Origin of the sequence: Marichromatium purpuratum 984, assembly GCF_000224005.2 — a bacterium.
Classification (GTDB): Bacteria; Pseudomonadota; Gammaproteobacteria; order Chromatiales; family Chromatiaceae; genus Marichromatium; species Marichromatium purpuratum.
The window spans coordinates 1,034,353-1,090,965 of the sequence record NZ_CP007031.1 but is presented as its reverse complement, the minus strand read 5'-3'; the positions used below and the strand labels follow the sequence as shown (position 1 = coordinate 1,090,965).

Genomic DNA, 56,613 nt, shown 5'->3' with positions numbered 1-56,613 from the left:
CTCGTCCCCTTCGGTCTCGCCGCCGCCCCGGCGATGAGCGGCGCGGTGGAGAAACAGGCGATCAACGTCACCGCCATCAGCATGTTCGTCGCCTTCGTCGTCGGCACCCTCGGCATCACCTACTGGGCGGCGCGACGCACCCGCAGCGCCAAGGACTTCTATACCGCCGGCGGCGGCATCACCGGCTTCCAGAACGGTCTAGCGATCGCCGGCGACTACATGTCGGCGGCCTCCTTCCTCGGCATCTCCGGGCTGGTCTTCGCCTCCGGCTACGACGGCCTGATCTACTCGATCGGCTTCCTCGTCGGCTGGCCGGTGATCATGTTCCTGCTCGCCGAGCAGATCCGTAACCTCGGCAAGTTCACCTTCGCCGACGTCGCCTCCTACCGCTTCGGCCAGACCCAGATCCGCACCATGGCCGCGCTCTCCTCGCTGGTGGTGGTCGCCTTCTATCTGATCGCGCAGATGGTCGGCGCCGGCAAGCTGATCCAGTTGTTGTTCGGTCTCGAGTACTGGATGGCGGTGGTCGCCGTCGGCGTGCTGATGATGGTCTACGTCATCTTCGGCGGCATGACCGCCACCACCTGGGTGCAGATCATCAAGGCGGTGCTGCTGCTCTCCGGCGCCACCTTCATGGCCTTCGCCGCGCTCTCGGCCTTCGGCTTCTCCCCCGAGGAGATGTTCCGCCAGGCCACCGAGACCCACCCCAATGGTCTCGACATCATGGGACCGGGCTCGCTGGTGCAGGATCCGATCAACGCCATCTCGCTGGGGCTGGCGCTGATGTTCGGCACCGCCGGCCTGCCGCACATCCTGATGCGCTTCTTCACCGTCCCGGACGCCAAGGAGGCGCGCAAGTCGGTGTTCTACGCCACCGGCTTCATCGGCTACTTCTACATCCTCACCTTCATCATCGGCTTCGCCTCGATCGTGCTGCTCGCCCAGCACCCCGAGTTCTTCAAACCCGAGGCGTTGAGCGCCGAGGGTGCGGTACTCAGCGAGCGCCTGGTCAGCGGGGTCGAGGGCGGAACCAACATGGTCGCGATCCGACTCGCCGAGGCCGTCGGCGGCAACCTCTTCCTCGGCTTCATCTCGGCGGTGGCCTTCGCCACCATCCTCGCGGTGGTCGCTGGGTTGACCCTGGCCGGTGCCTCGGCCATCTCCCACGACCTTTATGCCAGCGTGATCGCGCGCGGTCGCGGCAATGAGGCCACCGAGATCCGCATCTCGCGCTTCGCTACCTTCGGGCTCGGGCTGATCGCCATCGCGCTCGGCATCGCCTTCGAGAGCCAGAACGTCGCCTTCATGGTCGGCCTGGCCTTCGCGATCGCCGCCAGCGCCAATTTCCCGGTGCTGGCCGCCTCGATCTTCTGGGGACGGATGACCACCCGAGGAGCGCTGGCCGGCGGCCTCGCCGGCCTGCTCAGCGCAGTGGTGCTGACGGTGCTGTCGAAGGCGGTGTGGGGCGATGTGCTCGGTCACACCGCGCCCGGCCCCGACGGCACCCCGGTGCCGGTCGGTCTGATCGGGCTCGACAACCCGGCGATCGTCTCCATCCCGATGGCCTTCTTCTTCATCTGGCTGGTCTCGCTGCTCGACAACTCCGAGCAGGCCCAGCGCGAGCGCAGCGCCTATCGCGCCCAGCGCATCCGCTGCGAGACCGGGATCGGTGCCGAGGGGGCCGCGAGCCACTGAGGTCCACTCACCGCCCGCGCACGCGGGCGGTGGCGTCGAGGCGCAGGGACGCGCCACCACTGCTCCGATCGTCCGGGCGCAACGCCCGGGCGCCCTTCATCTCCCGCCCCGCATCCCCCCGTTTTCGCCATCTACGGCCCACTCACCCGGCAGCACCGGACGCAGCAGCGTCTATACTGGATAAAAACAAGAAAAACAGCGGATTAACCAGACAGCCCCGGGAGGATGAAAACACCATGTACGCAAATCGCGATGATGCCGAACGCCGCCGCTACGAGCGCCGCGAATGGACCGGTGAGGCACGGCTGATCCCACTCTCGGGAGAGCGGATCGAGCGACGTCAGCACGTCTATCACGTCAACGGACACGACATCGGCGAGGGAGGGATGTGCATCAGCGCCGGCGAACGCTTCGCCATCCGCTCGCGACTGCTGCTGGAGATGGCGATCGAAGACACGCTCGAGCCGCTGCAGGTGACCGGCTCGGTGGTCTGGGTCGAGGCCGAACACGACGCCCAGCGCTGGATGATCGGCATCGCCTTCTGCGCGCCGCCTGCCTATCCGCCGCGCATCGACCGTCACACCACCGCCGAGACCCACGCCCACTGAGTCCGCCGCACGCGCCAGCAGGACGGCGCGCCCAGCCTCACCAACCTCCAGCCGATCAGAGCAACCAGGCCGCGCCGAGGAGAACCAGCGCGGCCATGGCACCGGCGATCAGATCGTCGAGCATGATACCGAGCCCGCCCTCGACATGACGATCAGCGAGACGCACCGGCCAGGGCTTCCAGATGTCGAACAGCCGGAACAACAGGAACCCGACGAGGATCCAGCCCCACCCGGCCGGCGCGACCGCCATCGTCAGCCAGAAACCAACGAACTCGTCCCACACGATCGCCGAGGGATCGTGCAGTCCCAGCTCGCGCGCGGTGCGCCCACAGGCCCAGATACCGATGCCGGTGGCGAGCACCAGCACGCCGACGTAGAAAGGCCAGGACAGCCCGGCGAACAGCAGATAGAGCGGGATCGCCGCCAGGGTGCCGAAGGTGCCGGGCGCGCGCGGCGCCAGCCCCGAACCGAGCCCGAAGGCGATCCAGTGGTGTGCGCGACGCGGGTCGAAGCCCGCGCGCGCCGGGCGCTCAGGCGCCGGCGAAGTGGTCATAGCCCTTCCTCGTGGGGTTCAGCTCGGTGCCGTCGGGCAGCAGGCAACGCAGCGCGTCGCCATCGCCGCGGATGATACCGACCGGGGTCAGACGACAGCCGAGACGCTGCCCCAGCGCCAGGATCTCACCGTCGCGCCCGGGCGGCGCGCAGAAACAGAGCTCGTAGTCGTCGCCACCGGCGAGCGCGAGCGACCAGTCCGCACGCGTGGCCACCGCCTCACCGAGCGGCAACGCGCCGAGCTGCAGCTCGGCGCCGACGCCGGAAGCGGCGAGCACATGCCCGAGGTCGGCGACGAGCCCGTCGGAGAGATCGATCGCGGCGCTGGCCACACCACGCAGGGCACGCCCGAGCGCGACCCTGGGAGTCGGGCGTTCGAGCCGCGCGCGTAGCGCCGCATCGGGATCGCGACCGGCCTGCAGCTCGGCGAGCGCCAGCGCCGCGTCGCCCAGGGTACCGCTGACCCAGATGCGATCGCCCGCGCGCGCGCCATCACGACGCAGCGCCGACTCGGGTGGCACCAGCCCCTGGAGCTGCAGGGTGATGGTCAGTGGCCCCCGGGTGGTGTCACCCCCAACCAGCCGCACCCCGTGGGCGCGGGCCAGCTCACCGAGACCGGCGGCGAAGGCCGCGAGCCATGCCGGATCGGAGGCGGGCAGGGTCAGCGCCAGGGTCGCCCAGGCGGGCTCCGCGCCCATCGCGGCGAGATCGCTGAGACTCACCGCCAGGGTCTTGTGACCGAGGGCATGGGGATCGCAGTCGGGGAAGAAATGAACGCCGGCGACCAGGGTGTCGAGGCTGACAGCCAACGACTGCCCCGGCGGCACCCGCAACAGGGCGCAGTCGTCGCCGACCCCGAGCAGCACATCCTCGCGTGCCGCGCCGAGTCCGGCGAAGTGCGCTCCGATCAGCGCGAACTCCGCGCCGGGTTCAACCGTCACCGTTGGGATGTTCGGCGGCGCGACGCGCCACCGCCTGATGACGGGCGATCTTGTCGAGCACGCCGTTGACGTACTTGTGACCCTCATGGGCGCCGAGCAGCTTGGTCAGCTCGACGGCCTCGTTGATCGCCACCCCGTCGGGGATCGCCGCCGAGAACAGGATCTCGAAGGCACCGATACGCAGGATCGCCAGCTCCACCGGATCGACCTGCTCGATCGGACGATCGAGAAAACGGCTGAGCTGGGCATCGATCGGCTCGATGCGCTCGGGGACCCCGGCGAGCAGCTGCTCGAACAGTTCGAGATTGAAGCGGAAGCGCTGCGCCGAGGCCAGCGCCTCGTCCTCCTCGATGCCTTGCAGCGACGCCGAGACGGCATCGAGCCAGGTCGGATCGTCGAGCATGTGGCGCTTGATCGCCATCGGGTCCTCACCGGTGAGCCGCCACTGGTAGAGGGCCAGCGCCGCATAGCGGCGCGCCTGGGTGCGTGGACTCGCCATTTCAGTCGAACTGCCGTGCCAGCGAGACCATCTCCAGCGCCGAGAGCGCGGCCTCGGCGCCCTTGTTGCCGGCCTTGGTACCGGCGCGCTCGATTGCCTGCTCGATGCTGTCGACGGTGAGCACGCCGAAGGCGATCGGCAGCCGGTGGCTGAGACCGACCTGCGCGAGCCCCTTGACGCACTCGTTGGCGACGTACTCGAAGTGCGGGGTGCCACCGCGGATTACCGCGCCGAGGGCAACGATGGCGTCGAAACCACCGCGCGCGGCGATCTGCTCGGCGGCCACCGGCATCTCGAAGGCGCCGGGCACGCGCACGATGGTGATGTCCGACTCCTCGACCCCGTGACGACGCAGCGCGTCGATCGCGCCCCGCTCCAGGCTGTCGACGACGAAGTTGTTCCAGCGCGCCACCAGCAGACAGAAGCGGGCGCCATCGGCACGCATGGTGCCTTCGATGGTATGAATGGTCATCTCGGTTTGTCCTCTCAGGATTGGCGACCACCGGTGTATTCGACCACTTCCAGGTCGAACCCGGAGATGGCATGCATCGACTTCGGCGCGCTCATCACGCGCATCTTGCGCACGCCCAGATCGGCGAGGATCTGCGCGCCGATACCGAAGGTGCGCAGCGTATGACCGTCCTGCTGCCGGCGCGGCGGCACCTCGTCGTCGCGGTCATGGAAATCGAAGTCCTTGATCCGCGCCAGCAGATCCTCGGCTCGATCGCGGTTGCGCAGCACCACGATCACCCCCTCGCCGGCCTCGCCGACCTGGCGCATCACGTCGCGCAGCGGCCAGCCGCAGGCGCCGTGATCGGCCTCGAACAGGTCGCAGAGACTATTTTGCAGATGCACCCGCACCAGAGTCGGGCGCTCCGGATCGATCTCGCCGAGGGTCAGCGCCAGGTGCAGCTCGTGATCGATGCTGTCGCGATAGGCGTGCAGCTTGAAGGTCGCGTGGGGCGTGGGCAGCTCGCAACCGCTCTCGCGCACCACCGCACGCTCGTTGCGCACCCGGTAGTGGATGAGGTCGGCGATGGTACCGATCTTCAATCCGTGGGTCTCGGCGAAGCGCTCGAGATCGGGGCGGCGCGCCATGGTGCCGTCCTCGTTGAGGATCTCGACGATCACCGCCGCCGGGGTGTGACCGGCAAGCCGGGCGAGATCGCAGCCGGCCTCGGTGTGACCGGCGCGCACCAGCACCCCGCCGGGCTGGGCCATCAGCGGGAAGATGTGCCCCGGCTGCACCAGATCGCGTTCGGTCGCCTCGGGGGCGACCGCGGCGCGCACCGTGGTCGCACGATCGGCCGCAGAGATGCCGGTGGTGACACCTTGCGCGGCCTCGATCGAGACGGTGAAGGCGGTCGCGTGCGGGGCCTGGTTGTCATTGACCATCGGCGCCAGGCGCAGCTGCTCACAACGCTCCTGGGTGAGCGTCAGGCAGATCAGGCCACGACCGTATTTGGCCATGAAGTTGATCGCCTCTGGGGTGACACAGTCGGCCGGAAGCAGCAGATCACCCTCGTTCTCGCGATCCTCGTCGTCCATGATCACCACCATGCGCCCGGCGCGCAGCTCGGCGATGATCTCCTCGGTCGTGTTCAGGCCGGTATGGCTCATAGCAAATGGGGTCTTTTCGAGCGAAGCCAGTAAGTTTAACAGACGGTCAAGCGCCTGCGTGGACGGAAGCGACACCAAGTCAGCCTCCAGCCATCGGCATCCAGCCGCCAGCGGGCGTTCTCTCCCGCCGTCGCCAATAGAACGACGCACCCGTAGAACGACGCACCCGCCATCACCGCAGCATGGGCAAACATGGTTTCAGCGGCCAGCGGCCAGCGGCCAGCGGCCAGCGGCCAGCGGCCAGCGGCCAGCGGCCAGGAGATTGGAACCGCAAAGCCGCAAAGAGCGCGAAGGGATTCAAGCTGCCAGCCATCAGCGGCCAGCCGCCAGCGGAGGGACGGCCTCGACGAAAGCGCCACTCACCATTCACTGTCAGCGGCCAGTTGGCGTACGTTTTCGACCAACACTCGAAGACAGGCAGCCACTGGCGGCTGGAGGCTGATCGCTGGCAGCTCTTCTCCCCTTCGCGCCCTTTGCGGCTTTGCGGTTCAATCCGCTGGCGGCTGACGGCTGGCGGCTGAAAGCTGGCGAAAGCGGTCTCAGCCGAACCCGTGACGGCTGAGGAAGTCGCGGGTGATGCGCTCGCCCTCGCCCTCGGGTGCGGCGGCCTGCTCGCCGAGCACCAGGCGTTCGAGATAGCGGGCGATCAGGTCGACCTCGAGGTTGACCCGACTGCCGGCGCGATAGCCGCCAATGATGGTCTCCTCCAGGGTGTGGGGGACGATGTTGAGTTCGAACACCGCGCCCTCGACACGATTGACGGTGAGGCTGGTGCCGTCGAGACAGATTGAGCCCTTGGGCGCGATATAGCGCGCCAGCGCGTCCGGGGCGCGGATCCGCAGCCGGGTCGAGCGGCCGTCGGCGCCGACCTCCAGCACCTCGCCCAGACCGTCGACATGACCGCTGACCAGATGACCGCCGAGCGGGGTCGAGAGGGTGAGCGCGCGCTCCAGGTTGACCGCGCCGCCCTGCCCCAGCGCGCCCAGGGTGGTCAGCGACAGGGTCTCGCGCGAGACATCGGCGGCGAAACGCGCGGCCCCCAGCTCGACGGCGGTCAGACAGACACCGTTGACCGCGATGCTGTCGCCGAGTGCGGTGCTCGAGAGATCGAGATCGGCGGTGTCGATATGCAGCCTGACATCGCCGCCGCGCGGCTCCTGGCGCGCGATGCGCCCGACGGCCTGGATGATTCCGGTGAACATGACGGACTCCTCAGCGATGACGCGCGACGGCGTCGAGGTTGACTCGGGGGACGAGGCGCCACCGACGCCGACGCTAGCGCGCCGACGGGCGCAGCAACAGGCGCAGATCGGGACCGATACGACGGGCATCGACGAAGACCAGCGCGAGCCGATCGGCCATCTGCTCGATACCGGGCAGGCGCACCAGCCCGCGGGCGCAGTCACCCATCAGGTGCGGGGCGAGATAGACCACCAACTCGTCGACCAGCCCGGCGGCGAGCGCCGCCCCGGCCAGGGTCGGACCGCTCTCGATCAGCGCCTCGTTGATCTCGCGTCGTGCCAGCTCGGCGAGCAGCGCGGCGAGATCGACGCGCCCGTCGGCACCGCCGCAGACCAGGGTCTCGGCGCCGACGGCAACGAGCGCGCGCTGGCGCTCGAGGTCGGGCGCCGCGCCGACCACCAGGGTGGTGCCGGGCAGCCCCAACATCCGCGCCGTCGGCGGCGTGCGCCAGCGGCTGTCGAGCACCACCCGCAGCGGCTGCAGCACCGGATCGCCCGGCATCAGCCCGGGCAGCGCCTCGGGAGCGAGCCGGACGTTGAGGCTGGGATCGTCGGCGAGCAGGGTCTCAACCCCGGTGATGATCGCGCCGCTGCCCGCGCGCAGCCGCTGCACGTCGGCGCGCGCCTGCTCGGAGGTGATCCAGCGGCTCTCGCCGTCGGCCATCGCGGTCCGACCATCGAGGCTCGCGGCGAGCTTGCAGCGCACCAGTGGACGGCCCGCGCGCATCCGCTGCACGAACCCTGGGTTGAGCGCCTCGGCGGCGGCGGCCTGCACCCCGACCAGGGTGGCGATGCCGGCGGCCTCGAGCCGAGCGATACCGCGCCCCGCAACCCGGGGGTTGGGATCGACCATGGCGCAGACCACCCGACCGACACCCGCCTCGACCAGCGCATCGGCGCACGGCGGGGTACGACCGTGATGGCTGCAGGGCTCGAGGGTGACATAGACGGTGGCGCCGCGGGCACGCGCGCCGGCTGCGGCCAGGGCGTGACGCTCGGCGTGCGGACCACCGGCGCGCCGGTGCCAGCCCTCGCCGACCAGCACGCCGTCGCGCACAATCACACAGCCGACGCGCGGGTTGGGCGCGGTGCTGTAGCGGCCCTGCTCGGCCAGACGCAGCGCGTGCGCCATCCAGGCCTGATCCGTGGGCGTGACCTCAGTCGGTGTCGCCATCATCGTCATCCGCTGTCACCGTCGCGCCGACCGGCTCGCGTTCGAGCCGTTCGATCTCGGCGCGGAAGGCGGCCACGTCCTCGAACTTGCGATAGACCGAGGCGAAACGCACGTAGGCGACCTGATCGAGCCCACGTAGCTCATCCATCACCAGATCACCGAGACGCATCGAGTCGACCTCGCTCTCGCCACAGGACATCAGGGTGCGACGGATGCGCGAGAGCGCCGCCTCGATCTCGGCGGTACCGACCGGGCGCTTCTCCAGCGCCCGCATCATCCCCGAGCGCAGCTTGTCGGGATCGAAGGGGACCCGAGTACCGTCGCGCTTGACGATCCGGGGCAGGTTGAGTTCGGCACGCTCGTAGGTGGTGAAGCGCTCCTCGCACACCACACACTTGCGCCGCCGGCGCACCTGATCACCCTCGTCGAACAGTCGTGAGTCGACGACCTTGGTGTCATGGGCACCGCAGAATGGACAGCGCACGCTCTAACCCTCCGACGCCGACACGGCACCACCGCGCGGAACACCCGCAGGCGCTCCGCGAACGGTCATCAACGGCCGTAGACCGGGAAGCGGCCGCACAGCTCCACCACCTTGCCCTTGGCCGCCTCGATCGCGGCCTGATCGCCACGCGCGTCGATCAGGTCGCACATCCAGCCGGCAAGATCACGGGCCTCGGCGACGCCGAAGCCACGGGTGGTGATCGCCGGGGTGCCGACACGGATGCCGCTGGTGACGAAGGGCGACTGCGGATCGTTGGGCACCGCGTTCTTGTTGACGGTGATGTTGGCCGCACCGAGCCAGGCGTCGACGTCCTTGCCGGTCAACCCCTGGGCGATGAAGCTGACCAGGAAAAGGTGGTCGTCGGTGCCGCCGGAGACGACGTCGTAACCACGCGCGATGAACACCTCGGCCATGGCGCGAGCATTGTCGACGACCTGCTGCTGGTAGGTCTTGAAGGCCGGCTCGAGCGCTTCCTTGAAGGCCACCGCCTTGCCCGCGATCACGTGCATCAGCGGGCCGCCCTGGGTGCCGGGGAAGACCACCGAGTTGAGCTTCTTCTCGATCTCGGGGTTGGACTTGGCGAGGATCAGACCACCACGCGGGCCGCGCAAGGTCTTGTGAGTGGTGGTGGTGGTGACGTCGGCGATGCCGACCGGGCTGGGATAGACGCCGGCGGCGACCAGACCGGCCACGTGGGCCATGTCGACCAGCAGATAGGCGCCGACGGCATCGGCGATGTCGCGGAAACGCTGCCAGTCGACCACGCGCGAATAGGCGGAGAAACCGCCGATGATCATCCGCGGCTTGTGCTCCTGGGCCAGACGCTCGACCTCGGCGTAGTCGATCTCGCCGGTGGCCGGATCGAGACCGTACTGCACCGCGTTGTAGATCTTGCCCGAGAAGTTGGGCTTGGCGCCGTGGGTGAGGTGACCGCCGTGGGCGAGGCTCATCCCCAGCACGGTGTCACCGGGCTGGCACAGTGCCTGGAAGACCGCGGCATTGGCCTGCGAGCCGGAGTGTGGCTGGACATTGGCGTAATCGGCGCCGAACAGCGCCTTGGCGCGATCGATGGCCAGCTGCTCGACCACGTCGACGTGCTCGCAGCCACCGTAGTAACGCTTGCCCGGATAGCCTTCGGCGTACTTGTTGGTCAGCACCCCGCCCTGCGCCTGCATCACCAGCGGACTGGTGTAGTTTTCCGAGGCGATAAGCTCGACGTGTTCTTCCTGGCGCCGCTCTTCGTCCTGGATCGCAGCCCAGAGCGCTGGGTCGTAATCACTGATCTGCAACTTGGTATCGAACATGATGATTGTTCCGGGCAATGCAAAACGGTTTAGTTTAACGGATGATCGGCTCACGCGTCGCGCCCTTGGATACAAAAAGACAGCCAACGCGGCCGAGCGTCGCGACCGCGGTCGGCCAGATCGCGGTTGTGTCGTTTAGAATGGAGATCGATCGAACGCCGGAGACACGCCGGCGTCTCACCCAACCTCGGGACCAGATAAAGACCATGACCGATACCATCCATAACGTCGACCAAGCCGAGATCAGCAAGTTCGAGGAACTCGCCTCGCGCTGGTGGGATCCCGACAGCGAGTTCAAGCCCCTGCACGACATCAACCCGCTGCGTCTCGACTACATCGAACGCGGCGCCGGCGGACTGGCGGACAAGGAAGTACTCGACGTCGGCTGCGGCGGCGGCATCCTCTCCGAGAGCATGGCGCTACGCGGCGCCAAGGTCACCGGCATCGACATGGGCGCGATGCCGCTGCGCGTGGCCGATCTCCATACCCTCGAGACCGGGGTCGAGGTCGACTACCGTCAGGTACCGGTCGAGACCCTGGCCGCCGAACGCCCGGCGAGCTTCGATGTGGTCACCTGCATGGAGATGCTCGAGCACGTCCCCGAGCCAGCCTCGGTGATCGACGCCTGTGCGCGGCTGGTACGCCCCGGCGGCAAGGTGTTCTTCTCCACCCTCAACCGCACCCCCAAGGCCTATCTGCTGGCGATCGTCGGCGCCGAGTACGTGATGGGCATGCTGCCGCGCGGCACCCACGACTACGCGCGCTTCATCCGCCCCTCCGAACTCGACGCCTGGGTACGCCGCACCGCGCTGCGCACCACCGACCTCAGCGGCATGACCTACAACCCGCTGACCAAGACCTATCAGCTCAGCACCGGCGACCTCAGCGTCAACTACCTGATGAGCTGCGTGCGTGACGATGCCGACGCCTGAGCCGGCGCGTGACGCCGCGGTGCTGTTCGATCTCGACGGCACCTTCGCCGACACCGCCCCGGACATGGCCGCCGCGCTCAACCGACTGCGCGCGGCCCACGACCGGGCGCCGCTACCACTGGCCGAGATCCGCCCCTTCGTCTCCCACGGCGGGCGCGGCATGCTTGAGGTCGGCTTCGGGCTGCGCCCCGGGGACAGCGACTACGAGCCACTGCGCCGCGCCTTCCTCGACTGTTATGCCAAGGCGCTGGTGCGCGACACCGCGCCCTTCCCGGGGATGGCCGAGCTGGTCACCACGCTGGAGGCGCGCGCCATCCCCTGGGGAATCGTCACCAACAAGCCGGGCTATCTCACCCGACCGCTGCTCGAGCGTATCGGCTATGCCGAGCGCGCCGCCTGCGTGGTCTGCGGCGACACCACCCCCACCCCCAAGCCGCACCCGCGTCCTCTGTTCCATGCCTGTGAGCTGCTCGGGGTCGCCCCCGAGCGCTGCTGGTACCTCGGTGACGCCGAGCGCGACATCCAGGCCGGGCGCGCCGCCGGCATGGGCACCCTGGTCGCCCTGTTCGGCTATCTCGGGGCGCACGACAACCCGGACGGCTGGGGCGCGCATGGCGCCATCGATCACCCGCTCGCACTGCTCGACTGGCTGCCCGGAACCCCGACATGAGCGTGACCACCGCAGAGACCGCGTGGCGCTTCCCCAACGACGCCACCCCGCTCGGCAGTGCCCGTTACTACGCCCTGCGCTTCGCCCCGGCGGCGCGGCGCGACGCCCTGGCGCTGCTGGTGCTGTGGCACGCACGGCTGCGCGCCATCCCCGAGGCGGTCTCCGAGGCGCGGATCGGCGCGGCCAAGCTCGACTGGTGGCGCGAGGAGATCGAGCGCTGCGCCAGCGGCGCGCCGACCCACCCGCTCGGCACACCGCTGGCGGCGCTGATCGCCGAGCAGGCGCTGCCGCTCGAGCCCTTCATCGAGGTGATCGCACACCAGGACGCGCGCCTCGCCGCGCCCTGCCCACCACACTTCGAGGCCCTGGCCGCGCACGCCGAGACCGACCTCGGCGCGCTGTTCGAGCTGCTCGCCCGCTGCGAGGGCGAGCGCTCACCCGCCTCACTGCGCGAGGCACGCGCACTCGGCGCCTATTGCCGGCTGATCGCCGGGATCCGCGACGGCGGCTGGTGGTGGCGACGCGGCCAGCTCGACTTCATCAGTGCCGACCTGCTGCCAAGCGACCAGGGGCAGTTGCCCGAACGCTTGCCGACACTGCTCGCGACCACCGCCGCGCGCGCCGAACAACTGCGTGCCGAGGCCCAGCGTGGCACCTGTCGCGCCCGCAGCGTGCGCATCCGCGCCCGGCTCGCCCGAGTGCTCGCCGCAGAGCTTGCCGCCAGCGACTATGCCGTGGTCGACCAGCGCATCGCCCTGCCCCCGCTGCGCAAGCTCTGGCACGCCTGGCGCGAACAACGGCGCTGAGCGCCGCACCGGCAAGACGCAATGCCACGGGCGGCGTCTTGTCGCATCATTCGCATCCATCGCCCCGGACGCCACGAGCGCTCGGGGCGGACCCAAACAGTCAGCGAGAGACACGACCCATGGAACAACAGAACCAACCACTCCAGGACCGCGTCATCCTGGTCACCGGCGCGCTCGAGGGCATCGGTCGCGCCGTCGCCATGGCCGCCGCCGAGGCCGGCGCCACCGTGGTGCTCTCGGCGATCGACGAGCACGAACTCGATCCCGTCTACGACGCCATCGAGGCGGCCGGCCACCCACAGCCGGCGATCCTGCCGATCGACCCCGAGGCGGCCACCGCGGATGACTACATCGCCGTGGCCAACATCCTCGGCGACACCTTCGGGCGGCTCGACGGGCTCGCCCACTGCGCCGCCTTCACCCCCTACCTCAGCCGCATCGACGACTACGACGCCGAGGACTGGGAGCGGGTGCTCAAGGTCAACCTTACCGCCCCCTTCATGCTCACCCAGGCTTGCCTGCCGCTGCTGCGCGCCGCACCGGACCCCTCGGTGGTGTTCACCAGCGATCGCGTCGGCCAGACCGGCAAGGCCTACTGGGGCGCCTTCGCCGCCGCCAAGTTCGGTCTCGAGGGGCTGATGCAGGTGCTCGCCGAGGAGACCAGCGAGGCCGGCCAGATCCGCGTCAACAGCATCGACCCCGGGGTGGTGCGCTGCACCATGCGCGCGACCCTCTACCCCGGCGAGGACCCGATGCAGCACCCCGCCCCGGAGAGCGTGGTCGAGCCCTATCTGCGCCTGCTCGGCCCCGCCGGGCGTGGCATCAACGGGCAGCGCATCCAGGCCCAGCCGACGGCCTGACAGGGAGCGATGATGAGCAAGGCCCACCCGATCGAGGGACTCTACGATCTGGTCACCGGCGACGAGGACGCCCGTGTCTGCAAGGACATCCCCAGCGCCTCGTGCAACGATCAGCCGCGCAATTTCTTCGTCTATCTCGGCGCCAACCTGATGAGCAAGGTCGCCGACGAACTCTCCAGCGCCAAGCTGATCCTGCCCTGGCTGTTCGGCTATCTCGGCGCCCCCGGGCTGCTGGTCGGCCTGCTGGTGCCGATCCGCGAGGCCGGGGTGCTGTTGCCACAGCTGGCGGTGGCCGCCTACATCCGCCGCCTGCCGCTGCGCAAGGGGGTGTGGATCCTCGGCTCGGTGCTCTCGGCGCTGGCCCTGGCGCTGATGGCCGTCGCCGCGCTGACCCTGGAGGGCGCGCTCGCCGGCTGGACCATCATCGCCCTGCTGGTAGTCTTCAGCCTGGCGCGCGGACTGTGCTCGGTCTCGGCCAAGGACGTCCTCGGCAAGACCGTCTCCAAGTCCAGGCGCGGCAACCTGATGGGGCTCTCGGCGGGGGTCGCCGGGCTCGCCACCCTGGCGCTCGGTCTCTATCTGCAGTTCGTCGCCGACGCCCACGCCAATATCCTGATCTTCGTTGCCCTACTGCTCGGCGGGGCGCTCTGCTTCCTGCTCGGCGCCCTGGTGTTCCGATCGATCCGTGAGCAGCCCGGCGCCACCGAGGGCGGCGGCAACGCCATCGCGACCGCGCTCGAGAGCATCGGTCTGCTGCGCAGCGACGCCGACTTCCGCCGCTTCGTGATCGCCCGCTCGGCACTGCTGAGCGTCGCCCTCGCCCCGCCCTTCTACGTCCTGCTGGCACAGGCGCAGAGCGGCGGCGACCTCTCCGGCCTGGGCCTGCTGATCATCGCCAACGGTATCGCCGGCAGCCTCAGCGCACCGCTGTGGGGCCGGCTCGGCGACCGCTCGGCGCGTCTGGCGATGGCCCTCGCCGCCGCCCTGGCCGGCGCGATCGGGCTGCTGACCTGGGCGCTAGCGGCCAGCGCCAGCCCGCTGCTCGCCGACCCGCTGGCCTTCGCCGGACTCTTCCTGGTGCTCGGCATCGCCCACGCCGGGGTGCGGCTCGGACGCAAGGTCTATCTGGTCGACATGGCCACCAGCGAGACCCGTGCGGCCATGGTCGCGGTCAGCAACACCGTGATCGGCGTGGTGATGCTCGCCGGCGGCCTGATCGGCGTGCTCGGCGACCACTACGGCGCCGCCAGCGTGATCCTCGCCCTCGCCCTCGGCGCACTGTTCGCCGCGCTCTACGTCATGCGACTGCGCGAGGTCTCGGAACCGGGCTGAACAAGGTCGCCAGCCGGAAAGGTTGAACCGCAAAGAGCGCGAAGGAGAAAAAAGCCTCCAGCAGTCAGCCTCCAGTCGCCACGGGCGAGCGCCCTCGACAACAGCACGGCTTGGGCGCGCATGCCCTTGGCGCCAGTGTTTGAGGACAGACAGCCGCTGGCGGCTGGTCGCCGTCAACCTGAACCTCTTCGCGTTCTTCGCGGCTTTGCGGTTCAATCCGCTGGAGGCTGGAGGCTGGAGGCTGATAGCTGGCGACTGGCGACTAAAAAATCCCTTATGCTCGACGGACCGTCATCGGAGCGCAGGAGGCATCATGGCCCTGTCCCGCTGCCTGTCACTGTTGATGATCGCGGCCTGCTGTTGCGCATCGGTGCGAGCCGAGGTCTATCGTTGCGAGGACGCAGGCGGGGTGCGCTATCAGCAATCGCCCTGTGGGCGCGGTGAGCAGGAGCGTCGGATCGAGACCGAGCCGGTCGACCGCGCCGCGGCCGCGGCCTCCGAGGCACGCGCCGCACGCATCCGCGCGCAACTGGAGCAGGAACGCGCGCGCGATCGCGCCGAGGCCAAGGCACGCCGGGCGCGCGAACTCGAGGAGCGACGCGTCGAGGCCGAGGAACGCCGCGCGGCGGCGGCCGAGCGCCGCGCCGAGATCGAGGCGGCACGTCCGACGGCCCCACCGGCGATCTACCTCACCCCACCGCCGCGTCGCCCATCCCCTTGGGTGCGACCACCCCATCCCCGACCGGAACCGCCCGAACCGGAACCCGAGACCAAACCGGGCTTCCGGCTGACCCCGCATCCGGGATAGCACGGCGAGACGAAGCCGCCAGCCGCCAGCCGCCAGCCGCCAGCCGCCAGCCGCCAGCCGCCAGCCGCCAGCCGCCAGCCGCCAGGATTGAACCGCAAAGGCGCGAAGCGCGCAAAGTGAATGACGTGTGATGTCGGCGTGAGGCTACAGGCGGCGCGGGTCCGTACCCACTGGCGGCTGATCGCTGGCAGCTTATTCCCCTTTGCGTCCTTGGTGTCTTGTATCTTGCCACCCCGTGGTGGTTAGCTCCCACCGCGCGAGATTGAGGCAGCTCGATGGCGTCTGAAGGCCTGGACCTTATCGCGAAGATTCAGCCCTCGATCTCTCTTCTCATGCCAGTCTCGACACTGAACGGTATCCAAGGGGCGAACCCTGCATGGACAAGATACCGTCTTGTCCGTCAACCGCCGACCATGCAACACCAGCCTCCCCAACTGGAGGCTGGAAGCTGATCGCTGGAAGCTGGTTCAAACCGCAAAGCCGCGAAGCGCGCAAAGTGAATGATGTGTGATGTCGGCGTGAGGCCACAGGCGGCGCGGGTCCGTACCCACTGGCAGCTGATCGCTGGCGGCTTATTCCCCTTCGCGTCCTTTGCGGCTTTGCGGTTCAATCCGTTGACGGCTTTCCCCCCGCCCCGATCACTCCGCCTCGAGCAGTCGCTTGACCGGACCGAAGCCGCGGCGGTGGGTGGGACAGGGGCCGAGGCGCTGGAGGGCCTCGATGTGGGCGCGGGTGGGATAGCCCTTGTGGCCGGCGAAGCCGTAGCCGGGGTAGTCGCGCTCGTAGTCAAGCATCAGCCGGTCGCGCGCGACCTTGGCGATGATCGAGGCAGCGGCGATCTCGGGCACCAGCGCATCACCGCCGACCACGGCGCGCGACGCCAGCCCGGCGGGCAGCTCCGGGCAGCGGTTGCCGTCGACCAGCACCAGACCGGGGGCGGTGGCGAGCCCCTCGACGGCGCGGCGCATCGCCAGCATCGAGGCGTGGAGGATGTTGAGTGTCTCGATCTCCTCGACACTCCCCCAGGCCAGCGACCAGGCCAGGGCGCGCTCGCGGATGGTGTCGTAGAGCGCCTCGCGACGCTTAGCGCTGAGTCGCTTGGAGTCGTCGAGTCCGGCGATCGGGCGGCTGGGGTCGAGGATCACCGCGGCGGCGGCGACCGGGCCGGCGAGCGGGCCGCGGCCGGCCTCGTCGACGCCGGCGGTGAGGACGGGGGCGGTCATCTCGGGGTCTCTCCGATCAGGTCGAGCACTGCGCGCGCGGCCTCACGGGCGGCGTCGCAGCGCAGGTCACGGTGGATACGGGCGTACTCGCGCTCGATCTCGGCGCGGCGCGCCTGGTCGTCGAGCAGCTCGAGCAGCGCCGGGGCGAGCAGCTCGGCGCGACAGCGCGACTGCACGAACTCGGGGGCGAGTTCGCGCCCGGCGAGCAGGTTGGCCATGGCGATGTGTGCCACCTTGACCAACCCGAGCTGCTTGACCAGGTGATAGGTCAGCGGATGGAGACGGTAGCCGACCAGCATCGGCCGCCCGAGCAGCAGTCCCTCCAGGGTCGCGGTCCCCGAGGCGGTGAGCACCACGTCGGCGGCGCTCATCGCCTCGCGCCCCTGGCCCTCGAGCAGGGTCAGCGGCAGCTCCGGGGCGCAGCGCTGCAGCTCGGCGCGGAAGCGCTCGCCGACCCTGGCGTTGATCAGCGGCACCACGAACCGCAGTCCGGGCCGCGCGGCATGGGCCGCGCGGGCGGTCTCGATGAAGGGCACGGCGAGGCGCTCGACCTCGCCCATGCGGCTGCCCGGGAGCAGCGCCACCAGCGGCGCCTCCGGGTCGAGCCCAAGCTCGGCGCGGGCGGCTGCGCGATCGACCTCGAACGGGATCTCGTCGGCCAGCGGGTGGCCGACATAGCGCGCCGGCACCCCGTGCTCACGCAGGAAGCGTTCCTCGAAGGGGAAGATGCTGAGCATCAGGTCGACGGCGCGGCGGATCCCCTTGACCCGCCCCGGTCGCCAGGCCCAGACGGTGGGGCTGACCAGGTGCACGGTGCGGATGCCGGCGCGCCGCGCACGCCGTTCGAGTCCGAGGTTGAAGTCCGGGGCGTCGACCCCGATCAGCACCGCCGGGCGCTCGCGCAGCATGAAGCGCAGCAGCTCGCGGCGCAGCCCGAGCAGCTCGCGCAGCTGGCCGAGCACCTCGGTCAGGCCCATCACCGAGAGCCGTTCCATGTCGAACAGGCTCTCGCAGCCGAGCGCCTGCATCCGTGGTCCGGCGACGCCGACGAAGCGCACCCGGGTGTCACCGAGCTGGCGTTGCAGCTCGCGCACCACGGCGGCGCCGAGCAGGTCGCCCGAGGGTTCGTTGGCGACGATGCCGATGGTCAGCATGACAGAGGACTCCGCGAGGGGGCGCGACCCGGGGTCAGCGCACGATGCCGCGCGCGCTGGCGGCGATGAAGTCGATCAGGGCGTGCAGCTCGGGGGTCTCGGCGCTCATCGTGGCGATGCGCTCGAGCGCCTCCTCGCGTCTGAGGCCGGCGAGATAGAGGCTGCGATAGGCGCGCTTGATCGCCTGGATGGCCGCCGGCTCGAAGCCGCGCCGACGCAACCCCTCGCTGTTGATGCCGTGAGGCGCCGCAGGATGACCGCCGACGGTGACATAGGGCGGCACGTCGCGCCCGAGCACCGAGCCCATGGCGCAGAAGCTGTGGGCACCGATGCGGGTGAACTGGTGGACGATGGTGAAACCGCCGAGGATCGCCCAGTCCTGCACCTCGACATGACCGCCAAGCGAGGCGGCATTGGCCATGATCACGTCGTTGCCGATACGGCAGTCGTGGGCGACGTGGGTGTAGGCCATCAGCAGGTTGTCGTCGCCGATGCGGGTGACGCCCTGATCCTGGACGGTGCCGCGATGGATGGTGACGAACTCGCGGACCTGGTTGCGATCGCCGATCTCCAAGCGGGTCGGCTCGCCGGCGTACTTCTTGTCCTGCGGATTCTCACCGATCGAGGTGAACTGGAAGATCCGGTTGTCGCGTCCGATCCGGGTCGGCCCGCGCACCACCGCGTGCGGACCGATCCGGGTCCCGGCGCCGATCTCGACCTCGGGGCCGATCACCGCGAAGGGGCCGACCTCGACCCCGGAGTCGAGGCGGGCGCCCGGGTCGACGAGGGCGCTGGGATGGATCAAGCAGTGAAGTCCCTGGCGGTACACATGATCTCGGCGGTGGCGACCACCTGGTCATCGACCCGGGCCTCGCCGTCGAACTTCCAGATGCCACGACGCACCGGACCCAGCCGCACTTCCATGATCAGCTGGTCACCGGGCTCGACCGGGCGCTTGAAACGCGCCTTGTCGATGCCGACGAAGTAGTAGAGCGACTTCTCGCCGACCTGCTCGGGACGCGAGGCCATCGCCAAGAGCCCGGTGGCCTGGGCCATGGCCTCGACGATCAGCACGCCCGGCATCACCGGACGCACCGGGAAGTGGCCGGTGAAGAAGGGCTCGTTGATGGAGACGTTCTTCATCGCCACCAGATATTCGTCGACCGTGTAGTCGAGCACTCGATCGACCAGCAGGAAGGGATAGCGATGCGGCAGCAGACTCATCACCTTATGGATGTCCATCATCTTGCCCGCTTCCTGCGTCTGCGCGGAATCCGCCACAACCTGAGATCCCGCCATTAGCAATCCCCCTGCCCTGTTGTCTGTTTCATTGTTTCGATGTGTGTCTCTAGCTGTTTGACTCGGCGCGTCAGCTCGTCGAGGTGTCTGAAGCGCGCCACGTTACGCCGCCAATCCGCGCTCGGCATCGCCGGGATGCCGCTGCTGTAGAGCCCGGGTTCGGGGAAGGAGCGGGTGACCATGGCCATCCCGGTGAAGTGCACGTTGTCGCCGATCTCGAGGTGGCCGGCCATGCCGACGGCCCCGGCGACGGTGCAGTTGCGCCCGATCCGGGTCGAGCCCGAGATCCCGGTGTTGGCGGCGATGGCGGTATTGTCGCCAATTTCGACGTTGTGGCCGATCTGGATGTGATTATCCAGCTTGACCCCGTCGCCGATTCGGGTGTCGCCGATCGCGCCGCGATCGACCGAGGTGTTGGCGCCGATCTCGACGTCATCGCCGAGCACCACCCGCCCGACCTGGGGGATGCGCTCCCAGCGCTCGCCGTCCTTGGCGAAACCGAAGCCCTCGCGCCCGATCACCGCGCCGGGATGGAGCAGCGCCCGCGCACCGATCACCGTCCCCTCACACAGGGTGACCCGAGCGACCAGGCGCGACTCGGCGCCGACGCGCACGCCACGCCCGATCACGCAGCTCGGCCCGACGAAGACCCCGGGACCGATTTCGGCCTCGGCCTCGACCACGGAGAGCGGACCGATCCAGGCGCCGGGGTCGATCCGCGCGGCGGGGTCGACGACCGCACTCGGATGCACGCCACCGACGACCGGATCACGCGGATGGAGGATGCGCGCGGCACGGGCAAATGTGAGATAAGGGTTGTCGCTGATCAGCACCGGCACCGTGGCGTGCTCGGCGTCGGTCTCGGTGAGGATCACCGCGCCGGCGCGAGTCTCGGTGAGATGGCGGCGGTACTTGCGGTCGCCGAGAAAGCTCAGGCTGTCCGGGGTCGCGTCGGTCAGCCGGGCGACACGCGCGAGACGGACGGCGCCATCACCACGCACGGGCACGCCGAGGCGCGCCGCGAGTTCTTTCAGACTGATTTCCAAGGGATTACCTCATGAGCGGCCGGCGCGCGCAAGGCGTCGGTCACCGTTTTTCAAACTCCGCCTTGAGGCGTTCGATGACCAGATCGGAGATATCGATACGATCGCTGAAATAGACCACGCCCTCGGTGATCACCAGATCGATCTCCTGCTCCTTGGCCAACTCGACCACCACCTCCTGGACCTGGCGAGCCAGCTTGGTGCGCAGCTCGTTCTGGCGCAGCACGAAGTCTTCCTGGAACTCGTCGCGGGCGTATTTCAGTTTGCGGGTGCGGCTACGGATGTCGTTCTGCAACCGCTGTAGCTCGCTCTCGCTCATCAGCGCACCGTCGCGCTCGAGCTTGCGCTGCAACGCGGCGACCTGCTCCTGCTGTTCACGCAGGGTGCGTTCGCGCTCCTCGAGTTCACGCTGCAGGGCATCGCCCGCAGCATCGTACTGGGGCGACTGTTCGACCACCCGGTTGGGGTCGACCACCGCGATGCGGTAGCCCTCGACGGCGTCCTCGGCCAGCGCCTGGGTGGTGGCGCCCAGCAGCAGGAGCGTCGAGACGATGAGACGAAAATTCACGGGTACCCTCCCCTGGATCAGAAGGTCTGACCGAACCCGAACTGGAACACCTGGGTCTCGTCGCCATCCTTCTCATTGAGCGGATAGGCGATGCTCACCGACAGCGCCCCGACCGGCGAGAGCCAGCTCACCGACAGACCGGCCGAGTAGCGCAGGTCGCCGAGGTCGAAGCCGGTGTTGTCGACCAGCGAGGAGTCATCGGTCAGCCAGACGTTACCGAAGTCGAAGAAGGCGCCGAGACGCAGCGTCTTCTCGAAATCGCCGCCGACCGGCGGCGGGGCGAACAGCTCGATGCTGCCGACCAGCTTGAGATTACCGCCGACCGGGTCGTTGGTGCTCAGCTCGCGCGGACCGAGGGTGTTGGCCTGCCAGCCACGCACCGAACGCGGACCACCGGCGTAGAAGTTTTCAAAGAAGGGCAGGTAGTCGATCTCGCCGTAGCCGTCACCGTAGGCGAGGTCGCCGCTCAGCGAGAACACGAAGCGCGAGGTCAGGGGGACGTAGAGCCGCTCCTTGTAGGTCAGCTTGTAGTACTCCAGATCACTGCCCGGCAGGGCGATCTCGGCACGCAGGGTGCGCAACGAGCCACGGGTCGGGAACAGCGCCGTGTCACGCGAGTCGCTGGAATAGTTGGCCGAGAGCACGAAGTCGTTGAAGGTGTGCCCGTTGCGCGCGACGAATTCCTCGGCCAGCTCCGACTCGCCCGGGGAGAAGTCGGTGTACTGATAGCGCAGACCGAGTCCGGCGCGACTGATATCGGAGATCGGCAAGCCGAAGGAGAAGCCGGCAATGCCCACGTCGGTGGAATAATCGGCGCCGATCAGCTCGTCGAAGTCGGTTTCCTGGTAGGAGAGGTTGAAACCGCGACTGATGCCATCGACCGTGTAGTACGGATTGGTGTAGGCGAGCTGATAGCGACGGTTGGCGGTGCTGGTATTGAAAGCCAGCCCCACCCGCTTGCCGGTGCCGAGGAAGTTGTTCTGGGTGACGCTGGCGTTGAGCAGAATGCCCTGCGACTGCGAGAAACCGATACCGGCGGCGAGGTTGCCCGCGGGCTTCTCCTCGACGGTGACGTCGACGTCGACCTGATCGGGCGAGCCCGCAACCGGCGGGGTCTCGATGCTGACATCATCGAAATAACCGAGCCGCTGCAACCGCTCGCGCGACTTGCGCACCAGGTCGGCGGAGAACCAGGCGGTCTCGAGCTGGCGCATTTCGCGACGCAGCACCTCGTCACGGGTGCGGGTGTTGCCCTTCATGTTGACGCGGCGGACATAGACGCGCTTGCCCGGGTCGACGAAGAAAGTCACCGCCACCTCGTGCGACGCCTCGTCGATCTCGGGCACGGTGTTGACGTTGGCGAAGGCGTAGCCCTCGTCGCCGAGCAGGTTGGAGATGCGCTCGGCGCTCTCGGTGACATGCTTGCGCGAGAACAACTCGCCGCGCTTGAGTTCGATCAGCGGGAAGAGCTTCTCGGTCGGCACCGAGGGCTCGCCGGCGAGCTGGATGTCGCTGATGCGGTAGGGATCGCCCTCGTCGATGACGACGGTGACATAGATCTCCTTCTTGTCGGCGCTGATCGAGACCTGGGTCGACTTGATCTCGAACTTGATGTAGCCACGATCGAGATAGAAGGCGCGCAACCGCTCCAGATCACCGGCGAGCTTCTGCTTGGAGTACTGGTCGTTCTTCGAGTAGAACGAACTCCAGCGTGTCGGCCCCAGCTCGAACTGCTTGCGCAGCGCCTTCTCGCTGAAGGCATCGTTGCCGATGATGTTGATCTGCTTGATGCGCGCGGTCAGCCCCTCGGTGATCTCGATGCGCACTGCCACCCGGTTGCGCTCGAGCGGCGAGACGGTCGACTGCACCAGCACGCCGTACTTGCCACGCGCGAAGTACTGCCGCTCCAACTCCTGCTCGATACGATCGAGCACCGAGCGGTTGAACACCCGCCCTTCCTTGAGGCCGATGTCGGCGAGCGCGGAGTCGAGCGCCTCGGTCTCGATGTCCTTGTTGCCGACGATCTCGATCTCGGCAATCGCCGGACGCTCGCGCACCCAGAGCACCAACACGTTGCCATCGCGCTCGACGCGGACGTCGTCGAAGAAACCGGTGCGATAGAGCGAGCGGATGATGCCGCCGGTGACACCGTCACCGACGGTATCACCGACCTGGACCGGCAGATAGTTGAACACCGTGCCGGGAGCGATACGCTGCAGCCCCTCGACACGGATGTCGGCAATCTGGAACACCTCGGCCAGCGCCGAGAGAGGGAACGCCAGCAACAGGGCGAACAGCAGGGTCGGACGCCGGACGCGGCCGCGTGGATTCGGAGATATCGCGCGCAAGAGAGAGTCCTCTGGATCGAGCCGAGTGTGCGACGCAGTCGACGGTCGAGAGGCGCCAGTATAAGGGATCGGCTGTGTCTAGCCCAAGAGCCGGGACAGATCGACGTAGAAGGCGAGCACCATCAGCCCGACGATCAGCACCAAGCCGACCCGCTGGGCATTGGCCAGCGCCGTCTCCGAGAGCGGACTGCCCTTGACCCCCTCGATCAGGTAGTAGACCAGGTGGCCACCGTCGAGCAGCGGAATCGGCAACAGATTGAGCACGCCGAGACTGATGCTCAACATCGCCAGGAACTTGGCAAAGGACTCGAGTCCGTGACTGGCAGTACGCCCGGCGGTCTCGGCGATGGCGATGGGGCCACTGAGGTTCTCGACCGAGGCTTGACCGACGAGCATGCGCCCGATCACCTTGAAGATCATCAGACTGGTGTCGAGCGTCTTGTCGCCGGCGCGCACCAGGGCCTCGAGCGGGTCATGATGGATCTCCACCCGGTAGTCGGCCATCAGGTCGTCGGGGACGTCCACCCCGGCGCCGATCCGGCCCACCGTGTGCTCGCCCTCGACAAGCGCGCGCGGCACGATCTCGAGCGTCACCCGCTCGCCAGCGCCGCGCTCGACCTCCAGCGTGATCGGCTGGCGCGGTCGTTCACGCACCAGTGCGACCCAGTCACGCCAACGTGTCACCGCGGTACCGTCGGCGGCGAGGATACGATCACCGACGGCCAACCCGGCCTGCTCGGCCGGCTCGCCGGGCACCAGACGGCCGACCACCGGCGGCAGCGCCGGGCGCTGCGGCGCAAGCCCCAGACGCTCGACCAGATCGGGTGACTCGGCGATGCCGGCCAGCGCCTCGCCCGGCAGCACGCGCTCGTGCGAGACCTGATCGGCATCGCGAACCCCGATGGTGATCGGCTCGCCGTCGAGCGCCTCGGCCGTCAGCGCGAACAGCGCCTCCTCCCAACTACGCACCGGGCGGTCACCGACCCGTACCAGCTCGTCACCCGACACGAAACCGGCCTCGGCGGCCACACTCGTCGGCTCGACCTCGCCGATCAGCGGACGCAGACCGACATCGCCTCCGAGAAACAGCGCCCAGTACACCAGCACCGCGAACAGCAGGTTGGAGAACGGGCCGGCCGAGACCACCGCCACCCGCTTCCACAGCGGCTGGCGGTTGAAGGCGCGATGCAGTTCGCGCTCGGGGACCTCGTCCTCGGTCTCGTCGAGCATGCGCACATAGCCACCGAGTGGCAACGCGGCGAGCACGTACTCGGTGTCGTCCGGCGAGCGCTGCCAGGTCAGCAGCGGACGACCGAAGCCGATGGAGAAGCGCAGCACCTTGATGCCGAGACGCCGGGCGACCCAGAAATGACCGAACTCGTGCACCGAGATGAGGATGCCGAGGGCAACGACGAAGGCGATGACGGTGAAGAGCATGTCCATGACGGACTAACTGACCCGCTGCCGCACGAAGCGTTCCGCACACGCCCGCGCACGCTGGTCGACATCGAGCAGGAAGTCGACGTCGCGCCCGGCGACGGCCTCGTTGGGCATGGCCTCGAGGGTACCGCCGACGACCGCGGCGATCCCCTGGAAGTCGACGCGCCGATCGAGGAAGGCCGCGACCGCGACCTCGTTGGCGGCATTGAGCACCGCCGGCGCAGTCCCACCCTGCTCAGCGGCCTGGAAGGCCAGCGCCAGACAGGGGAAGCGCTCGAAGTCCGGGGCCTGGAAATCGAGCCGGGCGACGGCGAACAGATCGAGCGGCTCGACCCCCGAGGCGAAGCGCTCGGGCCAGGCCATGGCATGAGCAATCGGGGTACGCATGTCGGGGTTGCCGAGTTCGGCGAGCACCGAACCGTCGGCGTACTGCACCAGCGAGTGGATCATGCTCTGCGGATGCACCACCACCTGGATATGACTGGTATCGGTACCGAACAGCCAGCAGGCCTCGATCACCTCCAGCCCCTTGTTCATCATGGTCGCCGAATCGACCGAGATCTTGCGCCCCATCTCCCAGGTCGGGTGAGCGCAAGCCTGCTCGGGGGTGACGTCGGCGAGCCGCTCCAGCGGCCACTCGCGGAAGGGGCCGCCCGAGGCGGTGAGCAGGATGCGCTCGACGCCGACGCGTTCGAGTCCATCGGCGAAGTTCGCCGGCAGACACTGGAAGATGGCGTTGTGCTCGCTGTCGATCGGCAGCAGCTCGGCGCCGCTGTCGGCGACGGCCTGCATCAGCAAGGCGCCGGCGACCACCAGCGACTCCTTGTTGGCGAGCAGCACCCGCTTGCCGACACGCGCGGCAGCCAGGGTGGGACGCAACCCGGCGGCACCGACGATGGCGGCCATCACAGAGTCGGCCTCAGGCATCGCCGCGACCTGCTCGAGCCCCTCGACCCCCTCGAGCACCTCGGGGCGGCCGGGCATGTCGGCGAGCAGCACGCGCAACCGCGCGGCGGCCGTGGGATCGACCATCACCGCGAACAGCGGACGGTGCGCGCGACACTGCTCGGCCATGCGCTCGGCGTCGGTGTTGGCGGTCAGGGCCACGGCCCGGAAACGGTCGGGATGGCGGGCGAGCACATCGAGGGTGCTGACACCGATCGAACCCGTCGAACCAAGTACGGTCACGCCTATCACTTATCGAACTCCGATCAAGGTGGTGCCCAACAGGAACAGGGGCGCGGCCGCGGTCAGGCTGTCGATGCGATCGAGCATGCCTCCGTGACCGGGCAGGAGCTGGCCCGAGTCCTTCACGCCACGACGGCGCTTGAGCAGGCTTTCGTAGAGATCCCCGGCCACCGAGATCAGCGCGGTTGCGGCACTGATCAACAACAGCAGGAGCCCATGCAGCGGCGCGAGCCCCTGGAGCCAGGCGAACACCAACGCGCACAGCACCGCCCCTAGGACGCCGCCGTAGACGCCGGCGCGTGTCTTGCCGGGGCTGAGCACCGGCGCGAGCTTGGTCCGCCCCCAGCGCCGACCGGTGAAGTAAGCGCCGGTGTCGGCACTCCAAATGACGAAGAGCAGGAAGAGCACCAGCGCCGGTCCACCAGCGGCATCGTGCAACGTCACCAGCGCGGCCCAGGGCGCGACCAGCACCAGCAGCCCGACGGCCAGCAGCCGTCCATCGATGCCGGAGGCCGGGGCGATGCTACGCATCGACAACAGTCGCCGGGCCTGCCACAGCCACCACAGCGCACTGACGACGGCGAGCCAGAGCAGCCCCTGGGGATATGACCAGAGCGGCACCATGGCGCCAGCCACGAGCAGCGGGTAGAGCGCCCGCGAGCGTCGATCGGTGACGCCGGCAAGGGCCGCCCACTCCCAGGCGCCGACCCCGATCGCCCCGCCCAGGACCAGCGCGAACAGCGACGTCGGCAGCCACAACACCGCGCCGATGACCAGCGGGACCAGCGCCAGCGCGGTGAGTGTGCGCTTGCGCAGCGCGCTCATGGGTGCAACGGCCATGCAATCAACCCCGTCCATAACGGCCGACCGCGTTCAGTGCCTCGACCTGCTCACCGGTGCGGCCGAAACGGCGCTGGCGGCCGGCGTAGAAATCGAGCGCCTCAGCAAAGGCCGAGGCATCGAAGTCCGGCCACAGCACCGGACTGAAAAAGAGTTCCGAGTAGGCCGACTGCCAGAGCATGAAGTTGCTCAGACGCTGCTCGCCACCGGTACGGATGAAGAGGTCGGGCTCGGGGAGATCGGGAAAGGACAGGCGATCGGCGAGTGCCGCCTCGTCAATCGCCTCGGGGGCGATCACCCCGGCCTGGACATCGGCGACCAGTTGACGCGCGGCGCGGGTGATGTCCCAGCGCCCACCATAGTTGGCCGCCACCTGCAGGTTGAGGCCGGCGTTGTCGGCGGTCAGCCGCTCGGCCTCGGCGATGCGTTGCTGGAGCCGCTCGGAGAAGGCGGTGCGCTCGCCGATCACCCGCAACCGCACATCGTGCTCGTGCAGACGCCGGACCTCGCCGCGCAGCGCACTCATGAACAGCTCCATGAGGATGTTGACCTCGGAGGGCGGGCGGCGCCAGTTCTCACTGCTGAAGGCGAACAGCGTGAGGGTTCCGATCCCCCGGCGCACGCCCTCCTCGACCACCGCACGCACACTCTTGACGCCCTCGCGGTGACCAGCTGTACGCGGCATCCCTCGCCGCTTTGCCCAGCGCCCGTTGCCGTCCATGATGATGGCGACATGAGCGGGCACCGGGGTCTCGGGAGCGGCGACGACGCCGGGAGACGTTGCAGTTTCCACAATACTTGAACAGGCTGGCACCGTGCCCCTGGTCAGATCGACATCAGATCCTCTTCCTTCTCGGCGAGGACGACGTCGATCTCTTTGACGTTCTGGTCGGTGAGCTTCTGCACGATCTCCTGACCACGACGTTCGTCGTCCTCGGAGATCATCTTCTCTTTGACCAGCTCCTTGAGTTCGTTGTTGGCGTCGCGGCGGATGTTGCGGATCGCCACCCGCGCCTGCTCGGCCTCGCTGCGAGCAACCTTGATCAGGTCGCGACGACGCTCTTCGGTGAGCGGCGGCATCGGCACGCGGATCACGGTGCCGGCGGAATTCGGGTTGAGACCGAGATCGGACTGCATGATCGCCTTCTCGATCGCCTGCACCAGGTTCTTCTCCCAGGGCACCACGCTCAGGGTGCGGGAGTCCTCGGCGTTGATGTTGGCGACCTGGCGGATCGGCACGTCGGAGCCGTAGTAGGAGACCATGACGTGATCGAGCAGCGAGGGGTGGGCACGACCGGTGCGAATCTTCGCCAACTCGTGCGACAGCGCCTCGACGCTCTTGGCCATGCGTTCTGCAGCGTCTTTCTTGATATCGTCGATCATGTTAGTTCCCGCTTACGACCAGCGAGCCGATGTCCTCGCCACGGACCAACCGCAGCAGGGCACCCGACTCGTTGATGTTCATTACACGCAGTGGCATTCCATGGTCTCGACAGAGCACGATCGCCGTCGTATCCATGACCTTGAGACCCTCGCGCAGCGCCTGATCGTAGCTGATCCGGCTGTAGAAGACCGCGTCGGGGTGCTGGACCGGGTCGGCGGAGTAGATGCCGTCGACCTTGGTCGCCTTGACCAGCAGCTCCGCGCCGACCTCGATCGCGCGCAGACTGGCCGCAGAATCGGTGGTGAAGAACGGATTTCCGGTCCCGGCGGCAAAGATCACCACCCGCCCCCTGTCGAGGTGGCGCATGGCGCGCCGACGGATGTAATCCTCACACACCTGGTTGATCTTCAGCGCCGACATCACCCGGGAAGAGACTTCCAGGCGCTCGAGCGCATCCTGCATCGCCAAGGCGTTCATCACTGTCGCCAGCATGCCCATCTGGTCGCCGGTGACACGATCCATCCCCCGCGCCGCCAAACCGGCGCCACGGAAGATGTTGCCCCCACCGATGACGAGCGCGACCTGGACACCATCGGCCACCAGGTCGCGGATCTCGCACGCAAAACGCTCGAGGACATCTGGGTCGATACCGTGTGCCCCCCCACCCATCAGCGCCTCACCACTGAGTTTGAGGAGAATGCGTCGATAGGCTGGGGCGGCGGCGGTCATGCCCGGTATACCTCGTCAGGATTGCGGTCGGGGGAAAGCGTTTCTTCGATGTCGGTCAGGATACAGCAGACGATCAGCTGCCGCGAACCTGAGCCATCACCTCTTCGGCGAAGTTCTCGGTCTTCTTCTCGATGCCCTCGCCGACCTCGACACGCGAGAAACGACGCACCTGGGCACCGGCCTGCTTGAGCAGCTTCTCGACCGACTGGTCGGGATCCTTGACGAAGGCCTGACCGAGCAGGGTGATCTCTTCGAGGTACTTGCGCACCCGACCCTCGATGATCTTCTCGACGATCGCCTCGGGCTTGCCGCTCTCGAGCGCCTGCGCCTTGAAGATCTCGCGCTCCTTCTCGAGGGTCTCGGCGGGCACCTGCTCGGCGCTCACGCACAACGGCTTGCTGGCGGCCACGTGCATGGCGATGTCGCGACCCAGGGTAGCGTCACCGCCGACCAGCTCGACCACCACGCCGATACGCGCGCCATGGCTGTAGCTGTAGAGGGCGCCCTCGACGTCGTCGAAACGCACCAGACGACGCAGCTGGACGTTCTCGCCGATCTTGGCCACCAGCGCGGCACGCGCGCCCTCGACGGTGGTCTCACCATCACCGGCGAGCGGCAGCGCGGAGAGTGCCTCGACATCGGCCGCGTCGCTGTTCAGCGCGGTGGCCACCGCGGCCTCGGCGAAGGCCTCGAAGTTGGAGTCCTTGGCGACGAAGTCGGTCTCGCAGTTGACCTCGAGCTGCACGCCGCGCTTGCCGTCCTCGGCGATGGCCACCATCACCACGCCTTCGGCCGCGGTACGGCCGGACTTCTTCGCCGCCTTTGCCTGGCCGGACTTGCGCATCGCCTCGATGGCTGCCTCGATGTCGCCGTTGCTCTCAACCAGCGCCTTCTTGCACTCCATCATGCCGGCGCCGGTGCGCTCACGCAGTTCCTTCACCAATGCCGCGGTAATCGCCATGTCTAAACTACCTCTGCCGCCCCTGCGGGCGATTGAATTCGGGATCTCGGAAAGGGCCCGCCGTCATCATCGATGACGGCGGGCCCCGGGAATCTGTGGCGCGCCGGAGCAATCCGACGCGCCGGGCACGCGGATGCGCGGCCATACGGCCGCGCGGGCCTTACTCCGCGGCGGCCTCTTCGGCCGCGACCGGCTCGACCTCGTCGCGACCGACCATCGCTGCGGCGGTGTCACGACCATCGAGGATGGCGTCGGCAGCACCGGTGATGTAGAGACGCACGGCGCGCAGGGCGTCGTCGTTACCGGGGATGACGAAGTCGACGGTGCTCGGCTCGTTGTTGGTATCGACCACACCGATGACCGGGATGCCAAGCTTGTTGGCCTCGTTGACCGCATTCTTCTCGTGACCGACATCGACCACGAACATGGCATCGGGCAGGCCGTCCATGTTCTTGATACCACCGATGCTCTGCTCGAGCTTGTCACGCTCGCGCGACAGGCCCAGGGCCTCCTTCTTGTTGAAGCGCTCGATGGTGCCATCCTCGAACATCGCTTCAAGCTCTTTCAGGCGCTTGACCGACTGACGGATGGTCTTGAAGTTGGTGAGCATGCCGCCGAGCCAACGGTGGTTGACGTAGGGCATCCCGCAACGCGCTGCCTCTTCCTTGAGCACGTCGCGCGCGGCGCGCTTGGTGCCGACGAAGAGGATCTTGCCGCCGTTGGCGGCCAGCGAACCCATGAAGTTGACCGCCTCTTCATACAGCGGCAGGGTCTTCTCCAGGTTGATGATGTGGATCTTGTTGCGGTGGCCGAAGATGAAGGGGGCCATCTTGGGGTTCCAGTACCGGGTCTGGTGACCGAAGTGGACACCGGCTTCCAGCATCTGGCGCATCGTGATCTTGCTCAAGGTATTGCTTCCTGTGATATCGGGTTGGGCCTCCACGCATCCCACGCGACAACCTGCCAGGCAGGCACCCAGTCGCATGTGTCGACGCGTGTGTGAGCAGTGGTTTCGGCCGACGACCCCGGACGACGGACACAAGGCCCGTGCGCGAGAGTCGATCGCGACCGGCGCGTATCTTGGAGGTTTGACCTGAAAAACGAAAGCGAAAAACCGAAGTTTTCCGCTTGGCAAGCCTGCCTCGCACCCTTACATGAACGGGCGAAGGGTTCATGCAGTTTGCGGCAACGCGCCGCATTTTATAGCATAGGCGGCTCACTACGAGCAATTACCGATACATTCGGTCCCGCGCTGCCTAGGCATCGCGGTGTTCCCGGGGACAGCACGAACGCGCCCCGGCGTCTCGCCATTCCGGCTCGTCCGAGCCCGGGCGTCCTCCGCCGACACAAGCCCGCACCCGGCACCTGGCCGATGGCTCCTTGAAGAAACCGATTATCATTTTTACCTGGACTCCTGCGACCAGCCGATGAGTGTGCCGATCAAGACCCCAGAAGAAATCGAGAAGATGCGTGTCGCCTGCCGGCTCGCTGCCGACGTGCTCGACATGATCGAGCCGCACGTCCAGCCCGGCGTGACCACCGAGGAACTCGACCGCATCTGTCACCAGTACATCACCGAGGTGCAGCAGGCGATCCCCGCGCCGCTCAACTATCACGGCTTTCCCAAGTCGATCTGCACCTCGGTCAACCACCAGGTTTGCCACGGCATCCCCGGCAACAAGCGCCTCAAGAAGGGTGATGTGGTCAACATCGATGTCACCGTCATCAAGGACGGTTTCCACGGCGACACCAGCAAGATGTTCTTCGTCGGCGAGCCTTCGATCCTCGCCCGCCGCCTGAGCACGGTCACCCGCGAGGCGCTGTTCATCGGCATCGATCAAGTGCGCCCCGGCGCCACCCTCGGTGACATCGGTCACGCCATCCAGCACTTCGTCGAGGGCAAGGGCTTCTCGGTGGTGCGCGAGTACTGTGGTCACGGCATCGGTCGCGGCTTCCACGAGGATCCGCAAATCCTGCATTACGGCTCGCCCGGCACCGGACTGGAGCTGCGCGAGGGGATGATCTTCACCATCGAGCCGATGGTCAACGCCGGCAAGCGCCACATCAAGCAACTGCCCGACGGCTGGACCGTGGTCACCAAGGATCGCAGCCTCTCGGCACAGTGGGAGCACACGCTGCTGGTCACCAGCGACGGCAGCGAAATCCTCACCCTGAGACGCGAGGAGCGCGAGGACAACGAGGACTGAAGCCATGAGCGACACCGCGCCCACCCCTGCCCCGTCCCAGGCCCCCGACCCACTGCCGCATCGCGCCCGCATCGACAGTTACCGGGAACGACTCAGGGTCGGGCGCGAGTCGCTCTACACCCGCTTCGACCAGGGCGCACCGGTCACCGAACTGGTGCTCGCCCACAGCGACCTCATCGACGGCGTGCTGCGCGACCTCTGGGCCGAGCACCTCGGCGACACTGAGAGCGCGACGCTGGTCGCCGTCGGCGGTTATGGCCGACGCGAGCTGCAACCGGCCTCCGACGTCGACATCATGGTCCTGATCGCGCCCGACGCCGAGCCGCGCCTTGCAAACCAGCTCGAGATCCTGCTTACCCTGCTGTGGGACATCGGACTCGAGGTCGGACACAGCGTGCGCAGCGTCGAGGACTGTGTACGCGAGGCCGACCAGGACGTCACCGTGATGACCAACCTGATGGAGGCGCGTCTGCTTGCCGGCGGCAGCGCGCTCTATGCGCGCATGCTCGAGGTCACCGGTCCGGGGCGGATCTGGGACAGCGCCCGTTTCTTCGCCGCCAAGACCGCCGAGCAGCGGGCACGCTGGGAGAAATACGGCGGCACCGCCTACAATCTCGAGCCCAACATCAAGGAAAACCCCGGCGGACTGCGCGATATCCAGATGATCGCCTGGGTAGCCAAGCGCCACTTCGCCGCCAGGACACTCCACGACCTGGTTCGCCACGACTTCCTCACCGAGGCCGAGTACCACACCCTGATCGAGGGACAGGCGCTGCTGTGGCGCATCCGCTTCTCGCTGCACCGTCTCGCCGGACGACGTGAGGACCGGCTGCTGTTCGACCACCAGCGCGCCCTGGCCCACGCCTTCGGCTTCTGCGACGGCCCCAACAACCTCGCCGTCGAGCAGTTCATGCAGCAGTACTACCGTACCGTGCAGGAACTCAACCGCCTCAACGAGATGCTGCTGCAGCTGTTTCGCGAGGCGATCCTGCTGCGCGACGCACTCGGCCCGCCGGTATCCATCAATCGCCGCTTCCAGTCGCGCAGCGGCTATCTCGAGGTGGTCAATCCGCGGGTCTTCCAGCGCTATCCACTGGCGCTGCTCGAGGTCTTCCATCTACTCCAGACCCGCCCCGAACTCGAAGGCATCCGCGCCAGCACCATTCGCCTGATCCGCGAGAACCATCACCGCATCGACGCCAAGTTCCGCGACGACCTGCGCGCGCGCAGCCTGTTCATGGAGATCCTGCGCGAGCCCAACGGGCTGACCCACGCGTTTCGGCGCATGAACCGCTACGGCGTACTCGCCGCCTATATCCCCGCCTTTGCCAATATCGTCGGACGGATGCAGTACGACCTGCTCCACGTCTATACCGTCGACGAACACACCCTCAGCCTGATCCGCAACCTGCGCCGCTTCGCCATCCCCAAGCACGACGCCGAATTCCCGCTGTGCAGCGCCATCGCCCGGCGCATCCCCAAGATCGAACTGCTCTATCTCGCCGGACTCTTCCACGACATCGCCAAGGGACGTGGCGGCGATCACTCCCAGCTCGGCGCTCGCGACGCCTGGGATTTCTGCCAGCAGCACAGCCTCAGCGCCTTCGACAGCCGCCTGGTCTCCTGGCTGGTGGAGAACCACTTGGTGATGTCGATGACCGCCCAGCGCAAGGACATCAGCGACCCCGAGGTGATCCAGACCTTCGCCGAGCGCATCGGCGACCCCAACCGGCTCGACTATCTCTACCTGCTCACCGTCGCCGACGCCCGCGCCACCAACCCCGAGCGCTGGAACGGCTGGAAGGACGCGCTGCTGCGCGAGCTCTATCACGGCACCCGCCGCGCCCTGCTGCGCGGGCTCGACAATCCCCAGGCGCAGGACGAATTGATCCAGCAGAAACAGCTCGAGGCGCTGCGACTGGTCGCGCGCTACGGCGCCGACCCCGACGCCTGCCGCCGGCTGTGGAGCAAGTTCAGCCTCGACTTTTTCCTCCACAACTCACCCGACGAGATCGCCTGGCAGAGTCGCCAGATCCTCTGCGCCGACCCCGAACTGCTGCCACTGACGGTGATCCGTCCGGTGACCGCGCGTGGAGCCAGCGAACTGTTCATCTACACCGCCGATCGCATCAACCTGTTCGGGCGCACCACCGCCATGCTCGATCAGCTCGGACTGAGCATCATGGACGCACGGGTGATGACCACCGACGACGGCATGGCGGTGAGCAGCTACCAGGTGCTCGACCAGGGCGGCAACCCGGTCGACGGCGCACTGCGCATGGAAGAGATCCGCACCGCGCTGACCGAGGAACTGCTCCACGAGGAAGACAGCGAGATCCGCGTCGCGCGCACGCTACCACGCCGTCACCGCTGCTTCCCGGTCGACACCCGGGTGAGCTTCTCCACCGACGAGCCCAACCGCCGCACCATCATGCGCCTGAGCACCCTCGACTGCCCCGGCCTGCTCGCCGAGGTCGGTGCGGTGTTCCGCGACTGCGGGGTACGGCTGCAGAACGCCAAGATCGCCACCGTCGGCGCCGAGGTCGACGACGTCTTCTTCATCACCGACACCGACGACACCCCGATCACCTGCGAAAACGCCCTCGCCTGCCTGCGCCGCGAGGTGTGCAAGCGTCTCGAACAACACACCCGGGACGAGCGCTGACCCAGGCGGCCAGCGAGAGCTTGAACCACAAAGACACGAAGACCGCAAAGGGGTTTGGATGCAAGACGCCGACGCCGCTCGCCACTGGCGGCTGGTGGCTGACCGCTGGCGACTGGCGACTGGCGACTGGCGACTGGCGACTGGCGACTGGCGACTGGCGGCTGGTGGCTGGTGGCCGCTTCCCCCTTCGCGTCCTTGGCGGCTTTGCGGTTCAATCCGCTGACTGCTGGGCGCAACGGCCGCCCCCATGGAGCCGCCCCCGCCCTTCGCCTATACTAGATGCTTTTTCCCAGCGTCCGGCGCGCTCACGCGGCCCGTCGGCCAGTAGCCCCCGTTGTCTCTATGAACCCGGATCTGGACCGTCTCCAATCCTACCCCTTCCAGCGTCTCGCGACCCTCAAGCAGGGGCTGGAGCCGCCGCCCGATCGCAATCACATCGCGCTCTCGATCGGCGAACCCAAACACCCCACGCCGAGCTTGGTCAGCGAGGCGCTGATCGCGCACCTGCACCGGCTCTCGGCCTATCCCACCACCCGTGGGCTGGCGCCATTGCGCGAGGCGATCGCCGACTGGCTCGGCCAGCGCTTCGCGCTTGGCGCGGGGATCGACCCAGAGCGCCAGGTGCTGCCGGTCAACGGCACCCGCGAGGCGCTGTTCGCCTTCGCCCAGGCCTGCGTGACACGCGCCACACCGGCCCCGTTGGTGCTGATGCCCAACCCCTTCTACCAGATCTACGAGGGCGCTGCGCTGCTCGCCGGGGCCGAGCCGCGCTATCTGCCCTGCACCGCCGAGACCGGGTTCATGCCCGACTTCTCGGCGGTCGACGCAGCGACCTGGAAGCGCTGTCAGCTGCTCTATCTGTGCTCGCCGGGCAACCCCACGGGCGCAGTGGCCGATCGCGAGACCCTCGCCGAGCTGATCGCCCTGGCGCACCGCCACGACTTCGTCATCGCCTCCGACGAGTGCTACTCCGAACTCTATCTCGACGAGCAGGCGCCGCCGCCTGGACTGCTGGAGGTCTCGGCGGCGATCGGCAACCCCGACTTCTCGCGTTGCGTGGTCTTCCACAGCCTCTCCAAGCGCTCCAACGCGCCGGGGCTGCGCTCGGGCTTCGTCGCCGGTGACACCGAGGTGATCGAACGCTTCTTCCTCTACCGCACCTATCACGGTTGCGCCATGCCGCTGCACCACCAGCACGCGAGCATCGCCGCCTGGCGCGACGAGGCACACGTACGCGAGAATCGCGCGCGCTATCGCGAGAAATTCGCCGCCGTCGCCGAGGTGCTCGACGGCGCGCTTCCGCTCAGTCTCCCTGAGGCGGGTTTCTATCTCTGGCCCGAGACCCCGATCAGCGACACCGAGCTGGCGCGCCGGCTCTATGCCGAGGAGCACGTCACCGTGCTGCCGGGCAGCTTCCTCTCGCGCACCGTCGATGGCCACAATCCGGGCGAGCGGCGTATCCGTCTCGCCCTGGTGGCCCCGCTCGACGAGTGCGTCGACGCCGCTCATCGCATCCGCCGCTGTCTCGCGCGGCTGTGATCCGGCGTCCCCGACCGAATCCGTTCCAACCTTCAGCAACGAGAGAACCGAGCCCATGAGCGAGCAACAATCCATCATCGTCGAGGCCTTCGAGCGCCGCGCCGAGATCACCCCGCGCAGCGTCGAGACCCATGTACGCGACGCCATCCAGGACACCATCGAGCGACTCGACCGCGGCGAGCTGCGCGTGGCCGAGAAGCGTGATGGCGACTGGGTGGTCAACGACTGGGTGAAGAAGGCGGTGCTGCTGTCCTTCCGCATCACCGACAACGAGTTCATGAAGGGCGGCTTCACCAACTACTACGACAAGGTGCCCTCGAAGTACGCCGACGCCAACTCGCGCGAGTTCCGCGAGGCCGGGGTGCGCGTGGTGCCGCCGGCGACCGCGCGCAAGGGCGCCTACATCGCCCCCGGCTGCGTGCTGATGCCTTCCTACGTCAACATCGGCGCCTATGTCGATTCCGGCACCATGGTCGACACCTGGGCCACGGTCGGCTCCTGCGCGCAGATCGGCAAGAACGTACATCTCTCCGGCGGCGTCGGCATCGGCGGCGTGCTCGAGCCGGTGCAGGCCGCGCCCACCATCATCGAGGATAACTGCTTCATCGGCGCGCGCTCGGAGATCGTCGAGGGCGTGATCGTCGGCGAGGGCGCGGTGATCTCGATGGGCGTCTACATCGGCCAAAGCACCAAGATCTACAACCGCGAGACCGGCGAGATCTGCTTCGGCCGGGTGCCGCCCGGCGCCGTGGTCGTCCCCGGCAGCCTGCCCGCGAAGGACGGCAGCCACAGCCTCTACTGTGCGGTGATCATCAAGCAGGTCGACGAGAAGACCCGCGGCAAGGTCGGCATCAACGAGCTGCTGCGCGACATCTGATGACCATCGTGCTCTACGGTATCGCCAACTGCGATACCGTGCGCAAGGCGCGCGCCTGGCTACGGGCGCGCGATATCGATCATCATTTCCACGACCTGCGCGCCGACGGCCTCGATCCCGCACGGCTCGACGTCTGGCTCGCCGCGCTCGGCTGGGAGCAGCTCATCAACCGCCGCTCGGCGACCTGGCGCCAGCTCCCGCCCGAGCAGCGCACCGCGCTCGACACGGCGCGCGCCCGCGCGCTGGTGCTCGCCCACCCCACCCTGATCCGTCGCCCGCTGCTCGAGCACGGCGAAATCGTTCGGGTCGGCTTCAGCGCCGCAGACTACGAGACCTGGTTCCAGCAATGACCCTCTCCCCCACCCTGCAGCTCGCCCATGAGCTGATCGCGCGCCCCTCGGTCACCCCCGATGACCAGGGCTGCCAGCAACTGCTCGCCGAGCGCCTCGCCGCGCTCGACTTCCGGATCGAGGCAATGCCCCGCGACGGCGTCACCAACCTCTGGGCCCGTCGCGGCGATCAAGCCCCGCTGTTCTGCTTCGCCGGACACACCGACGTGGTGCCGCCCGGTCCGCTCGAACAGTGGGACTCGCCCCCCTTCGCGCCGACCATCCGCGACGGGCTGCTCTACGGGCGCGGCGCAGCGGACATGAAGGGCTCGATCGCCGCCTTCGTCTGCGCGCTGGAGGCGTTCGTCGCGCATCACCCCGATCATCGTGGATCGATCGCGTTGCTGATCACCAGTGACGAGGAAGGGCCCGCGACCGCGGGTACGGTGGAGGTGATGCGCCGTCTCGACGCACGTGGCGAGCACATCGACTACGCGCTGGTCGGCGAGCCGTCGAGCAGTCAACAGCTCGGCGACACCATCAAGAACGGGCGCCGGGGCAGCATCAGCGGCTTTCTCAAGGTGCGCGGCAAGCAGGGCCACGTGGCCTACCCGGCGCTCGCCCGCAACCCCTTCCACGAGAGCGCCCGGGCGCTGGCCGATCTCGCCGCCGAGACATGGGACCAGGGCAATGATCACTTCCCGCCGACCAGCCTGCAGATCGCCAATCTGAACATGGGGACCGGGGCGGAGAACGTGGTGCCGGGCGAACTCGCCGCGCAATTCAATCTGCGCTTCTCCACCGAACTCGACGCGGCCACCATCAAGCGACGAGTGACCGCCATTCTCGATGCCGGCGGCTTCGACTACGCGCTCGACTGGCGACTCTCGGGCGAACCCTTCCTCACCCCCAGCGGCGCGCTGGTCGAGGCCGCGCGCGCGGCGATCGCCGAGCACTGCGGCATCACCACCGAGCTGTCGACTGCTGGCGGCACCTCGGACGGGCGCTTCATCGCCCCGAGCGGCGCACAGGTGGTCGAACTGGGGCCGCGCAACGCCACCATCCATCAGATCAACGAGTGCGTCGGGGTCGACGAACTCGACCAGCTCAGCGACGTCTACGCCGGCATTCTCGAACGACTGCTGGGAAACGCGGCCTGAGACTCAAACAGACAGCAGCGGCGCGCGCTCAGGGCGCCAGCCGCTGCTGCGCCGCCTCCGGCAACACGATATTGAGTTCCAGCACCTCGTGGGCGTCTTCCTGCTCGTAGTTGACCGAGACCGCATTCATGTCGACATCGACGTACTTGCGGATGACGTCGATGATCTCCTGCTGCAGCTTGGGCAGATAGGAGGGGCGGTCGCGCGCGGCCCGGTCGTGCGCCACCAGGATCTGCAGCCGTTCCTTGGCAACGTTGGCGGAGCCCTTCGGCTGCGAGGAGCGGAAGTAGTCGAGTAGGCCCATGGGTCACCCTTTGAATAGACGGCTCAGGAAGCCCTTCTTCTCCGCTTCGGTGAAGCGGTGCGGGATATCCTCCCCAAGATAGCGCGATACCGTGTCAGCGTAAGCCTGTCCGGCATCGCTGTCACGATCGAGGATCACCGGGACACCGGCGTTGGAGGCGCTCAGCACCGCCTTGGACTCGGGGATCACCCCGAGCAGGCTCAACGACAGGATCTCCTGCACGTCCTCGACACTGAGCATATCGCCGTTGTCGACCCGACGCGGATCATAGCGGGTCAGCAGCAGGTGCTCGCGAATCGGCTCCTCGCCGTTCTCGGCGCGGCGCGACTTGCTCGACAGGATACCGAGCATGCGATCGGAGTCACGCACCGAGGAGACCTCTGGATTGGTGACCACGATGGCATCATCGGCATAGTACATCGCCATGGTCGCGCCATGCTCGATCCCGGCGGGCGAATCGCAGACGACGAAGTCGAAGCTGTCGGAGAGTTCCTCGAGCACTCGCCCCACCGCGTCCTTGGCCAGCGCGTCCTTGTCGCGGGTCTGCGAGGCCGGAAGGATGTAGAGGTGGTCGCTGCGCTTGTCGCGGATCAGCGCCTGGTTGAGGGTTGCCTCCTCCTTGATGACGTTGACGAAGTCATAGACGACGCGTCGCTCGCAACCCATGATCAGGTCGAGGTTGCGCAACCCCACGTCGAAGTCGACCACCGCCGTGCGCTTACCCTTCTGGGCCAGTCCCATGGCCAGCGCGGCGGCAGTGGTCGTCTTGCCGACCCCGCCCTTACCCGAGGTGATTACGATGATTCTCGCCAAAGTTGCAGCCTCCTAATGGGGAGTGTTCCGTTCGTCGGTCCCCGGATCGATTCACAGTTTCTCGATGCGCAGGATCTTCTGATCGAGAAAAATCTGCACCGGGACCCCCTGCAGCTCGGCGGGGATGTTCTCGCTCACCCGGTAGTGGCCGGCGATGGCGACCAGCTCGGCCTGCAGGTCCTGGCAGAAGATTCGCGCCTCCAGGTCACCGTTGACACCCGCCATCGCGCGACCGCGCAGCGGGCCGTAGACATGGATGTTGCCGTCGGCCATCAGTTCGGCCCCGGAGCTGACCGCCCCGACCACCGAGAGGTCGCCGCCGGCGGCATAGTGACGCTGCCCGGAGCGCACCGGACGGGCCACCAGCATCGAGGCGCGCGCCGGCTCCTCGGCGGCGGCGTGCTCGGCACCCTCGGCGTTGGCGCTACCCGCCCGCGCGGCACGCGAATAACTCTCGCCCAGCACCGCCAGCTCCATGGTCTCGGCGCTGGCGTGCTGTGCCTTGCTGCCGCCCCGTACACCGAAGGGGATCATGCCGTAACCACGCAACAACCCCACCAACAGCGGGAACTCGACCTCGCCGCCGGCAAAGTCGCCGAGATCGATCACGATCGGGGTGTTGCGGAAGAAGTCGGGGGCCTGGCCGACCTTGGCGCTGAGCTGATTGGCCACGGCTTCCATGTCGTCACCGAGCAGTCTGAAGATCGGCAGGGTGAACCCCGCCGCCTTGAGCTCGAAGGCCGCTGCGGCCTCACCTTCGAGCGATTGTGGATTCGCTGCCATAGTGTGATCTCGAGCGTCTCGCGCCCCCAGGTCTCCATGCTGTAGTCCCGCCGGCCGCTGCAGCGCGGACGACCACCCTGTCGAGCGGCAATGCTACCCGTTCGACGCGCGCCGGCATAGAGTGAGAGGGACGAAGCGTCGTCATGGATCCGCCAGCCGGCGGTATGACGCGACGCCCCGTCAGCCCACCGCCCTCAGCCTGGCGGCCATTGCAGCGCGCGACCACCGAGCACGTGCAGGTGCAGATGGAACACCGTCTGCCCGGCACCGGCGTTGCAGTTGATCACGGTGCGATAGCCACCCCGGGCGATCCCGGCCTGTTCGGCCACCTTGGCGGCGACCAGCAACAGCTTGCCGAGCAGTTCGGCATCTTCCGCACCGGCCTCGCTGAGAGTCCGGATCGGTTTGCGCGGGATCACCAGCAGGTGGGTGGGCGCCTGCGGACTGAGGTCGCGGAAGGCGACGACGTCCTCGTCCTCGTAGACGAGGTCGGCCTCGACCTCGCCGCGGGCGATCTTGCCGAAGATGGTATCGGTCATCCTGATGTTCGCTCCCAAGATCGAGATATCGCCCCGCTCGGGGGCGGATGACCGGCGCGGCTCTGGCCCGCCGGTCCCTTCAGAAGGCGCGGCGCCCGGCAAGGGCGAGCGCCAGGGTGCCGCCGTCGAGCGCATCAAGGTCCCCGCCCAGGGGCACGCCCTGGGCGATCCGGGTGACCGCGACGCCCTGCACCGTGGCCAGCTCGGCGACGAACTGCGCCGTCGCTCCGCCCTCGACCGTCGGGCTGATGGCGAGCACCAGCTCACGCACCACGCCCTCGGCCAGCAGCGCCTCGAGCCGGTCGAGTCCCAGCTCGGCCGGACCGATCCCGTCGAGCGGCGAGAGCCGCCCGCCGAGGACGAAATAGCGTCCACCGAAGTCGGTGGCCTGCTCGATGGCGACGACCTCGGAGGGCTGCTCGACCACGCACAGCAATCCGGCATCGCGGTGGGGATCGGCGCAGATCGCACAGCGCTCGCGTTCGGTCAGGGTGCGACAGCGATCGCAGTGACCGATACGAGTCATCGCCTCGGCCATCACCCGCGCCAACCGCGCCCCGCCCTCGCGATCACGCTCGAGCAGGTGGAAGGCGATGCGCTGCGCCGACTTCGGCCCGACCCCGGGCAGACAGCGCAACGCATCGATCAGCTGATCGAGCAGGGCCCGCTCGCTCATGCGCGCTCGACCAACGGACTCAGAAGGGGAACTTCATGCCCGGAGGCAGCGGCATGCCGGCGGTCACCGACGACATGGTCTCCTTCATCTTCTCGGCGACACGCTGGGTGGCGTCGTTGATCGCCGCCGAGATCAGGTCCTCGAGCATCTCCTTGTCGTCGCCGAGCAGCGAGGGATCGATCTCGACACGCTTGGTCTGGTACTTGCCGTTCATGGTCACCTTGACCATACCGCCACCGGCCTCGCCGGTCACCTCCTCCTCGGCCAGGCGTGCCTGCGCCTGCTGCATCTCTTCCTGCATCTTCTGCGCCTGCTTGAGCAGGCCACCGAGTCCAGCTTTCATCTTGGATCTACCTCGTTGACGGGTGATTGGGGACATCGCGCCCCCGGCGGGGACAACGCATGACGCGACGCTCGCAGTGGCGCACGCGTCGCGTGCCGGACGCAAGGATACATGGCTCGAGCGGACGCGGGGAGGCATCACAACGGCCAGCGCCCGGCATGCGCGTGACTCAGCCCTGCGGCTCGATGCTGCCCGGGACCCAGTCGGCGGCGAGCTGCTCGCGCATCCGCTCGGCCACCGGGTCGGCGTACATCGTCTCCTCGGCCGCGCGCTGGCGCGCCTCGGCCTCACGCACGCGACGCTGAGCGAGTGTCTCCTGTTCGGGGCGGGCAATCTGGAACTCGAGGCGCACCGGCTCGCCGAGCGCGCCCTCGAGCGCCTCGCGCAAACGGCTCTCGGCCGTAGGCACACGCAAATGCTCGACCGCCGGGTCCAGACTCAGCAGCAGGCGGCCATCGGCCCAGTCGAGAAAACCACAGTTGTGCGCCAGCTCGCCGGCGATCCCACGCACCCGCAGCCCGGCGACGAGCTGCTGCCACTGCGCCGGGGAGCGGAGGTCGGGACGGGGGGCGGTGACAGGCGCGCGCGGCGATGATACAGCGGGCGCTGGCGCCGACGGCTCGGAGATCGGACTCGGGTCGGCGACCTCCCAAGGCGGCACACCAGCGGCGGGCGCACTGTCCGGCGAGGGCGCAGCAGGCACCGCCGCAACGGACGCAGGCGCCGATGGCTCGGGAGCCGGGAGCGGCGCCGGGGCGGCAACCTCCCAGGGTGGCGTACCAGAGGCGTTCGGGCCACGGCTCGGCGCTGGCGCACTCTGACGGGGTGCGGCCGGGGGGGCGGGACGCGGATCGGGAGGCCGACGCGCAGCGGGTGCGCCGTCGGGCTGCCCGGCGGGCGAGGCGGGGCGGAAGGCGAGCGCGCGCAGCAGCACCATCTCGAGTCCGGCGCGCGGATCCGGCGCGAGGGCGAGATCGCCCTGCCCGGTCAACGCAACCTGGTAGTAGAGCTGCACGTCCTCGGGCGAGAGGCGCGCGGCGAGGGCGCCGAGACGGTCCCCATCGGGATCGTCGGCGGCAAGCAGCCGCGGCACCTGCTGAACCAGCGCCAGACGATGCAGCAGCGCGATCAGCTCGCGCAGCAACTCGGCGTAATCGGGGGTGAGCGCGGCGACGCGCTCGACCTCGGCGAGCAGCGCGGCACCGTCGCCGCTGGCCAACGCCTCGACCAGCGCCAGCACCACCTCGCCGTCGAGGGTGCCGAGCATGGCGCGCACCTCGGCCTCGACCAGCTGACCGCCGCCGAAGGCGATCGCCTGATCGAGCAGGCTCAGCGCGTCACGCATGCTGCCATCGGCGGCGCGCGCGAGCTGGGCCAGCGCCGGGGACTCGAACGCCAGCCCCTCGGTCTCGAGCACATGACGCAGGTGCGCGCCGATCTCGTCGGGCAGCAGACGGCGCAGGTTGAACTGCAGACAGCGCGAGAGCACGGTCACCGGCAGACGCTGCGGATCGGTGGTGGCGAGCAGGAACTTGACGTGCGGCGGCGGCTCCTCGAGCGTCTTCAACAGGGCATTGAAGCTGTGCGCCGAAAACATGTGCACCTCATCGATGAGATACACCTTGTAGCGACCGTGCGCCGGGGCATAGGGGACGTTGTCGAGCAGTTCACGGGTCTGGTCGACCTTGGTGCGCGAGGCCGCGTCGACCTCGATCAGATCGACGAAGCGCCCGGCATCGACCTCGCGACAGGTCGCGCACTGACCACAGGGATGTGCGCTCACGCCCTGCTCACAGTTGAGCGACTTGGCGAGGATGCGCGCCAGGGTGGTCTTGCCGACCCCGCGGGTACCGGTGAACAGATAGGCGTGATGCAGCTGGCCGCGATCGAGCGCATTGGCGAGCGCCCTCACCACATGCTGCTGGCCGACCATATCGTCGAACGACTTGGGGCGCCACTTACGGGCGAGCACCTGGTAGGACATGCGCGACTCGAATCGGTCGAAACTCTGTTGCAGGGCGCGCACGCGGGCGAGCGCGGGGAGCTTCCTAAGGGTGGCGTCTGGCGTCGCGGACCGAGGCCGGCGTCAGCGCGGAATCTGGGGCGGCAACCCGCGCCAGCCACACCCCGGCACACGCTTCAACCGCTGCGGCTGCTCCCTTCCGGGCCTGACCGGGTTCACGATCTCACGTTGCGAGGGGACCGACACGGGTCACCATAACGCTCTTGCAACCATCAGACGATGACGACAAGAGCGCGAGAGATTAACAAAGTGCGCCACGGAAGACAAACCGGGAGCCAGCTACCAGCTACCAGCTACCAGCTACCAGCTACCAGCTACCAGCCGACAGCTATCAGCTTACAGCCCTGGAGGCTGGCGGCTGGCGGCTGGCGGCTGATAGCTGGCCTCGGCAAGCGCGCGCGGCGCTGCTAGAGTGGGACGAGTTCCGCAACCGCCCGACCCCGACCGCCATGCGCCCGATCTCGCTGACCCCACTGCTGTTCGCACTCGCCCTGCCCGCGCCGAGCCTAGCGCAGGAGCCCGACACCGATGCCTGGGAGCGCGCTCAGAGCACCGCCGCCGCGTGGTGGCAACGTTCGCGCGAGCTCGCCGATCAGGCTGCGGCCGACGCCCGGCGACTACTCGGCGACGACGGCGCCGACCTCGGTCGCGCCTGGGAGCGGGCGCGCCCCGAGCTGGAGGAGGCGCTGACCCTCACCGAGCGCCAGGCGACGCTGCCCGAGCGCGCCTGGTTCGGTCCCGACCGCAACTCCAACCAGGCCGAGATCGACGCCCTGCTCGATCGCGCCGTCGCGCTGCTCTCGGTCTCGCCAGCGCTCGCCCAGCGTGCGCGTATCCGCGAGCTCAACGCCCGTATCGTCGAGCTGCGCGCCCAGATCGCCGAGTCCAGACAGCAGCAGCTCACCGCCCCCGAACAATCGACCCTGCTCAAGACCCGCGCCGACCACGCCGCGGCGATCGCCCGCGACCAGCGCGAGATCACCGAAGTCGAGGCCGAGATCGCCGCGATCGAGCGCGGCTTCGCCGCCGAGCTGCGTGCCATGGGGCTGGACATCGATGACGAGCAGGTCCGCTTCCTGCTCTCGACCGTGGTCGGCGACAACGTCGTCGAACTCGGCATCCTCTTCGACAACGTCCGCACCCTCACCGAACAGCTCGAGGCGCTGGTCGCCGAGAGTGGCGAGGATCTGGAGAGCGCGCGTCGCTACTACGGACTCTACGTGGTGCTGCTGCAGACCCTGGAGCACCTCCACCGCCGTATCGAGCACCAGATCGAGGACGACTACCTGCCGCGCATCGACGCCATCGCCGAGCGCGCCCGCACGCTCGCCGCCGAGACCCGCACGCTCAAGGCGCAGAACCCCGAGCGCGCCGCGCTGCTCGAGGCCAACCTCGAGGCGCAGCGCGTCACCGGCGAGGCGGCGGCGGTCTATCGGGGTTATCTCGAGGACCAGGCACGCCAGATTCGCACCGCGCGCGCGCAGCTCGCCGGCGACATCGCCACCGCCTGGAACACCTATCAGACGGTCAGCCTCTCGGGCGAGCTGGTGGGGCTGGTGCGTGCCAGCCAGCGCCTGCTCGAGGCACTGATGGAGCGTCAGCTCCCAACGCTGCGCCCGTTCGAGAACCTGGAGATGGAGCGCGAGATGCTGCGCCTGACCGAGCGTCTGCGCGGCCCCGATCAGGGCAGATAGGGATAGGGCTCGGCGCTGCCCAACGGGGCGTGACCGAACACCAGCTGACCGGCGGCGCCGTCGCTGAAGGCGAGTCGGCCGATACCGTTGCGACCGCTGAGATCGCGCACCAGATCCGCCCAGCCGCTGCGCCCGTCCTCGCAGTGGAATTCGTAGATCGCGGCCGGATCGCCGGAGAAGGCGCTGTAACCACCGCGACAGCGGGTCTTCGGGCTGGTCAGATTCAGTTCGCCGGTGAACAGGGTCGAGCGATAGTCGCCGCTGAATACCTCGCCGTCGACCACCGCCACCACCGGCCCCGAGGTCGAACGACCCGGCGAGGGCACCTCGGGACGGGGACGGTCGAGATTGTCGATCACCTGGCTGACACAGGTGGCATAGACCTCGATCTCGAGGTGCTCGCACAGCCGCCTGCCGTACTCCTCCGGCGGCACCTCGACGGCGATCCCGCCGAGACGCTGCGGCGGGATCAGCGCACACCCCGCAAGCAGACCGAGCAACACAACGGGCACGACGATTCTGGACATGGCGTTCTCCCTCGGCGACGGCGGCGCGGCGCGCGCCCGCCTCGACCCTCGACCGACCGCGGTCAGGCGCGGCCCCCGAGCGCCCATTGTATGTCATGCGGATGCACCGGGGCGCGATTGCCGCTACAGTGACCGCAACCGCGCCAGGGTCGAGGCGCGACCGTCACATCCCCGGAGCCTCCCGATGAGACTGCGCCAATCGTCACCGCATCCCTTTCGTCGATCGCGACGTGGTGTCGTGCTGGCCCTGGCGCTGAGCCTGCTCGGCGCCTGCAGCGACCCGCTGCTGAAGGACCAGCCCCTGCCCCGTCAGCTCGCCATCGCCGCCTGTATCGGCCAGTGCGACAGCGCCCGCGCGCATTGTCGCGAGCACGCCCGCGCCGACTATCGCGACTGCGAGGCCGGCCATACCGAGGCCTTCCGCGACTATCGCTGGTGTCTCAGCGAGGTCGGCACATTCAACGGTGAACTCGATTGCGGCTACCCCTGGTGGTCGTGCGCCGAGAACCTCTACGGCTACTGCGCCAACCGCCATCGCGCATGCCGCGAGGCCTGCGCCGCCGACCCGCACCAGCTGGCACGCTGAGCCGCGGCGCCGCTCAGCCGCCGAGCAGCAGCGCTGCGAGCACCACCAGGGCGATCTCGGTCAGCTCGACCAGGGCACCGGCGGTATCCCCGGTGAAGCCGCCGAGCCGGGCGAGCATGGCGCGGCGCGCCAGCCACAACACCGCCAGGGCGCACCCGACCAGCACCAGACCCAGTCCGCCGAGCATCAGCACACAGCCGATGAAGGCCGCGCCGCTCGCCACCCAGGCCCAGGTGCGCCCGAGATGGGCGACCTGATCGCTGACGATGCCCTGGGTGCGGGCATAGGCGGTGGTGAGCAGTAGCGGCGGCAACACCGCGCGCGCGAGCAGCGGCACCCAGAGCAGCAGCCAGGCCGCCTCGACATCGAGCAACAGCTGCAGCGCGCTCCACTTCAGCTGCAGCGCCAGCCCCAGCACCGCCACCGCCATCGGCCCGCTGCGCGGGTCCTTCATGATCTCCAGGGTGCGGGCACGATCGCCGAGCCCGCCGATCCAGGCGTCGGCACTGTCGGCCAGGCCGTCGCAGTGCAGCCCGCCGGTCGACCAGGTCCAGAAGGCCAGCAGCAGCGCCGCACCGAGCAGCGGGTCGGTGTGCTGCGCGGCGAGCGCGGCGAGCGCGAGCAGCGCGCCGAGCACCAGCCCGACGGCCGGGTACCAGGCCACCGAGCGGCCCTGGTCGGCGGGGTCGACCACGCCGGGGTCGGGAAAGGGCAGCCGGGTCAACAGCCGCCCGGCGGCATAGAAGGGAACGAGATGGGACATCAGGGACCTCGATGGGTCACCAGGCTGGGGCGGCCCGGTGAGGGTGGGACACGGACGCGACTGCGCCCGGCATGGACGACCTCGAGCAGGATCATCGCCCGCGGCGGCATCTCCAGCACCTCGGCGAGGATCGCGCGAATCACCCCGCCGTGGGTCACCACCAGCGCGTCCGGCCCGCCGCCGTCGAGCAGCGCGCGCCAGGCCGTGCGGGTCCGGGCGAGGAAGTCAGGCATCGGCTCGCCCCCCGGCGGGGTGAAGCCGAGCGGATCATCCCACAGCCGCCAGCGTTCATCCTCGGGGAGCTCGCTGGCCGAGCACCCCTCCCAATCGCCGAAGTGACGCTCTGCCAGCGCGGGTTCGAGCACCAGCTCGAGCCCGCGCCGTGCGGCCAGCTCGCGGGCGAAGGCCGCGCAGCGCAGCGATGGCGAGCTGACCACCAGCCGCGGCTCGTCGAGCCCGGCGGTGGCCGCGCGCAGCTGCGACCAGCCACGCGCGCTCAGCGGATCATCGCAACTGCCGCGCAGACGGTTCCCGCCCTCGACCTCGCCGTGACGCAGCAGGTCGATCAGCCGGCCGCGCAGGCTCAGCACGCGTTGCTCACTCCGGCCTCGTCAAAAGTCGCCATGTCGCGATGCACCGCGCAGGCCAGACGCAGCAGCGGCACCGCGGCGCAGGCGCCGGTCGCCTCGCCGAGGCGGAAGCCGAGATCGAGCAACGGATCGGCCTCCAGCGCCTCCATCATCAGCCGATGACCGGGCTCGGCCGAGCGATGCGAGAACAGCATCCAGTCGCGCGCCGCGGGCTGCAGACGCACCGCGGCGAGCGCCGCCGAGGAGACGATGAAGCCATCGATCAACATCGCCACGCCACGCTGGGCGGCGCGCAGATAGGCGCCGGTGAGCGCGGCGATCTCGAAGCCGCCGAGTCGGCGCAGCATCTCCAGCGGCGCGCGCGGCTCGCTGGCGTGCAGCGCCAGCGCGCGCGCCACCACCTCGGCCTTGCGGTTGACCCCGGCGCTGTCCAGCCCGGTGCCCGGCCCCACCACCTCGGAGGCGGCGCGATCGAGCAGCGCGGAGGCCAGCGCTGCGGCAGCGGTGGTGTTGGCGATACCGAGTTCACCACCGATGATCAGGCGCACGCCTGCGTCGACGGCGCGATCGACCGCGTCGCGCCCAATGTCAAGCGCCCGCGCAAGCTGCTCGGGGGTCATCGCCGGCTCGCGGGCGATGTTGCCGCTCCCCGGCCCGAGGGGCTCGGAGCGCACGCCCTCGACGACCTCGGAGCCGGTGGCCAGGCCCAGCTCGATGATGTCGAGCCCGGCCCCGACCGCCTTGGCCATCACCGCGACCCCCGCCCCGCCGTTGGCGATGTTGCGGACCATCTGCTTGGTGACGTCCTGGGGATAGCGCGACACGCCCTCGGCGGCGACCCCGTGATCGGCGGCGAACAGCAGCACCCGCACCGGATCGACCTCCGGGGTGGCGGTGCGTTGCAGCCCGGCCAGACGCACCGCCAGCTCCTCGAGCCGACCGAGCGAGCCCGGCGGCTTGGTGAGCTGGTCCTGACGCGCCAGCGCATGCTGCACGGCGGTCTGATCGATCGGGGGACAGGGCTCGGCGAGCCAGTCGAGGGTCGGGGTCATGGGCGCACCTCATGGATGGGAGCGATGGGCGTCGCGCAGCACCGGCGCGACGGGGTCGAATACCGCACGGGGCGGCGGAAAGGGATCGAGGACATGGCGGATCTGCTCGACGGGCCGGGCCGCCCCGCGCCGGGGCGGTCACCGCACCGGGTCAGGGCTGGTAGCGCAGGGTCAGATAGAACGCGCGACCGGGCTGATTGTACAGATAGGCCGTTTCATAGGTCTCGTCGAGGGCGTTGGCGAGCCGTCCCTGGAGGCGCAGCGCCGGGTTGAAGGCATACTCGAGACGCAGGTCGAGCAGCGCGTAGGCGTCGAGATCGACCTGGTTGGCGAGGTCGTCGTAGCGCTCGCCGACCAGCTGCAGGGTCGCGCCGGCGCGCCAGCGCCCGAACGTACGATCGAGATCGAGCTGCAGGCTCTGCTCGGCGCGGCGCGGCAACAGGTTGCCGTCGTTGGCGCCCTCGGAGCGGTTCTCGGGATCGAGCAGGGTGAGGTTGCCGGCCAGCGTCCAGTCGTCCCAACGGACATCAGCCGCGGCCTCGAGGCCGCGGATCCGCGCCGAGTCGACGTTGGCCGGGGCGAAGGTGGCCGAGTCATAGGCGATCAGGTCGTCGATCTCGGTCTGGTAAAGGCTCAGCTGCCAGTCGCCGCGCATCCGCCCGGGCAGCGGCAGCGGGCCGTTGGCCATCAGCTCGATGCTCTCGGACTCCTCGGGATCGAGCGCGGTGTTGCCGAAGCCCGGGTAGTAGAGTTCGTTGAAGGTCGGCGCCTTGAAGCCGGTGCCGTAGGAGAGCGCGACCTGGATGTCGTTGGCGAACAGATAACCGAGCGCGGCGCTGCCGGTGGTGTGGCTGCCGAACTGCTGGTTGTCGTCCTGACGCAGGCTGAGCTTGAGATCGAAGGCGCCGAAGCTGCCCTGGTACTGACCGAACACGCCGAGGTTGTCGCGCGCGTCCTCGGCATAGTCGACGGTCCCGCTGACCCGGTCGTCGACATAGTCGACCCCGAGGCTCACCAGCTGCCCGGCGGCGATGGTGACATCGCTCTGCAGCGAGAGGCTGTCGCGCTCGGTCTGGAAACGGTCGACGAACTGCTCGAAGACCGCTGCGGCGGCATCGTCGTAGAACACCCGGTAATCGTCCCAGCTGCGCCCGGCGGTGAGCGTCAGGGTCCAGGCATCGAGCGGGCGCAGGGTGGCGTTGGCGCCGAAGACCTGCTGCGAGGCACGGGCCTGGTTGCCGGAGAAGACCGAGCCGTCGAAGTCGTTGGCGCTCTCGGCGCTGAGCAGATGGAACTCGACCTCGGCGCGCTCGCTGAAGGCATAACCGGCGCGGGCGCTGACGCCATGGCTGCTGTAGCCGTCGCGATCGGGCTGATCGACGCCGCAGCCGGCATAGGGGAAAGGGCGACCGGCGCAGGCGTTGATGCCATCGGTCTGCTCGAAGTTGGCGCCGAGATTGAACCAGGCGCGCTCGCCGCCGCCGGAGAGCCCGCCGGAGACGCTTGCCGTGCCCAGCTCGCCGACACCGACGCTGAAGCGCGGGGTGAGCGGGCCGCCGCCACGACGAGTGAAGATCTGGATGACACCGCCGATGGCCTCGGAGCCGTAGAGACTCGAACGCGGCCCGCGCACCACCTCAATGCGCTCGATCTGATCGACCGGCAGGTCCTGCAGCGAGGTCGTGCCCAGGGTCGCCGAGCCGACGCGCACGCCGTCAACCAGCACCAGCACGTGATCGGCGTTGGTGCCGCGCAGCATCACCGAGGCCGACTGGCCAGGACCGCCGCTCTGGGCGATGCTCACGCCGGGCAGGGTGCGCAGCAGATCGGGCACCGAACGGGCCTGACGCCGCTCGATCTCGGCGCGATCGATCACGCTCACCGTAGCCAGGGTCTCGCCCGCCGGCTCAGCGGTACGGGTGGCGGTGACCACCGTCGGCTCCAACACCTGGGAATCGGTCTGGGCCAGGACCTGGGCACTCAAGGGCGCGGCCAGCGCCGCCAGCATCAAGGGACTCTTCATCACATGCTCCTCACAGGACCCCGCACACCCGCAGGGGTCGACAACAGAGAGGGGCTGGATGCTCGGCAGGCAGGCGCCACCGGCCACGCGCTGGACGCGCGACGGGTCACGATCGCCGCCCGGCCTCCCCACGCAGCCCCGGCTTGACGGACCCGCCAGACCGTTGCTCACGGGCACGACAGGACCAGTGATTCCGAGGCCGGTCTCCGGGCTCACGAGCGGGCCGGCATGGCCCCGGACGCGACGCCTTCCCGTGATCGACACAGTGGCATCAGGTCGCGCCCTGACTCGTCTACCGTTGCGGGGGCAGCGCCGGACTGACCGATCGCGGACGATCGGCGCACCGGTCTTCCCGTTTCAGCCCCGGGAACTGGGTCCAGGGGCCACCGCGGAATCGAGGGCGCCGATTAAGTCCGATCGGGCGACCCAAGTCAACGCCCGTGCCGCGCACCGGGCCGGGCGGACTGACCGGGGTCAAGCGGGAAGGACGGCGCCGGCCCTCGCGACCGGTCGCCGCTGGGCGCTCAGAGTCCCGAGGCCTCGGGCAACGCCGGCTCGGGCGCGTGGACCGACTCGATCCGCGCCGCCTGGGCGCTCGGCCAGCGGGTGAGATACTCGTCGGTGAAGAAGAAGCGATCCTCGCCGAAGGCCGGCACCAGATCATCGAGCCAGGTCGCCTTGGGGTCGAAGCGGGCGAAGAAGGGCCGGTTGACCCAGTCGGGATTGCGCCCCTGGAGGAAGCGCAGCACGAACACCCGTTCGCCGGCGACCTCGGTCACGCCCTGGATCTCGATCTTGCCCGGCCCCGCGCTCATGCTCGGACCGCGCGCGGTGCGGGCCAGCCCCGAGACGCCCTGGATCGCCTCGCGATAGATCTCCCAGGCGCGCACCAGCGGCACCTCGAAGTAGTGCTGGGCGCCGGTGTCGCGCTGCACGAACATGTAGTAGGGGATGATGCCGAGGCGCACCTGGGTGCGCCACATCCGCGTCCACACCTCGGGGTCGTCGTTGATGTGGGCGAGCAGCGGCCCCTGGCTGCGGATCTCGGCGCCGGTGGCGCGCAACCGCGCGATCGCCTCGCGGGCGGTATCGGTCTCGAGTTCGCGCCAGTGGTTGGTATGGGCCATCAGCGCGACGTGCTTGCCGTGGGCCACCAGCCGCTCGAGCAACGCCATCAGCTGATCGCTGTCGGCGTCGCCGACGAAACGCTGGGGCCAGAAGGTGAGCGCCTTGGTGCCGATGCGGATACTCTGGACGTGGTCGAACTCGGGACGCAGCAGCGGTTCGAGATAGGCCTCGAGATGGCGCGTCTTCATCACCATCGGATCGCCGCCGGTGATCAGCAAATCGGTGACCTGCGAGTGCTGACGCAGATAGGCGTGCAGCCCGGAGGCCTCGTTGGAGGCGATGCGCAGCGACTTGTCGCCGACGAACTGCGCCCAGCGGAAGCAGAAGCTGCAATAGGCATGGCAGGTCTGCCCCTGACTGGGGAAGAACAGCACGGTCTCGCGATACTTGTGCTGCAGCCCCTCGAGGGGACGCTCGCCGTCGAGCTTGGGCAGGTTGCTCTCGAGCTGCCCGGCGGGATGCGGGTTGAGTTCGGCGCGGATCTCGCGCACCGCGGCGTCGAGCGTGGCGGGCGCGGCCTCGGCGCGCAGCAAATCGGCGATGCGGTCGAAGTGACGCTCGCTGAGCATCCCCTGCTGCGGGAACACCAGTTGGAAGATCGGATCGTCGGGGACACGGTCCCAGTCGATCAGTTCCTCGATCACATAGTCGTTGACGCGAAACGGCAGCACGGTCGAGACCACCTTCATCGCGAAACGGCGATCCTCGGAGAGTCCACGCAGCGCATCGATGCGGTCGAGGTTGCGCTGAGTGTGGACGCGGAACGGACGGGCAGACTCGGCCGCCACCGCCCGCTTGGGCTGGGCATTGCTGTAGGACATGACAAAGCTCCTCTGTGGATAGTCAGAAGAGGACGCTGAACCGAATGGGCACGGCTATCCAAAGGGGTTGGCGAAAGAAGTGACGGTATCCGTCGTGCGCGCTTCGCCGGCGCCGGGCGCGTGAGCGCGCCACCAGAGGATCCGGGCAGCCGCCCGGACTGGCAAAACCATTGCAAAGGATTTCACCATCTTAACACATGAACCCCGCCCGATCCGGCGCACGGAACACGGATCGCGCGACACCGACAGACTCACCCGCACCCGGGCGATGGGTGCGCGATCATCGGGAGCGACATGGACAGGCATCGACAGCTGAGCGCCCGGGCGCTCCTCGGCGGCGCGCTACTCGGCGCCCTGCTCACCCCGTGCAACGTCTACGCCGGGCTGAAGATCGGCTGGTCGTTCAACATCTCGATCGTGGCGCTGCTGCTCGCCAGCGGACTCTGGGCACTGCTCGCGCGACTGCGCCTGAGCGCGCCGCTGGCCATCGGCGAGGGCAACATCACCCAGACCACCGCATCCTCCGCGGCCAACATCATCTCCGGCGGGCTGGTCGCGCCGATCCCGGCCCTGGCGATGCTCTCCGGCGGCAACCTGCCCGCCGTCGAGCTGATCGCCTGGGTGTTCGCGGTGAGCTTCCTCGGCATCTGGGTCGCCTGGTATCTGCGTGCCGGGCTGATCGTGCGCACCCCGCTGCCCTTCCCCACCGGCCGTGCCACCGCCGAGGCATTGCAGGAGATGTTCCGCCAGGGTCGTGAGGCACGGCTGAGGCTGCGCGTCCTGCTCGGCGCCGGCGCGCTGGCCGCCGCGCTCAAGTGGCTCGACAGCGGTCGCTGGGCGCTACCGCGTCCGGGACTCGGCATCGAGCTGCCCGCCGTCGGCGCACTCGCCGGCGCCCCGGCGATCAGCGCCAAGAACCTCACCCTCAGCCTCGACCCCTCGCTGATGCTCGCCGGCTTCGGCGCCATCATCGGGGTCCGCGCCGGGCTCTCGCTGTTGCTCGGCGCGCTCATTGCCTGGGCACTGCTCGGCCCGCTGGGGTTGTACCAGGGATTCATCCTGCCGGGCGCGACCGACCCGGCGGCGAGCTGGTTCGCGACCATGATCGAATGGCTGCTGTGGCCCGGGGTGGCGCTGTTGGTGGCCGCGACCCTGACCCGGCTGGTGCTGCAGCTGCGCGCCGCTCGTGCCGCGAGCCCCGGCACCGGGAGAGACGACGACGGGGCCACACTGCACCGCGCGCTCGGACTGGCGCTCGCCAGCGCCCTGGTGGTGCTCGCCCAGACGCTGATCTTCGGCATCCACTGGCTGCTCGCGCTGCTGGCGGTGCCGATCGCCTTCGTGCTGGCGATGGTGGCGGCGCGCGTGGTCGGCGAGACCGGCATTCCGCCGATCGGCGCCATCGGCAAGGTCTCGCAGCTCGGCAGCGGCATCACCGCACCGGGCGACCAGACGGCCAACCTGATCGGCGCCAACGTCGCTGGCGGCGCGGCCGGTCAGAGCGCCGATCTGCTCAACGACTTCAAGGCCGGACACGCGATCGGCGCCACCCCGGGCTACCAGGTGATCGCACAGTGTCTGGGGGTGGCCGTGGGCAGTGTGGTCGGCAGCCTGGTCTATCTGCGACTGATCCCGGACCCAGCGACCATGCTAATCACCGAGCAGTGGCCGGCCCCGGCGGTAGCAACCTGGAAGGTGGTGGCCGAGACCCTCGGTCAGGGACTCGCTGCGCTGCCGCCGAGTGCGCTCGCCGCACTCCTCGTCGCCGCCGGCTGCGGGGTCGCGCTGACCCTGCTCGAACACCGCCACGGACCGCGCCGGGTGCCGAGCGCACCGGCGCTGGGGCTGGCGATGGTGATCCCGGCATCGCTCTCGCTCACCCTCTGTCTCGGCAGTCTGGTCGGGCACGCGCTCGCGCGTTACCGCCCACGACTGGCCGAGCGCTTCCTGCTTGCCGCAGCCGCCGGGCTGATCGCCGGCGAGAGCCTCAGCGGCGTCGCCCGCGCCCTGCTCGGCGTCCTCGGCTGAGGCTCAGACCTTGAACCGCCGGGTGCGCTCCTGCTGCTCGGCGGCGAGCGCGGCGAGCGCCTCGGCGGCCGCGGCGATGCGCCGCGAGACGGCGGCGATCTCCTCCTCCTCGTGGCTGATGCCGGAGAGGTTGCGGTCGATCTCCTCGGCCACCGTGCGCTGCTGTTCGGCGGCGCTGGCGATCTGGCCGTTCATGTCGTTGACGGTGCCCACCTCGGCGGTGATCGCCTCGAGCGACGCCCCGGCGCGTCCGGCCTGGGCAACGCTCTCGCCGGCCTTGGCGCGACCGTCGGCCATCACCGTGACCGCCTCACGGGCGCCGCCCTGCAGCGCCTCGATCATGCCCTGGATCTCGTGGGTGGCCGACTGGGTGCGCCCGGCGAGGCTGCGCACCTCGTCGGCGACCACCGCGAAGCCGCGCCCCTGCTCACCCGCGCGCGCCGCCTCGATCGCGGCATTGAGCGCGAGCAGGTTGGTCTGCTCGGCGATGCCACCGATCACATCGAGGATCCGGCCGATCGACTCGGCATCGTCCGAGAGCCGCGCGATCACCGTCGCGGCGTTCTCCACCGCCGCGGCCAGGGACTCGATGGCGCCGATCGTCTCGCGCACCACCGCTGCGCCACCGCGGGCCTCGCGCTCCATGTCACGGGTCGCCTCGGCCGCGCGCGTGGCATTGCGCGCGACCTCGGCGACGGTGGCGGTCATCTCGGTCATGGCGGTGGCGACCTGATCGGTACCCGACTGCTGACGCTCGAGCTGGACGTGGATCTGCTCGCTGGTCGCCGACAGCCCGCCGGCGGCCTCGGTCAACCGATCGCCACCCCCGACCAACTCCCTGACCAGGTCGTGGATACGATCGACGAAGGCGTTGAAGGCCGTGGCCAGCTCGGTCAACTCGTTGCGACCACGTGCCTCGAGATGCTGGGTGAGATCGCCGTCGCCGTGGGCGATATCGTTCATCCGCGTCGCGGCAGCGCGGATCGGTCGAGCGATGGCGCGACTCAGCAGCCCGGTCAGCACGGCGCCGACGAGCAGCGCCAGCAGACTGAACAGCAGCGCGTCGCGAATGGCGCGATTGAAGGCGCCGACGTCGTCGCTGCGATCGAGCAGCAGCTCGACCACCCCGACGGGCTCGCCGGCATAATCGGTGATCGCTTGCGCCAACAGCGCCATCGGCGTGTCACGATAGAGGATCTGGCGCTGGATGCGCTCACCCGCGATGACCTGGCGCATCTCCTCGGCGGTCAGCCGGGTGCCGTCCTCGATGGTGCCGGCGAAGGGTTCGAAGTCCTGGCCGCGTCGCAGCGTGAGCTGGGCACGGGCACCGAAGCGCTCGGTGAAGTCGACGAAGAAGGGCTCGCCGAAGGAGAGCCCGAACTCGACCGAACCGCGATGGCGCCCGTCGGGCGCGAACAT

The 56,613-nt window shown here is 68.6% G+C and carries 55 protein-coding genes, 1 other RNA gene and 1 riboswitch (2 of these 57 cut by a window edge); of the genes, 17 read left to right on the top strand and 39 right to left on the bottom strand.

The annotated features are described in order from the left end of the window. A protein-coding gene (locus MARPU_RS05010; protein ID WP_005220420.1) for a cation acetate symporter crosses the window boundary here: on the top strand, positions 1-1,695 show its 3' portion. Its footprint begins 39 nt before the window's first position; the window shows 1,695 of its 1,734 coding nt (coding positions 40-1,734); its start codon lies off the left edge, out of view; it ends in the stop codon at positions 1,693-1,695. A gap of 236 nt (positions 1,696-1,931) precedes the next feature. Continuing rightward, positions 1,932-2,303, top strand: coding sequence for a PilZ domain-containing protein (locus tag MARPU_RS05005; protein WP_005220417.1), 372 nt, complete (start codon positions 1,932-1,934; stop codon positions 2,301-2,303). Positions 2,304-2,358: 55 nt separating this feature from the next. Here the strand turns inward: MARPU_RS05005 and MARPU_RS05000 are convergent, their stop codons facing one another. The 9 genes from MARPU_RS05000 to glyA form a co-directional block, all read right to left on the bottom strand. Then, positions 2,359-2,856 (bottom strand): phosphatidylglycerophosphatase A family protein, encoded by a 498-nt coding sequence (locus MARPU_RS05000; RefSeq protein ID WP_005220416.1) that lies wholly within the window; start codon positions 2,854-2,856, stop codon positions 2,359-2,361. Next, on the bottom strand, positions 2,834-3,796 hold the full coding sequence (gene thiL / locus MARPU_RS04995; protein ID WP_005220413.1) for a thiamine-phosphate kinase: 963 nt from the start codon (positions 3,794-3,796) through the stop codon (positions 2,834-2,836). Before thiL ends, MARPU_RS05000 begins: the two co-directional genes overlap by 23 nt. Further along, a complete protein-coding gene (gene nusB, locus MARPU_RS04990) occupies positions 3,786-4,295 on the bottom strand; it encodes a transcription antitermination factor NusB (RefSeq protein WP_005220411.1) in 510 nt (169 codons plus the stop codon). The genes thiL and nusB overlap by 11 nt, the downstream gene beginning before the upstream one ends. Before the next feature lies 1 nt (position 4,296). After that, positions 4,297-4,767, bottom strand: coding sequence for a 6,7-dimethyl-8-ribityllumazine synthase (ribH, locus tag MARPU_RS04985; protein WP_005220409.1), 471 nt, complete (start codon positions 4,765-4,767; stop codon positions 4,297-4,299). A 14-nt stretch (positions 4,768-4,781) separates the two neighbouring features. Then, positions 4,782-5,915 carry a bifunctional 3,4-dihydroxy-2-butanone-4-phosphate synthase/GTP cyclohydrolase II gene (gene ribBA / locus MARPU_RS04980; RefSeq protein WP_025275117.1) on the bottom strand — a complete coding sequence of 378 codons (1,134 nt, stop codon included), beginning with the start codon at positions 5,913-5,915 and terminating at the stop codon, positions 4,782-4,784. A gap of 539 nt (positions 5,916-6,454) precedes the next feature. Continuing rightward, positions 6,455-7,117 (bottom strand): riboflavin synthase, encoded by a 663-nt coding sequence (locus tag MARPU_RS04975; protein ID WP_005220405.1) that lies wholly within the window; start codon positions 7,115-7,117, stop codon positions 6,455-6,457. A 73-nt stretch (positions 7,118-7,190) separates the two neighbouring features. Then, positions 7,191-8,330, bottom strand: coding sequence for a bifunctional diaminohydroxyphosphoribosylaminopyrimidine deaminase/5-amino-6-(5-phosphoribosylamino)uracil reductase RibD (gene ribD / locus MARPU_RS04970; protein WP_043762482.1), 1,140 nt, complete (start codon positions 8,328-8,330; stop codon positions 7,191-7,193). Continuing rightward, complete coding sequence (gene nrdR / locus MARPU_RS04965) at positions 8,314-8,814, bottom strand: transcriptional regulator NrdR (protein WP_005220402.1); 501 nt, start codon at positions 8,812-8,814, stop codon at positions 8,314-8,316. Before nrdR ends, ribD begins: the two co-directional genes overlap by 17 nt. A gap of 68 nt (positions 8,815-8,882) precedes the next feature. Next, entirely contained in the window at positions 8,883-10,139 is a 1,257-nt protein-coding gene (gene glyA / locus MARPU_RS04960) for a serine hydroxymethyltransferase (protein ID WP_005220399.1), read from the bottom strand. A gap of 206 nt (positions 10,140-10,345) precedes the next feature. Between glyA and ubiG the strand changes: the two genes are divergently transcribed. The 6 genes from ubiG (at position 10,346) to MARPU_RS04930 (ending at position 15,547) form a co-directional block, all read left to right on the top strand. Beyond that, positions 10,346-11,071: a bifunctional 2-polyprenyl-6-hydroxyphenol methylase/3-demethylubiquinol 3-O-methyltransferase UbiG gene (ubiG, locus tag MARPU_RS04955; protein WP_005220397.1), complete on the top strand. Its 726-nt coding sequence runs from the start codon at positions 10,346-10,348 to the stop codon at positions 11,069-11,071. After that, a complete protein-coding gene (locus tag MARPU_RS04950) occupies positions 11,058-11,741 on the top strand; it encodes an HAD family hydrolase (RefSeq protein ID WP_005220395.1) in 684 nt (227 codons plus the stop codon). The genes ubiG and MARPU_RS04950 overlap by 14 nt, the downstream gene beginning before the upstream one ends. Next, positions 11,738-12,547 (top strand): squalene/phytoene synthase family protein, encoded by an 810-nt coding sequence (locus MARPU_RS04945; protein WP_005220393.1) that lies wholly within the window; start codon positions 11,738-11,740, stop codon positions 12,545-12,547. The genes MARPU_RS04950 and MARPU_RS04945 overlap by 4 nt, the downstream gene beginning before the upstream one ends. 119 nt (positions 12,548-12,666) lie before the next feature. Further along, positions 12,667-13,407, top strand: coding sequence for an SDR family NAD(P)-dependent oxidoreductase (locus MARPU_RS04940; RefSeq protein ID WP_005220392.1), 741 nt, complete (start codon positions 12,667-12,669; stop codon positions 13,405-13,407). A gap of 12 nt (positions 13,408-13,419) precedes the next feature. Further along, positions 13,420-14,739 carry an MFS transporter gene (locus MARPU_RS04935; RefSeq protein ID WP_005220390.1) on the top strand — a complete coding sequence of 440 codons (1,320 nt, stop codon included), beginning with the start codon at positions 13,420-13,422 and terminating at the stop codon, positions 14,737-14,739. 313 nt (positions 14,740-15,052) lie between these two features. Beyond that, positions 15,053-15,547 carry a DUF4124 domain-containing protein gene (locus MARPU_RS04930; RefSeq protein WP_005220388.1) on the top strand — a complete coding sequence of 165 codons (495 nt, stop codon included), beginning with the start codon at positions 15,053-15,055 and terminating at the stop codon, positions 15,545-15,547. A 638-nt stretch (positions 15,548-16,185) separates the two neighbouring features. On the opposite strand, the gene rnhB is transcribed toward MARPU_RS04930, so the two are convergent. The 15 genes from rnhB to rpsB form a co-directional block, all read right to left on the bottom strand. Beyond that, positions 16,186-16,770 (bottom strand): ribonuclease HII, encoded by a 585-nt coding sequence (gene rnhB / locus MARPU_RS04925; RefSeq protein ID WP_005220386.1) that lies wholly within the window; start codon positions 16,768-16,770, stop codon positions 16,186-16,188. Continuing rightward, positions 16,767-17,924 carry a lipid-A-disaccharide synthase gene (lpxB, locus tag MARPU_RS04920; protein ID WP_005220383.1) on the bottom strand — a complete coding sequence of 386 codons (1,158 nt, stop codon included), beginning with the start codon at positions 17,922-17,924 and terminating at the stop codon, positions 16,767-16,769. Before lpxB ends, rnhB begins: the two co-directional genes overlap by 4 nt. Positions 17,925-17,958: 34 nt before the next feature. After that, complete coding sequence (lpxA, locus tag MARPU_RS04915; RefSeq protein ID WP_005220381.1) at positions 17,959-18,729, bottom strand: acyl-ACP--UDP-N-acetylglucosamine O-acyltransferase; 771 nt, start codon at positions 18,727-18,729, stop codon at positions 17,959-17,961. Beyond that, on the bottom strand, positions 18,726-19,169 hold the full coding sequence (fabZ, locus tag MARPU_RS04910) for a 3-hydroxyacyl-ACP dehydratase FabZ (protein WP_005220378.1): 444 nt from the start codon (positions 19,167-19,169) through the stop codon (positions 18,726-18,728). Before fabZ ends, lpxA begins: the two co-directional genes overlap by 4 nt. Positions 19,170-19,222: 53 nt before the next feature. After that, positions 19,223-20,269, bottom strand: coding sequence for a UDP-3-O-(3-hydroxymyristoyl)glucosamine N-acyltransferase (lpxD, locus tag MARPU_RS04905; protein ID WP_005220376.1), 1,047 nt, complete (start codon positions 20,267-20,269; stop codon positions 19,223-19,225). Between the two features lie 40 nt (positions 20,270-20,309). Continuing rightward, complete coding sequence (locus MARPU_RS04900) at positions 20,310-20,834, bottom strand: OmpH family outer membrane protein (protein WP_005220375.1); 525 nt, start codon at positions 20,832-20,834, stop codon at positions 20,310-20,312. A 17-nt stretch (positions 20,835-20,851) separates the two neighbouring features. Beyond that, positions 20,852-23,182 (bottom strand): outer membrane protein assembly factor BamA, encoded by a 2,331-nt coding sequence (gene bamA / locus MARPU_RS04895; protein WP_005220373.1) that lies wholly within the window; start codon positions 23,180-23,182, stop codon positions 20,852-20,854. 78 nt (positions 23,183-23,260) lie between these two features. Continuing rightward, a complete protein-coding gene (rseP, locus tag MARPU_RS04890; RefSeq protein WP_005220371.1) occupies positions 23,261-24,625 on the bottom strand; it encodes an RIP metalloprotease RseP in 1,365 nt (454 codons plus the stop codon). 6 nt (positions 24,626-24,631) lie between these two features. Then, entirely contained in the window at positions 24,632-25,819 is a 1,188-nt protein-coding gene (gene ispC / locus MARPU_RS04885; protein WP_005220369.1) for a 1-deoxy-D-xylulose-5-phosphate reductoisomerase, read from the bottom strand. Then, a complete protein-coding gene (locus tag MARPU_RS04880) occupies positions 25,820-26,650 on the bottom strand; it encodes a phosphatidate cytidylyltransferase (protein ID WP_232229499.1) in 831 nt (276 codons plus the stop codon). A 4-nt stretch (positions 26,651-26,654) separates the two neighbouring features. Then, on the bottom strand, positions 26,655-27,371 hold the full coding sequence (uppS, locus tag MARPU_RS04875) for a polyprenyl diphosphate synthase (protein ID WP_005220365.1): 717 nt from the start codon (positions 27,369-27,371) through the stop codon (positions 26,655-26,657). A 104-nt stretch (positions 27,372-27,475) separates the two neighbouring features. Then, positions 27,476-28,033 (bottom strand): ribosome recycling factor, encoded by a 558-nt coding sequence (frr, locus tag MARPU_RS04870; protein WP_005220359.1) that lies wholly within the window; start codon positions 28,031-28,033, stop codon positions 27,476-27,478. Between the two features lies 1 nt (position 28,034). Beyond that, positions 28,035-28,763, bottom strand: coding sequence for a UMP kinase (gene pyrH, locus MARPU_RS04865; protein ID WP_005220358.1), 729 nt, complete (start codon positions 28,761-28,763; stop codon positions 28,035-28,037). A gap of 73 nt (positions 28,764-28,836) precedes the next feature. Next, complete coding sequence (gene tsf, locus MARPU_RS04860) at positions 28,837-29,724, bottom strand: translation elongation factor Ts (protein ID WP_005220357.1); 888 nt, start codon at positions 29,722-29,724, stop codon at positions 28,837-28,839. A 160-nt stretch (positions 29,725-29,884) separates the two neighbouring features. Next, positions 29,885-30,616 (bottom strand): 30S ribosomal protein S2, encoded by a 732-nt coding sequence (rpsB, locus tag MARPU_RS04855; RefSeq protein ID WP_005220356.1) that lies wholly within the window; start codon positions 30,614-30,616, stop codon positions 29,885-29,887. Between the two features lie 535 nt (positions 30,617-31,151). On the opposite strand from rpsB, the gene map reads away from it, so the two are divergent. The 6 genes from map (at position 31,152) to dapE (ending at position 38,501) form a co-directional block, all read left to right on the top strand. Further along, positions 31,152-31,931 carry a type I methionyl aminopeptidase gene (gene map, locus MARPU_RS04850; RefSeq protein ID WP_005220355.1) on the top strand — a complete coding sequence of 260 codons (780 nt, stop codon included), beginning with the start codon at positions 31,152-31,154 and terminating at the stop codon, positions 31,929-31,931. A gap of 4 nt (positions 31,932-31,935) precedes the next feature. Then, positions 31,936-34,596 carry a [protein-PII] uridylyltransferase gene (gene glnD / locus MARPU_RS04845; protein WP_005220354.1) on the top strand — a complete coding sequence of 887 codons (2,661 nt, stop codon included), beginning with the start codon at positions 31,936-31,938 and terminating at the stop codon, positions 34,594-34,596. Positions 34,597-34,938: 342 nt separating this feature from the next. Then, a complete protein-coding gene (dapC, locus tag MARPU_RS04840) occupies positions 34,939-36,135 on the top strand; it encodes a succinyldiaminopimelate transaminase (protein ID WP_005220353.1) in 1,197 nt (398 codons plus the stop codon). Positions 36,136-36,190: 55 nt separating this feature from the next. Continuing rightward, positions 36,191-37,012, top strand: coding sequence for a 2,3,4,5-tetrahydropyridine-2,6-dicarboxylate N-succinyltransferase (gene dapD / locus MARPU_RS04835; protein ID WP_005220352.1), 822 nt, complete (start codon positions 36,191-36,193; stop codon positions 37,010-37,012). Next, positions 37,009-37,362 carry an ArsC family reductase gene (locus MARPU_RS04830; RefSeq protein WP_198015510.1) on the top strand — a complete coding sequence of 118 codons (354 nt, stop codon included), beginning with the start codon at positions 37,009-37,011 and terminating at the stop codon, positions 37,360-37,362. The genes dapD and MARPU_RS04830 overlap by 4 nt, the downstream gene beginning before the upstream one ends. Next, entirely contained in the window at positions 37,359-38,501 is a 1,143-nt protein-coding gene (gene dapE, locus MARPU_RS04825; protein WP_005220350.1) for a succinyl-diaminopimelate desuccinylase, read from the top strand. The genes MARPU_RS04830 and dapE overlap by 4 nt, the downstream gene beginning before the upstream one ends. 28 nt (positions 38,502-38,529) lie before the next feature. Here the strand turns inward: dapE and minE are convergent, their stop codons facing one another. The 8 genes from minE to ffs all read right to left on the bottom strand — a co-directional run bounded on the left by minE (position 38,530) and on the right by ffs (position 44,167). Further along, positions 38,530-38,805, bottom strand: coding sequence for a cell division topological specificity factor MinE (minE, locus tag MARPU_RS04820; protein WP_005220349.1), 276 nt, complete (start codon positions 38,803-38,805; stop codon positions 38,530-38,532). A 3-nt stretch (positions 38,806-38,808) separates the two neighbouring features. Then, the gene (gene minD / locus MARPU_RS04815; RefSeq protein WP_005220348.1) at positions 38,809-39,618 is read right to left on the bottom strand and encodes a septum site-determining protein MinD; all 810 of its coding nucleotides are present in this window, start codon (positions 39,616-39,618) and stop codon (positions 38,809-38,811) included. 51 nt (positions 39,619-39,669) lie between these two features. Further along, complete coding sequence (gene minC, locus MARPU_RS04810) at positions 39,670-40,401, bottom strand: septum site-determining protein MinC (RefSeq protein ID WP_005220347.1); 732 nt, start codon at positions 40,399-40,401, stop codon at positions 39,670-39,672. A 194-nt stretch (positions 40,402-40,595) separates the two neighbouring features. Beyond that, positions 40,596-40,940, bottom strand: coding sequence for a histidine triad nucleotide-binding protein (locus MARPU_RS04805; RefSeq protein ID WP_005220345.1), 345 nt, complete (start codon positions 40,938-40,940; stop codon positions 40,596-40,598). 79 nt (positions 40,941-41,019) lie between these two features. Next, positions 41,020-41,616: a recombination mediator RecR gene (gene recR, locus MARPU_RS04800; RefSeq protein ID WP_005220342.1), complete on the bottom strand. Its 597-nt coding sequence runs from the start codon at positions 41,614-41,616 to the stop codon at positions 41,020-41,022. 19 nt (positions 41,617-41,635) lie between these two features. Beyond that, positions 41,636-41,959, bottom strand: a complete 324-nt coding sequence (locus MARPU_RS04795) for a YbaB/EbfC family nucleoid-associated protein (protein WP_005220340.1) — start codon at positions 41,957-41,959, stop codon at positions 41,636-41,638. A 169-nt stretch (positions 41,960-42,128) separates the two neighbouring features. Next, complete coding sequence (gene dnaX / locus MARPU_RS04790) at positions 42,129-43,943, bottom strand: DNA polymerase III subunit gamma/tau (protein WP_005220338.1); 1,815 nt, start codon at positions 43,941-43,943, stop codon at positions 42,129-42,131. A 127-nt stretch (positions 43,944-44,070) separates the two neighbouring features. Continuing rightward, positions 44,071-44,167, bottom strand: an RNA gene (ffs, locus tag MARPU_RS17020) — signal recognition particle sRNA small type. A gap of 264 nt (positions 44,168-44,431) precedes the next feature. Here ffs and MARPU_RS04785 point away from each other — a divergent pair. Then, a complete protein-coding gene (locus MARPU_RS04785; RefSeq protein WP_005220335.1) occupies positions 44,432-45,676 on the top strand; it encodes a coiled-coil domain-containing protein in 1,245 nt (414 codons plus the stop codon). Here the strand turns inward: MARPU_RS04785 and MARPU_RS04780 are convergent. Next, the gene (locus tag MARPU_RS04780) at positions 45,664-46,203 is read right to left on the bottom strand and encodes a hypothetical protein (RefSeq protein WP_005220334.1); all 540 of its coding nucleotides are present in this window, start codon (positions 46,201-46,203) and stop codon (positions 45,664-45,666) included. The genes MARPU_RS04785 and MARPU_RS04780 overlap by 13 nt on opposite strands. A 184-nt stretch (positions 46,204-46,387) precedes the next feature. On the opposite strand from MARPU_RS04780, the gene MARPU_RS04775 reads away from it, so the two are divergent. Next, a complete protein-coding gene (locus tag MARPU_RS04775; RefSeq protein WP_005220333.1) occupies positions 46,388-46,789 on the top strand; it encodes a hypothetical protein in 402 nt (133 codons plus the stop codon). Between the two features lie 13 nt (positions 46,790-46,802). Here MARPU_RS04775 and MARPU_RS04770 read toward each other — a convergent pair whose 3' ends face one another. The 5 genes from MARPU_RS04770 to MARPU_RS04750 form a co-directional block, all read right to left on the bottom strand. After that, positions 46,803-47,552, bottom strand: coding sequence for an adenosylcobinamide-GDP ribazoletransferase (locus MARPU_RS04770; protein ID WP_005220332.1), 750 nt, complete (start codon positions 47,550-47,552; stop codon positions 46,803-46,805). Then, positions 47,552-48,142: a histidine phosphatase family protein gene (locus tag MARPU_RS04765; RefSeq protein WP_005220330.1), complete on the bottom strand. Its 591-nt coding sequence runs from the start codon at positions 48,140-48,142 to the stop codon at positions 47,552-47,554. The genes MARPU_RS04770 and MARPU_RS04765 overlap by 1 nt, the downstream gene beginning before the upstream one ends. Further along, the gene (gene cobT, locus MARPU_RS04760; RefSeq protein WP_005220328.1) at positions 48,136-49,194 is read right to left on the bottom strand and encodes a nicotinate-nucleotide--dimethylbenzimidazole phosphoribosyltransferase; all 1,059 of its coding nucleotides are present in this window, start codon (positions 49,192-49,194) and stop codon (positions 48,136-48,138) included. Before cobT ends, MARPU_RS04765 begins: the two co-directional genes overlap by 7 nt. A 151-nt stretch (positions 49,195-49,345) precedes the next feature. Continuing rightward, positions 49,346-51,217: a TonB-dependent vitamin B12 receptor gene (btuB, locus tag MARPU_RS04755; protein ID WP_005220327.1), complete on the bottom strand. Its 1,872-nt coding sequence runs from the start codon at positions 51,215-51,217 to the stop codon at positions 49,346-49,348. Positions 51,218-51,397: 180 nt separating this feature from the next. Then, a riboswitch (cobalamin riboswitch) is annotated at positions 51,398-51,623 on the bottom strand. Between the two features lie 118 nt (positions 51,624-51,741). Further along, positions 51,742-53,166, bottom strand: coding sequence for a KamA family radical SAM protein (locus MARPU_RS04750; RefSeq protein WP_005220326.1), 1,425 nt, complete (start codon positions 53,164-53,166; stop codon positions 51,742-51,744). 294 nt (positions 53,167-53,460) lie between these two features. On the opposite strand from MARPU_RS04750, the gene MARPU_RS04745 reads away from it, so the two are divergent. Beyond that, complete coding sequence (locus MARPU_RS04745) at positions 53,461-55,194, top strand: OPT/YSL family transporter (protein ID WP_005220325.1); 1,734 nt, start codon at positions 53,461-53,463, stop codon at positions 55,192-55,194. Between the two features lie 3 nt (positions 55,195-55,197). Here MARPU_RS04745 and MARPU_RS04740 read toward each other — a convergent pair whose 3' ends face one another. Next, positions 55,198-56,613 carry the 3' portion of a methyl-accepting chemotaxis protein gene (locus MARPU_RS04740; protein WP_005220323.1) on the bottom strand. 498 nt of this gene lie beyond the right edge of the window, so only the last 1,416 of its 1,914 coding nucleotides appear in the window; the start codon falls outside the window, past its right edge; its stop codon occupies positions 55,198-55,200.

Excerpts from the sequence above, each read along its gene's own strand:
- glyA (WP_005220399.1), bottom strand. The coding sequence starts at position 10,139 with ATGTTCGATACCAAGTTGCAGATCAGTGATTACGACCCAGCGCTCTGG.
- MARPU_RS04880 (WP_232229499.1), bottom strand. The coding sequence starts at position 26,650 with ATGGCCGTTGCACCCATGAGCGCGCTGCGCAAGCGCACACTCACCGCG.
- tsf (WP_005220357.1), bottom strand. The coding sequence starts at position 29,724 with ATGGCGATTACCGCGGCATTGGTGAAGGAACTGCGTGAGCGCACCGGC.
- MARPU_RS04950 (WP_005220395.1), top strand. The coding sequence starts at position 11,058 with ATGCCGACGCCTGAGCCGGCGCGTGACGCCGCGGTGCTGTTCGATCTC.
- recR (WP_005220342.1), bottom strand. The coding sequence starts at position 41,616 with ATGAGCGAGCGGGCCCTGCTCGATCAGCTGATCGATGCGTTGCGCTGT.
- MARPU_RS04805 (WP_005220345.1), bottom strand. The coding sequence starts at position 40,940 with ATGACCGATACCATCTTCGGCAAGATCGCCCGCGGCGAGGTCGAGGCC.
- nusB (WP_005220411.1), bottom strand. The coding sequence starts at position 4,295 with ATGGCGAGTCCACGCACCCAGGCGCGCCGCTATGCGGCGCTGGCCCTC.
- MARPU_RS05000 (WP_005220416.1), bottom strand. The coding sequence starts at position 2,856 with ATGACCACTTCGCCGGCGCCTGAGCGCCCGGCGCGCGCGGGCTTCGAC.
- fabZ (WP_005220378.1), bottom strand. The coding sequence starts at position 19,169 with ATGATGGACATCCATAAGGTGATGAGTCTGCTGCCGCATCGCTATCCC.
- MARPU_RS04770 (WP_005220332.1), bottom strand. The coding sequence starts at position 47,552 with ATGTCCCATCTCGTTCCCTTCTATGCCGCCGGGCGGCTGTTGACCCGG.
- dapC (WP_005220353.1), top strand. The coding sequence starts at position 34,939 with ATGAACCCGGATCTGGACCGTCTCCAATCCTACCCCTTCCAGCGTCTC.
- ribBA (WP_025275117.1), bottom strand. The coding sequence starts at position 5,915 with ATGAGCCATACCGGCCTGAACACGACCGAGGAGATCATCGCCGAGCTG.
- MARPU_RS04975 (WP_005220405.1), bottom strand. The coding sequence starts at position 7,117 with ATGTTCACCGGAATCATCCAGGCCGTCGGGCGCATCGCGCGCCAGGAG.
- minC (WP_005220347.1), bottom strand. The coding sequence starts at position 40,401 with ATGGCAGCGAATCCACAATCGCTCGAAGGTGAGGCCGCAGCGGCCTTC.
- MARPU_RS04930 (WP_005220388.1), top strand. The coding sequence starts at position 15,053 with ATGGCCCTGTCCCGCTGCCTGTCACTGTTGATGATCGCGGCCTGCTGT.
- dapE (WP_005220350.1), top strand. The coding sequence starts at position 37,359 with ATGACCCTCTCCCCCACCCTGCAGCTCGCCCATGAGCTGATCGCGCGC.
- MARPU_RS04785 (WP_005220335.1), top strand. The coding sequence starts at position 44,432 with ATGCGCCCGATCTCGCTGACCCCACTGCTGTTCGCACTCGCCCTGCCC.
- MARPU_RS04935 (WP_005220390.1), top strand. The coding sequence starts at position 13,420 with ATGAGCAAGGCCCACCCGATCGAGGGACTCTACGATCTGGTCACCGGC.
- dnaX (WP_005220338.1), bottom strand. The coding sequence starts at position 43,943 with ATGTCCTACCAGGTGCTCGCCCGTAAGTGGCGCCCCAAGTCGTTCGAC.
- MARPU_RS04940 (WP_005220392.1), top strand. The coding sequence starts at position 12,667 with ATGGAACAACAGAACCAACCACTCCAGGACCGCGTCATCCTGGTCACC.
- btuB (WP_005220327.1), bottom strand. The coding sequence starts at position 51,217 with ATGAAGAGTCCCTTGATGCTGGCGGCGCTGGCCGCGCCCTTGAGTGCC.
- uppS (WP_005220365.1), bottom strand. The coding sequence starts at position 27,371 with ATGGACGGCAACGGGCGCTGGGCAAAGCGGCGAGGGATGCCGCGTACA.
- minE (WP_005220349.1), bottom strand. The coding sequence starts at position 38,805 with ATGGGCCTACTCGACTACTTCCGCTCCTCGCAGCCGAAGGGCTCCGCC.
- MARPU_RS04795 (WP_005220340.1), bottom strand. The coding sequence starts at position 41,959 with ATGAAAGCTGGACTCGGTGGCCTGCTCAAGCAGGCGCAGAAGATGCAG.
- rseP (WP_005220371.1), bottom strand. The coding sequence starts at position 24,625 with ATGGACATGCTCTTCACCGTCATCGCCTTCGTCGTTGCCCTCGGCATC.
- rnhB (WP_005220386.1), bottom strand. The coding sequence starts at position 16,770 with ATGACCGCCCCCGTCCTCACCGCCGGCGTCGACGAGGCCGGCCGCGGC.
- MARPU_RS04775 (WP_005220333.1), top strand. The coding sequence starts at position 46,388 with ATGAGACTGCGCCAATCGTCACCGCATCCCTTTCGTCGATCGCGACGT.
- ribD (WP_043762482.1), bottom strand. The coding sequence starts at position 8,330 with ATGGCGACACCGACTGAGGTCACGCCCACGGATCAGGCCTGGATGGCG.
- MARPU_RS04750 (WP_005220326.1), bottom strand. The coding sequence starts at position 53,166 with ATGTCCTACAGCAATGCCCAGCCCAAGCGGGCGGTGGCGGCCGAGTCT.
- lpxB (WP_005220383.1), bottom strand. The coding sequence starts at position 17,924 with ATGCTGACCATCGGCATCGTCGCCAACGAACCCTCGGGCGACCTGCTC.
- cobT (WP_005220328.1), bottom strand. The coding sequence starts at position 49,194 with ATGACCCCGACCCTCGACTGGCTCGCCGAGCCCTGTCCCCCGATCGAT.
- MARPU_RS04945 (WP_005220393.1), top strand. The coding sequence starts at position 11,738 with ATGAGCGTGACCACCGCAGAGACCGCGTGGCGCTTCCCCAACGACGCC.
- MARPU_RS04745 (WP_005220325.1), top strand. The coding sequence starts at position 53,461 with ATGGACAGGCATCGACAGCTGAGCGCCCGGGCGCTCCTCGGCGGCGCG.
- ribH (WP_005220409.1), bottom strand. The coding sequence starts at position 4,767 with ATGACCATTCATACCATCGAAGGCACCATGCGTGCCGATGGCGCCCGC.
- rpsB (WP_005220356.1), bottom strand. The coding sequence starts at position 30,616 with ATGCGCCAGATGCTGGAAGCCGGTGTCCACTTCGGTCACCAGACCCGG.
- dapD (WP_005220352.1), top strand. The coding sequence starts at position 36,191 with ATGAGCGAGCAACAATCCATCATCGTCGAGGCCTTCGAGCGCCGCGCC.
- ubiG (WP_005220397.1), top strand. The coding sequence starts at position 10,346 with ATGACCGATACCATCCATAACGTCGACCAAGCCGAGATCAGCAAGTTC.
- glnD (WP_005220354.1), top strand. The coding sequence starts at position 31,936 with ATGAGCGACACCGCGCCCACCCCTGCCCCGTCCCAGGCCCCCGACCCA.
- frr (WP_005220359.1), bottom strand. The coding sequence starts at position 28,033 with ATGATCGACGATATCAAGAAAGACGCTGCAGAACGCATGGCCAAGAGC.
- MARPU_RS04780 (WP_005220334.1), bottom strand. The coding sequence starts at position 46,203 with ATGTCCAGAATCGTCGTGCCCGTTGTGTTGCTCGGTCTGCTTGCGGGG.
- MARPU_RS05005 (WP_005220417.1), top strand. The coding sequence starts at position 1,932 with ATGTACGCAAATCGCGATGATGCCGAACGCCGCCGCTACGAGCGCCGC.
- pyrH (WP_005220358.1), bottom strand. The coding sequence starts at position 28,763 with ATGACCGCCGCCGCCCCAGCCTATCGACGCATTCTCCTCAAACTCAGT.
- map (WP_005220355.1), top strand. The coding sequence starts at position 31,152 with ATGAGTGTGCCGATCAAGACCCCAGAAGAAATCGAGAAGATGCGTGTC.